Source organism: Streptomyces sp. SID14515 (genome assembly GCF_010548505.1).
Lineage (GTDB): Bacteria > Actinomycetota > Actinomycetes > Streptomycetales > Streptomycetaceae > Streptomyces > Streptomyces caviscabies.
The window spans coordinates 1-57,671 of the sequence record NZ_JAAGMH010000112.1 but is presented as its reverse complement, the minus strand read 5'-3'; the positions used below and the strand labels follow the sequence as shown (position 1 = coordinate 57,671).

General features: G+C 71.1%; 46 protein-coding genes, 1 tRNA gene and 2 rRNA genes (1 of these 49 running past the window's edge). 18 read left to right on the top strand and 31 right to left on the bottom strand.

Going from position 1 to position 57,671, the window contains the following annotated elements:
* On the top strand, nt 1-745 hold the 3' portion of the coding sequence (locus tag G3I54_RS26595) for a hypothetical protein (RefSeq protein WP_164617861.1). The gene continues 431 nt to the left of window position 1, outside the view; only the last 745 of its 1,176 coding nucleotides appear in the window; its start codon lies beyond the left edge, outside the window; the stop codon is at nt 743-745.
* 91 nt (nt 746-836) lie between these two features.
* On the opposite strand, the gene hflX is transcribed toward G3I54_RS26595, so the two are convergent.
* From hflX to miaA, 6 genes are all read right to left on the bottom strand, one after another.
* Nucleotides 837-2,357 (bottom strand): GTPase HflX, encoded by a 1,521-nt coding sequence (gene hflX / locus G3I54_RS26590; protein WP_164617858.1) that lies wholly within the window; start codon nt 2,355-2,357, stop codon nt 837-839.
* A 131-nt stretch (nt 2,358-2,488) separates the two neighbouring features.
* Nucleotides 2,489-3,934 (bottom strand): M1 family metallopeptidase, encoded by a 1,446-nt coding sequence (locus G3I54_RS26585; RefSeq protein ID WP_164617856.1) that lies wholly within the window; start codon nt 3,932-3,934, stop codon nt 2,489-2,491.
* A gap of 155 nt (nt 3,935-4,089) precedes the next feature.
* Nucleotides 4,090-6,255 (bottom strand): HD domain-containing protein, encoded by a 2,166-nt coding sequence (locus G3I54_RS26580; RefSeq protein ID WP_164617854.1) that lies wholly within the window; start codon nt 6,253-6,255, stop codon nt 4,090-4,092.
* 200 nt (nt 6,256-6,455) lie between these two features.
* Entirely contained in the window at nt 6,456-7,328 is an 873-nt protein-coding gene (gene dapF / locus G3I54_RS26575) for a diaminopimelate epimerase (protein ID WP_164617851.1), read from the bottom strand.
* A gap of 66 nt (nt 7,329-7,394) precedes the next feature.
* On the bottom strand, nt 7,395-7,847 hold the full coding sequence (locus tag G3I54_RS26570; RefSeq protein WP_010072354.1) for a hypothetical protein: 453 nt from the start codon (nt 7,845-7,847) through the stop codon (nt 7,395-7,397).
* A 107-nt stretch (nt 7,848-7,954) separates the two neighbouring features.
* A complete protein-coding gene (miaA, locus tag G3I54_RS26565) occupies nt 7,955-8,893 on the bottom strand; it encodes a tRNA (adenosine(37)-N6)-dimethylallyltransferase MiaA (RefSeq protein ID WP_164617849.1) in 939 nt (312 codons plus the stop codon).
* Nucleotides 8,894-9,082: 189 nt separating this feature from the next.
* Here miaA and G3I54_RS26560 point away from each other — a divergent pair, with 189 nt between their 5' ends.
* Nucleotides 9,083-9,328 carry an antitoxin gene (locus G3I54_RS26560; protein ID WP_030080154.1) on the top strand — a complete coding sequence of 82 codons (246 nt, stop codon included), beginning with the start codon at nt 9,083-9,085 and terminating at the stop codon, nt 9,326-9,328.
* A gap of 63 nt (nt 9,329-9,391) precedes the next feature.
* Here G3I54_RS26560 and G3I54_RS26555 read toward each other — a convergent pair whose 3' ends face one another.
* Together G3I54_RS26555 and miaB are read right to left on the bottom strand one after the other, a co-directional pair.
* On the bottom strand, nt 9,392-10,111 hold the full coding sequence (locus G3I54_RS26555) for a class III extradiol dioxygenase subunit B-like domain-containing protein (protein ID WP_164617846.1): 720 nt from the start codon (nt 10,109-10,111) through the stop codon (nt 9,392-9,394).
* 100 nt (nt 10,112-10,211) lie between these two features.
* Nucleotides 10,212-11,732, bottom strand: a complete 1,521-nt coding sequence (gene miaB / locus G3I54_RS26550; protein WP_164617844.1) for a tRNA (N6-isopentenyl adenosine(37)-C2)-methylthiotransferase MiaB — start codon at nt 11,730-11,732, stop codon at nt 10,212-10,214.
* Between the two features lie 136 nt (nt 11,733-11,868).
* On the opposite strand from miaB, the gene G3I54_RS26545 reads away from it, so the two are divergent.
* A complete protein-coding gene (locus tag G3I54_RS26545) occupies nt 11,869-12,870 on the top strand; it encodes a TAXI family TRAP transporter solute-binding subunit (protein WP_164617841.1) in 1,002 nt (333 codons plus the stop codon).
* Between the two features lie 48 nt (nt 12,871-12,918).
* Here G3I54_RS26545 and G3I54_RS26540 read toward each other — a convergent pair whose 3' ends face one another.
* Nucleotides 12,919-14,313, bottom strand: coding sequence for a HAMP domain-containing sensor histidine kinase (locus tag G3I54_RS26540; RefSeq protein WP_164617839.1), 1,395 nt, complete (start codon nt 14,311-14,313; stop codon nt 12,919-12,921).
* Between the two features lie 20 nt (nt 14,314-14,333).
* Complete coding sequence (locus G3I54_RS26535; protein WP_164617837.1) at nt 14,334-15,026, bottom strand: response regulator transcription factor; 693 nt, start codon at nt 15,024-15,026, stop codon at nt 14,334-14,336.
* Nucleotides 15,027-15,414: 388 nt separating this feature from the next.
* Between G3I54_RS26535 and G3I54_RS26530 the strand changes: the two genes are divergently transcribed.
* The 8 genes from G3I54_RS26530 to G3I54_RS26495 all read left to right on the top strand — a co-directional run bounded on the left by G3I54_RS26530 (nt 15,415) and on the right by G3I54_RS26495 (nt 22,860).
* On the top strand, nt 15,415-16,200 hold the full coding sequence (locus G3I54_RS26530) for an amino acid ABC transporter ATP-binding protein (protein ID WP_164617834.1): 786 nt from the start codon (nt 15,415-15,417) through the stop codon (nt 16,198-16,200).
* Between the two features lie 32 nt (nt 16,201-16,232).
* Complete coding sequence (locus G3I54_RS26525; RefSeq protein WP_164617831.1) at nt 16,233-17,156, top strand: glutamate ABC transporter substrate-binding protein; 924 nt, start codon at nt 16,233-16,235, stop codon at nt 17,154-17,156.
* A 175-nt stretch (nt 17,157-17,331) separates the two neighbouring features.
* Nucleotides 17,332-17,979, top strand: a complete 648-nt coding sequence (locus tag G3I54_RS26520) for an amino acid ABC transporter permease (RefSeq protein WP_164617828.1) — start codon at nt 17,332-17,334, stop codon at nt 17,977-17,979.
* Complete coding sequence (locus G3I54_RS26515; RefSeq protein ID WP_164617825.1) at nt 17,976-18,902, top strand: amino acid ABC transporter permease; 927 nt, start codon at nt 17,976-17,978, stop codon at nt 18,900-18,902. The genes G3I54_RS26520 and G3I54_RS26515 overlap by 4 nt, the downstream gene beginning before the upstream one ends.
* 191 nt (nt 18,903-19,093) lie before the next feature.
* Nucleotides 19,094-20,806: an FAD-dependent monooxygenase gene (locus G3I54_RS26510; protein ID WP_164617822.1), complete on the top strand. Its 1,713-nt coding sequence runs from the start codon at nt 19,094-19,096 to the stop codon at nt 20,804-20,806.
* A 201-nt stretch (nt 20,807-21,007) separates the two neighbouring features.
* Nucleotides 21,008-21,601 carry a cysteine dioxygenase gene (locus G3I54_RS26505; protein ID WP_164617819.1) on the top strand — a complete coding sequence of 198 codons (594 nt, stop codon included), beginning with the start codon at nt 21,008-21,010 and terminating at the stop codon, nt 21,599-21,601.
* On the top strand, nt 21,598-22,032 hold the full coding sequence (locus G3I54_RS26500) for a rhodanese-like domain-containing protein (protein ID WP_343240424.1): 435 nt from the start codon (nt 21,598-21,600) through the stop codon (nt 22,030-22,032). Before G3I54_RS26505 ends, G3I54_RS26500 begins: the two co-directional genes overlap by 4 nt.
* 195 nt (nt 22,033-22,227) lie before the next feature.
* Complete coding sequence (locus tag G3I54_RS26495; RefSeq protein ID WP_164617816.1) at nt 22,228-22,860, top strand: hypothetical protein; 633 nt, start codon at nt 22,228-22,230, stop codon at nt 22,858-22,860.
* 78 nt (nt 22,861-22,938) lie between these two features.
* Here the strand turns inward: G3I54_RS26495 and recX are convergent, their stop codons facing one another.
* Both recX and recA read right to left on the bottom strand, forming a co-directional pair.
* Complete coding sequence (gene recX, locus G3I54_RS26490; RefSeq protein ID WP_164617813.1) at nt 22,939-23,673, bottom strand: recombination regulator RecX; 735 nt, start codon at nt 23,671-23,673, stop codon at nt 22,939-22,941.
* 3 nt (nt 23,674-23,676) lie between these two features.
* The gene (gene recA, locus G3I54_RS26485) at nt 23,677-24,807 is read right to left on the bottom strand and encodes a recombinase RecA (RefSeq protein ID WP_164617811.1); all 1,131 of its coding nucleotides are present in this window, start codon (nt 24,805-24,807) and stop codon (nt 23,677-23,679) included.
* 302 nt (nt 24,808-25,109) lie between these two features.
* Here recA and G3I54_RS26480 point away from each other — a divergent pair, with 302 nt between their 5' ends.
* Both G3I54_RS26480 and G3I54_RS26475 read left to right on the top strand, forming a co-directional pair.
* The gene (locus G3I54_RS26480; protein WP_164617809.1) at nt 25,110-25,730 is read left to right on the top strand and encodes a dihydrofolate reductase family protein; all 621 of its coding nucleotides are present in this window, start codon (nt 25,110-25,112) and stop codon (nt 25,728-25,730) included.
* Between the two features lie 52 nt (nt 25,731-25,782).
* A complete protein-coding gene (locus G3I54_RS26475) occupies nt 25,783-26,736 on the top strand; it encodes an SDR family oxidoreductase (RefSeq protein ID WP_239144583.1) in 954 nt (317 codons plus the stop codon).
* 48 nt (nt 26,737-26,784) lie between these two features.
* Here G3I54_RS26475 and G3I54_RS26470 read toward each other — a convergent pair whose 3' ends face one another.
* A complete protein-coding gene (locus tag G3I54_RS26470; protein ID WP_164617902.1) occupies nt 26,785-27,927 on the bottom strand; it encodes an AI-2E family transporter in 1,143 nt (380 codons plus the stop codon).
* Nucleotides 27,928-28,091: 164 nt separating this feature from the next.
* Nucleotides 28,092-28,286: a DUF3046 domain-containing protein gene (locus G3I54_RS26465; protein WP_164617806.1), complete on the bottom strand. Its 195-nt coding sequence runs from the start codon at nt 28,284-28,286 to the stop codon at nt 28,092-28,094.
* A gap of 79 nt (nt 28,287-28,365) precedes the next feature.
* Between G3I54_RS26465 and G3I54_RS26460 the strand changes: the two genes are divergently transcribed.
* Nucleotides 28,366-29,280 (top strand): hypothetical protein, encoded by a 915-nt coding sequence (locus G3I54_RS26460; RefSeq protein WP_164617803.1) that lies wholly within the window; start codon nt 28,366-28,368, stop codon nt 29,278-29,280.
* Nucleotides 29,281-29,330: 50 nt separating this feature from the next.
* On the opposite strand, the gene G3I54_RS26455 is transcribed toward G3I54_RS26460, so the two are convergent.
* The 3 genes from G3I54_RS26455 to G3I54_RS26445 all read right to left on the bottom strand — a co-directional run bounded on the left by G3I54_RS26455 (nt 29,331) and on the right by G3I54_RS26445 (nt 31,451).
* On the bottom strand, nt 29,331-29,636 hold the full coding sequence (locus G3I54_RS26455) for an AzlD domain-containing protein (protein ID WP_164617800.1): 306 nt from the start codon (nt 29,634-29,636) through the stop codon (nt 29,331-29,333).
* Nucleotides 29,633-30,448, bottom strand: a complete 816-nt coding sequence (locus G3I54_RS26450) for an AzlC family ABC transporter permease (RefSeq protein ID WP_164617797.1) — start codon at nt 30,446-30,448, stop codon at nt 29,633-29,635. Before G3I54_RS26450 ends, G3I54_RS26455 begins: the two co-directional genes overlap by 4 nt.
* A 154-nt stretch (nt 30,449-30,602) precedes the next feature.
* Nucleotides 30,603-31,451, bottom strand: coding sequence for an AraC family transcriptional regulator (locus G3I54_RS26445; protein ID WP_164617794.1), 849 nt, complete (start codon nt 31,449-31,451; stop codon nt 30,603-30,605).
* 102 nt (nt 31,452-31,553) lie between these two features.
* Between G3I54_RS26445 and G3I54_RS26440 the strand changes: the two genes are divergently transcribed.
* The 3 genes from G3I54_RS26440 (at nt 31,554) to G3I54_RS26430 (ending at nt 38,088) form a co-directional block, all read left to right on the top strand.
* A complete protein-coding gene (locus G3I54_RS26440) occupies nt 31,554-36,239 on the top strand; it encodes a DEAD/DEAH box helicase (protein WP_164617790.1) in 4,686 nt (1,561 codons plus the stop codon).
* A gap of 172 nt (nt 36,240-36,411) precedes the next feature.
* A complete protein-coding gene (locus tag G3I54_RS26435; protein WP_164617787.1) occupies nt 36,412-37,287 on the top strand; it encodes an Fpg/Nei family DNA glycosylase in 876 nt (291 codons plus the stop codon).
* Nucleotides 37,288-37,323: 36 nt separating this feature from the next.
* Entirely contained in the window at nt 37,324-38,088 is a 765-nt protein-coding gene (locus tag G3I54_RS26430; protein ID WP_164617785.1) for an SDR family NAD(P)-dependent oxidoreductase, read from the top strand.
* On the opposite strand, the gene G3I54_RS39725 is transcribed toward G3I54_RS26430, so the two are convergent.
* The 11 genes from G3I54_RS39725 to G3I54_RS26375 all read right to left on the bottom strand — a co-directional run bounded on the left by G3I54_RS39725 (nt 38,036) and on the right by G3I54_RS26375 (nt 53,515).
* Nucleotides 38,036-38,401, bottom strand: coding sequence for a hypothetical protein (locus G3I54_RS39725; protein WP_164617782.1), 366 nt, complete (start codon nt 38,399-38,401; stop codon nt 38,036-38,038). The genes G3I54_RS26430 and G3I54_RS39725 overlap by 53 nt on opposite strands.
* Before the next feature lie 180 nt (nt 38,402-38,581).
* Nucleotides 38,582-38,758, bottom strand: a complete 177-nt coding sequence (locus G3I54_RS26420; RefSeq protein WP_164617899.1) for a CsbD family protein — start codon at nt 38,756-38,758, stop codon at nt 38,582-38,584.
* A gap of 118 nt (nt 38,759-38,876) precedes the next feature.
* On the bottom strand, nt 38,877-39,347 hold the full coding sequence (locus tag G3I54_RS26415) for a DNA starvation/stationary phase protection protein (RefSeq protein WP_164617779.1): 471 nt from the start codon (nt 39,345-39,347) through the stop codon (nt 38,877-38,879).
* 198 nt (nt 39,348-39,545) lie between these two features.
* The gene (locus tag G3I54_RS26410; RefSeq protein WP_003965837.1) at nt 39,546-39,929 is read right to left on the bottom strand and encodes a helix-turn-helix transcriptional regulator; all 384 of its coding nucleotides are present in this window, start codon (nt 39,927-39,929) and stop codon (nt 39,546-39,548) included.
* A 109-nt stretch (nt 39,930-40,038) separates the two neighbouring features.
* Nucleotides 40,039-40,548, bottom strand: a complete 510-nt coding sequence (locus tag G3I54_RS26405) for a CinA family protein (RefSeq protein ID WP_164617777.1) — start codon at nt 40,546-40,548, stop codon at nt 40,039-40,041.
* The gene (gene pgsA / locus G3I54_RS26400) at nt 40,545-41,408 is read right to left on the bottom strand and encodes a CDP-diacylglycerol--glycerol-3-phosphate 3-phosphatidyltransferase (RefSeq protein WP_164617775.1); all 864 of its coding nucleotides are present in this window, start codon (nt 41,406-41,408) and stop codon (nt 40,545-40,547) included. The genes G3I54_RS26405 and pgsA overlap by 4 nt, the downstream gene beginning before the upstream one ends.
* On the bottom strand, nt 41,405-42,886 hold the full coding sequence (gene rimO, locus G3I54_RS26395; protein WP_164617772.1) for a 30S ribosomal protein S12 methylthiotransferase RimO: 1,482 nt from the start codon (nt 42,884-42,886) through the stop codon (nt 41,405-41,407). The genes pgsA and rimO overlap by 4 nt, the downstream gene beginning before the upstream one ends.
* 173 nt (nt 42,887-43,059) lie before the next feature.
* Nucleotides 43,060-43,860 carry a helix-turn-helix domain-containing protein gene (locus G3I54_RS26390; protein WP_164617769.1) on the bottom strand — a complete coding sequence of 267 codons (801 nt, stop codon included), beginning with the start codon at nt 43,858-43,860 and terminating at the stop codon, nt 43,060-43,062.
* A 320-nt stretch (nt 43,861-44,180) separates the two neighbouring features.
* Entirely contained in the window at nt 44,181-47,012 is a 2,832-nt protein-coding gene (locus tag G3I54_RS26385) for a DNA translocase FtsK (RefSeq protein ID WP_164617766.1), read from the bottom strand.
* Nucleotides 47,013-47,127: 115 nt separating this feature from the next.
* Nucleotides 47,128-47,811 (bottom strand): response regulator, encoded by a 684-nt coding sequence (locus G3I54_RS26380; protein WP_097945029.1) that lies wholly within the window; start codon nt 47,809-47,811, stop codon nt 47,128-47,130.
* Between the two features lie 244 nt (nt 47,812-48,055).
* On the bottom strand, nt 48,056-53,515 hold the full coding sequence (locus G3I54_RS26375; protein ID WP_164617763.1) for a HAMP domain-containing protein: 5,460 nt from the start codon (nt 53,513-53,515) through the stop codon (nt 48,056-48,058).
* Between the two features lie 401 nt (nt 53,516-53,916).
* On the opposite strand from G3I54_RS26375, the gene G3I54_RS26370 reads away from it, so the two are divergent.
* Nucleotides 53,917-56,544, top strand: a complete 2,628-nt coding sequence (locus G3I54_RS26370; RefSeq protein ID WP_164617761.1) for a SpoIIE family protein phosphatase — start codon at nt 53,917-53,919, stop codon at nt 56,542-56,544.
* Between the two features lie 53 nt (nt 56,545-56,597).
* Here G3I54_RS26370 and G3I54_RS26365 read toward each other — a convergent pair.
* From G3I54_RS26365 to G3I54_RS26355, 3 genes are all read right to left on the bottom strand, one after another.
* Nucleotides 56,598-56,670: transfer RNA gene (locus G3I54_RS26365), tRNA-Thr, on the bottom strand.
* Between the two features lie 190 nt (nt 56,671-56,860).
* Nucleotides 56,861-56,977, bottom strand: a 5S ribosomal RNA gene (gene rrf, locus G3I54_RS26360).
* Between the two features lie 77 nt (nt 56,978-57,054).
* Nucleotides 57,055-57,671 (bottom strand): 23S ribosomal RNA (locus G3I54_RS26355); the annotation flags it as partial.

Below are 57,671 nucleotides of genomic sequence, written 5' to 3'. Positions count from 1 at the left end.
CGCCGCCCCGGTCGGCAAGGTCTTCTTCGACTCCCCCAAGGGCTCCATGGTCTGCTCCGGCACGGTCGTGAAGGACCCGAAGAACCCCGGGAAGTCCAACCTCGTGTGGACCGCCGGACACTGTGTGCACGCGGGCGCGGGCGGCGGCTGGTACCGCAACATCGTCTTCGTGCCCTCGTACAACGACCAGGGCAAGAACGCGGCGCAGCTGCGGACCGCGCAGCCGCAGGAGATCGCCCCCTACGGCACCTACTGGGCGGACTGGGCCGCGTCCTCCGGCGAGTGGATCTCCGGGGGCGGCCCGACGGGCGGTGCGGGCGCGCCGTACGACTACGCGATCCTGCACGTGAAGCCCGAGAAGGGCACGAAGTCGCTGGAGGAGACGGTGGGCAACGCGCTGCCGGTCTCCTTCGACGCTCCGGAGGTGCGGCAGATCAGCGGCATGGGCGCCTGGGGCTACCCGGCCGGTCCGCCGTACGACGGGCTGCTGATGCACCAGTGCGTCGACCGTCCCGGCCGGCTCTCCATCGCCCCGGGCACTCCGACCATGTACCGCATCGGCTGCACGATGACCGGCGGTTCCTCCGGCGGCGGCTGGTTCGTCGCCGGTCCTGACGGGAAGTCGATGCTGGTGTCCAACACCTCGATCGGCCCGGTCACTTCGGGCTGGCTGGCCGGTCCGCAGCTCGGTGAGGACGCCCGGCGCACCTTCACGATGATGAGCGACAAGTTCGCGGGGCAGTAGCTCCGGTTCTCCGACTGCACACCGAAGGCCCGGCCCAAACTCTCTGGAGAGTTCGGGCCGCGCCTTCGGCTGTCGTGCGGTCGGGCCGCCGTCAGTGCGCGACGGGGACGAACGTCCCGAGCTCGGCGGCCAGCTCCTCGTGGACCTGGGCCTTGAGCAGGGTGCCCTCGGCGGTGTGCTCCTCGGAGAGCACCTCGCCCTCGGCGTGCACCCGGGAGACCAGAGCCCCCTGGATGTACGGCACGAGCACCTCGATCTCGACGGACGGCCGGGGCAGCTCGGCGTCGATGAGCGCGAGCAGCTCCTCGATTCCGGCGCCGGTCCTGGCCGAGACCGCGATGGCGTACTTCTCGTTGCGCAGCAGCCGCTGGAGGACCAGGGGGTCCGCCGCGTCCGCCTTGTTGATCACGACGATCTCGCGTACGTTCACCGCGCCGACGTCCCGGATGACCTCGCGCACCGCGGCGAGCTGCTCCTCCGGCACCGGGTGGGAGCCGTCCACCACGTGGAGGATGAGATCGGACTCGCCGACCTCCTCCATGGTGGAGCGGAACGCCTCGACGAGGTGGTGCGGCAGATGCCGGACGAACCCGACGGTGTCGGCCAGGGTGTAGATACGGCCGCTCGGCGTCTCGGCCCGGCGGACGGTCGGGTCCAGGGTGGCGAACAGGGCGTTCTCCACCAGGACACCGGCCCCGGTCAGGCGGTTGAGGAGCGAGGACTTGCCGGCGTTGGTGTATCCGGCGATGGCGACGGAGGGCACCTTGTTGCGCTTGCGCTCCTGGCGCTTGATCTCGCGGCCGGTCTTCATCTCCGCGATCTCCCGGCGCATCTTCGCCATCTTCTCGCGGATCCGTCGCCGGTCCGTCTCGATCTTGGTCTCACCGGGACCACGGGTGGCCATGCCGCCACCGCCGCTGGAACCGCCGCCGCCCATCTGACGGGAGAGCGACTGGCCCCAGCCGCGCAGTCGCGGCAGCATGTACTGCATCTGCGCGAGCGAGACCTGCGCCTTGCCCTCTCGGGACTTGGCGTGCTGCGCGAAGATGTCGAGGATCAGCGCGGTCCGGTCGACCACCTTCACCTTGACGACGTCTTCGAGATGGATCAGCTGGCCGGGGCTCAGCTCACCGTCGCAGACGACGGTGTCGGCGCCGGATTCGAGCACGATGTCCCGCAGCTCCAGCGCCTTGCCCGAGCCGATGTACGTGGCCGGGTCCGGCTTGTCGCGCCGCTGGTACACCGCGTCGAGCACCTGGGCGCCCGCCGTCTCGGCGAGTGCGGCGAGCTCCGCGAGGGAGATCTCCGCGTCGTGCACCGTCCCCGAGGTCCAGACGCCCACCAGCACCACGCGCTCCAGGCGCAGCTGGCGGTACTCGACCTCGGTGACGTCCTCGAGCTCCGTGGAGAGACCGGCCACGCGTCGCAGCGCGGCACGCTCGGAGCGGTCCAGCTGATCGCCGTCCCGTGCTCCGTCGATCTCCTGGCTCCAGGCGACGTCCTCTTCCATCAGGGCGTCGGCCCGAAGGCTTTCGGTGAGGCTCTCGGGGGTGTTCTCCGTGGCGCTCTGCGCGTCCTGCGCGTCCTGGGGAAGGGAAGAAGAGGAGGTCATTGGATCCTTACGTCGATAGAAGTCTTTACGTCAGTCACAACGTGTGATCTTCCCGGATGATTCCCTCCCGGGAACCCCGGTGCGGTCCGCCGCGCCGACGCGTCGATAGTGGCACGGCCCCACCGGGCCCGTCACGCGGGTTTCGCGCTGCTCCAGTCGGGGTGCCCGGGCATCGGCGGGGTCGTCCTCCCGTACAGCCAGCCGTCGAAGAAGGCGGTCAGGTCCCGGCCCGCGATACCGGAGGCAAGCCGCGTGAAGTCCGCGGTGGTCGCCGTGGAGTCCCGGTGCACCCGGACCCAGGTGCGCTCCAGCCGGTCGAAGGCGGCCTCGCCGATCTCCTGGCGCAGCGCGTAGAGCACCAGCGCGCTGCCGTCGTACATGACCGGCCGGAACAGGCTGAGCTTCTGCCCCGGGGCCGGTCCATCCGGGTGCGCCGGAGGGCCGCCGTCCGCGCGCCAGCCGTCGGAGAGCTCGTACGCCTGTCGCATCCGCCGCTCCAGGGTTCCGCCGCCGTTCTCCTCCGCGTACCGGGCCTCGTACCAGCTGGCGTGTCCTTCGTTGAGCCACAGGTCGGACCAGCTGGCGGGCGAGACGCTGTCGCCGAACCACTGGTGGGCCAGCTCGTGGATCATCACCGATTCCACGTACCACTCCGGGTAGCCGGGCTCGGTGAAGAACGACTTGCCGAACAGCGAGAGCGTCTGGGTCTCCAGGGCGAAGCCGATGGGGCTGTCGGCGACGAGCACTCCGTACGTCTCGAAGGGGTAGCGGCCGACCTGCTGCTCCATCCACTCCAGCTGGGCCGGGGTCTTCTTCAGCCAGGGCTCCAGATTCTTCCGGTCGGCGGCCGGGACGACGTCGCGCACCGGCAGTCCGTGCGGTCCGGTGCGGTGCAGGACGGCGGAGCTGCCGATGGAGACCTGGGCCAGCTCGGTGGCCATGGGGTGCTCGGTGCGGTAGGTCCAGGTGGTCGTGGCCCCGCGCCGGGTCTTCCCCACGGGCAGGCCGCCGGCCACCGCCGTCAGCTTCTCGGGGGCGGTGATCCGGAAGGTGAAATACGCCTTGTCCGAGGGGTGGTCGTTGCTCGGGAAGACGCGGTGGGCGGCGTCGGCCTGGTTGGCCATGGCGAGTCCGTCGGCGGTACGGACCCAGCCGCCGTCGTCGCCGGACCCGCTCGGGTCGCTGGTGTGCCGGACGGTGATGTCCAGCGGTACGCCCGCGGGGAGGCGGCGGGGGGCCTGGAGTACGAGGTCCTCGTTCTTGGCGGCGAAGTCGACGGACTGTCCGTTGACCTCGACGCCCCGGACGGCGCCCCGGGCGAAGTCGAGGTTGATCCGGTCCAGCGGGGCGGTGGTGCGGGCCCTGATCTTGGTGACGGCGTCCAGGGGCTTGGTGTTGCCGCCGTGGTACGTGAGGTCGATGTCGTACGCGAGAACGTCGTATCCGGGGTTGCCCAGCTCCGGGAAGAGCCGGTCGCCGATGCCCAGGGGCTCGGGGGCGGGCAGGGTGGCGGCGACGAGGGTGGCCGAGGCGGTCGCCAGCAGGGCGGCGCGCAGGCGGCGGGTCAGGAGCGGCATGGACTACCGCTATCAGCGCGGGGCGGCCCGGCCGGGGAGCCGCGCGCCGCACCACCCGAACGAGAACGCCCCGCCCGTGCGGGGAGCACGACTGGGCCGGCCGGGACGGGCCGGCCGGGACGGGCCGCTGCCGGACGGGCGGTTTACGGCGTGGCTCAGCCGGCCGGGGCCGGGTGCTGGGCGCGGCTGACGTCGTAGACCCCGGCGACCTCGCGCATGGCGCGCATCAGGGCGGGCAGGCCGGCCGCGTCCGGGAGCTGGAGGGTGTAGGTGTGACGGACCCGCTGCTCACTGGGCGGCTCCACGGTGGCGGAGACGATCGCCGCCTCGGCGGTGGCGATGGCCTCGGTGAGGTCGGCGAGGAGCCGGGGGCGGCCGAAGGACTCGGCGACGAGGGTGACCCGGCAGCCCGCGTCGGACTCCCGGCCCTCGGCGTCCGCCCAGCGGGCCCCGACCGGGGCGCGGCCGATCTCCTGCATGGCGGCCACGGCGGGACACTCGCGGCGGTGCACGGTGACCGCGCCGCCGCGGACGACGAAGCCGGTCAGCTCGTCGGGGGGCACCGGCGTACAGCAGCCGGCCAGGCGCACCGGCCCGCCCGCCCCTTCGGCGACGACGCCCGTGGAGCGGGGACCGGACCGGGTGCGCGCCGGTGCCGTGACCTGGGCTTCGCGTTCCGGTGCGGGGTCGGCGGGGCCGGGTGCGCCCGCGTCCACGGACCTCATCATCGAGGGGGTGGGCTTCGCCTCGTCGGGGTGGTCGGTGAGCCAGCCGGTGATCGCGATCCGGGCGGCGGGGGTGCGCACATGGTCGAGCCAGTCCGGCGAGGGGCCGGACGCGGTGTCCTGGGCGAGCAGCAGCTGCACGGTGTCGCCGTCGCTGAGGACGGTGCTCAGGGTGGCGAGGCGGCCGTTGACCCGGGCCCCGATGGAGGTGTGGGCCCGGTCGCCGTACTGCGCGTAGGCGGCGTCGACGCAGCTGGCTCCGGCGGGCAGCCCGAGGGTGCCGCCGTCGGTGCGGAACACGGTGATCTCGCGGTCCTGGGCGAGGTCGTCGCGCAGGGTGGTCCAGAAGGTGTCGGGGTCGGTGGCGGACTCCTGCCAGTCCAGCAGCCGGGAGAGCCAGCCGGGCCGGGTCGGGTCGGCACGCTCGTCGGACGGCTCGGCGTGCTGGGCGGCCGCGTGGTCCTGGGCGTACGGGTTGCCCAGCGCGACGACGCCGGCCTCGGCGACCTTGTGCATCCGGTGCGTACGGATGAGGACTTCCGCGACGGCGCCCTCGGGGCCGACGACGGCGGTGTGCAGCGACTGGTACAGGTTGAACTTGGGGGCGGCGATGAAGTCCTTGAACTCGGAGATCACCGGGGTGAAGCAGGTGTGCAGTTCACCGAGGACGGCATAGCAGTCGGCGTCCTCGCCGACCAGGACGAGCAGCCGGCCGAAGTCGGTGCCGCGCAGTTCGCCGCGTTTCCGGCGGACCCGGTGCACGGAGACGAAGTGGCGTGGCCTGATGAGGACTTCGGCGCTGATGCCGGCGTCCCGCAGGGTGTGCGTCACGTTGTCGGCGATGGTGTCGAGGGGGGCGCCCGGGCCCGCCGCGGCGGCGATCAGGGCGCGGGTGTGCTCGTACTCCTCGGGGTGCAGGATCGCGAAGACCAGGTCCTCCAGCTCGGTCTTGAGCGCCTGCACGCCGAGCCGTTCGGCGAGCGGGATGAGGACGTCGCGGGTGACCTTGGCGATCCTGGCCTGCTTCTCGGGGCGCATCACGCCGAGGGTGCGCATGTTGTGCAGCCGGTCCGCGAGCTTGATCGACATGACCCGGACGTCGTTGCCGGTGGCGACGAGCATCTTGCGGAACGTCTCCGGCTCGGCGGCGGCGCCGTAGTCGACCTTCTCCAGTTTGGTGACGCCGTCGACGAGATAGCAGACCTCGTCGCCGAACTGCTCACGTACCTGATCGAGCGTCACTTCCGTGTCCTCGACGGTGTCGTGGAGCAGGGAGGCGGTGAGCGTGGTGGTCTCGGCGCCGAGCTCGGCGAGGATCAGGGTGACGGCCAGCGGGTGCGTGATGTACGGCTCGCCGCTCTTGCGCATCTGGCCGCGGTGCGAGGACTCCGCGAGGACGTAGGCCCGGTGCAGGATGGTCAGGTCGGCGTCGGGGTGGTGGGCGCGGTGCGCCTCGGCGACATGGCCGATGGCGTCGGGCAGCCGGTCGCGGGAGACCGGGCCACGCAGTGCCACCCGGCCCAGTCTGCGCAGATCGATCCGGGGGCGGCTCCGCCTGCGAAGGGGAGCGCCCGGATCGGCGGCCTCTGCACTCATGGGCACCTCCGGCGACGTCGACCGGCACGGGGGAGGAGCGGACGCCCCTCGGGGCCGGTGCTTGATGCTATCGACCCCACCACGTGGCGCAGTCCAGCTCTCGCCCAGCGTGAAACGGATCACCCATTCGAGCGAAGCTCCGGCCGATCACCGTTTCGAGCGAAATCGGCCGGGTGGCTGCTTCGTGCCGGTCGAAAGGGCTAGTCGGTCACCGTGTCGAGCCACGCCGGGTCGATGACGCCCTCGGCGACGATCACGGCGGGGCCGGTCATGTCGACCGAGCCGTCCGGGTGCTCGGTGATGACGAGGGTGCCGCCGGGGAGGTCCACCCGATACGTCACGGGGAGGCCGGTCGCGGCGGGGTCGGCGCCGTCGCGGCGGGCGGTGGCGACGGCGACCGCGCAGGCGCCGGTGCCGCAGGAGCGGGTCTCGCCGGAGCCCCGCTCGTGGACGCGCATCCCGACGTGACGCGGGCCCCGGTCGACGACGAATTCGACGTTGACGCCTTCGGGGTAGACGGCCTCGGGGCTGACGGGCGGGGCGGTGCGCAGGTCACCGGCGTGATCGAGGTCGTCGACGAAGGCGACCGCGTGCGGGTTGCCCATGTTGACGTTGCGGGCGGGCCAGCTGCGGTCGCCGACGGTGACCGTGGCGCTCTCCTCGGGCAGCAGGGCGCGCCCCATGGAGACGGTGATGTCGCCGTTCTTGGCGAGGTGCACCCGCTTGGGGCCGCCCCGGGTGGCGACGGTGAGGTCGCCCTCCTCGACGAGGCCGGCGCGCTGGAGGTAGTGGGCGAAGACGCGCACGCCGTTGCCGCACATCTCGGCGATCGAACCGTCCGCGTTGCGGTAGTCCATGAACCACTCGGCCGTCTCCGCCATGTCCCGCGCCTCGGGGTGCGCGGCGGACCGCACGACGTGCAGCAGGCCGTCGCCGCCGATGCCGGCCCGACGGTCGCAGAGCCGGGCGACGACGGCGGCGGGCAGCGTGAGGGCGTTGTCCGGGTCCGGGACGATCACGAAGTCGTTCTCGGTGCCGTGGCCCTTGAGGAAGGCGATCTGCGAGGTGCTCACAGGCCAACTGTACGAGGCGGCGCCGACACCCCGCACGAGCGGACCCGGTGTCCGGGTCCTCGCCCGTCAGCGCAGCCGGGCCACGCGCCAGACGGCGAGGGCGACCAGGGCCAGGCCGGTCGCGGCGTACAGCGCGATCACCCGCCAATCGGGGCGGTCACCCGAGCCGCGGGAGGGCAGTCCCGGCCAGGTGTGGCCGACGCGGCGGGCGGCCATCATGCCCCAGCCGGCCGCACAGCAGCTGATCAGGAGACCCAGCATGGCGACGATCGCGCCGCCGTCACCGAACTCGAAGGCGAGGGGGAAGGCGAACATCAGCGAGCCGACCGCGGCCAGCATGACGATGGGCGCGAGCTGCCAGATCCGCAGCTTGCGGGTGGGCCGCAGCTCGACCTCGACCTCGGGGGTCACGTCCTGCTCGTCGGGCCCGTCCGGGCTCAGCCGCCCCGCGGTCTCCCGCGGTGACGGCACCTCGTGCTCTGTGTCGCGCTGCTCCGTGTCGCGAGGGCCGGCCTCCATCGCCACGCGCCCTCCCAACTCGGACTCCACTGGTGGATCGATGCTCGATGATGGCACGATCACGGGTGCCGAATTGACGGCCGGAGCTTCCCGATGCCATCACGTGATCAGGCTGTGACCGCTCGTTCGACCAACGTCAGCGCCCGGTGCGGGAGTTCCCCCCGGTCACGGTGTCCGCCGCCGAGCCACACGACACGCGGGTCGCGGCGGAACCACGAGTCCTGACGGCGGGCGAAGCGCTTGGTGGCGCGCACGGTCTCGGCCCGCGCGTCGTCCTCGGTGCACTCCCCCGCGAGCGCCGCGAGGATCTGCTGGTAGCCGAGGGCCCGGGAGGCCGTGAGGCCCTCGCGCAGCCCGGACGCCTCCAGGGCACGCACCTCGTCCACAAGGCCCGCCTCCCACATCCGGTCCACGCGCAGGGCGATGCGCTCGTCCAGTTCGGGGCGGTTCACGTCGACGCCGATCTGCACGGCGTCGTAGACCGGCTCGTCGCCGGGGAGGTTGGCGGTGAAGGGCTTGCCGGTGATCTCGATGACTTCGAGGGCGCGCACGATGCGGCGGCCGTTGCTCGCCAGGATGGAGCGGGCGGCGTCCGGGTCGGCGGCGGCGAGGCGGGCGTGCAGGGCGCCCGAGCCGCGCTCGGCCAGTTCCGCTTCGAGGCGGGCGCGCACCTCGGGGTCCGTACCGGGGAACTCCAGGGCGTCGATGGCGCCCTTCACGTACAGCCCGGAACCGCCGACCAGGACGGGTGTGCGCCCCTCGGCGAGCAGCCGGTCGATCTCCAGACGGGCCAGGCGCTGGTACTCGGCGACGCTGGCGGCCTCGGTGACGTCCCAGATGTCCAGCAGCCGGTGCGGCACGCCGTCGCGCTCGGGGAGCGTCAGCTTCGCGGTGCCGATGTCCATCCCCCGGTAGAGCTGCATGGAGTCGGCGTTGATCACCTCGCCGCCGAGCCGCTGGGCCAGAAAGACCCCCAGATCCGATTTTCCGGCTGCGGTGGGGCCTACGACGGTGATGACGCGGGGGGCGGGGGCGGGAGGGGTCACCGGGACAGTCTCCCAAATATCCGGGCCACCCCGAACACGCCGGGTGCGGAGGGCGACGTCAAGGATGCGCTCGGGAACCGCCGGCGAACGCTGTAGGACGCGTAAAAACGGCAGGAACGGACAGGTGACGGACAATGGGGGCGGGAGAACGCTCCCACGAACAGTCCTCACTGCACGGAAGGTGACCCAATGGGGTTCCTGGACAACCTGAAGGCCAAGCTGGGACCGGCCAAGGACAAGGTCGGCGACCTCGCGCAGCAGCACGGGGGCAAGATCGAGCAGGGCCTCGACAAGGCCGCGCGCACGGTCGATCAGAAGACCAAGGGCAAGTACAGCGACAAGATCGATTCGGGTACGCGCAAGGCCAAGGAGGCCGTGGACAAGCTGGGGCAGAAGGACGGGGGCACTCCGCCTCCGCCGCCGCCCGCTTCCTGACGCGGTGGCAGTACCCCGGCGGCGGGTGCGGAGCCGAGTGCTCCGCACCCGCCGCCGGTCTGTTCAGGACCAGGCGGCGACGGTGTAGCCCACGCCGTACGGGGCGTCCTCGTACAGCAGCCGTCCGGCGAGCCCGGCGTCCCGCGCGGCACCGCCGAGCAGCTGCCAGGGGGCCCGTCCGGCCGCCTTGAGCTCGTGGGCGAGCGTGGCGTCGAGCGCCGCGAGGGCGTCGAGGTCCGCGGAGCCGAGGGCTTCGGTGGCCCGTACGTCGAACGCGGCGGCCCGCTCGTCGAGGTAGCCGGGCGCCTTGAGGGTGCGGCAGGCGCTGCCGTCGCCCATCACCAGGAGCGCGACCCGCTCGGCACGTCCGGCGAGGGCACGTCCGGCCTCCGCGCACTCCTCGGCGGCCTCCCGCTCGGCCACGGCGAGCCCTTCGACGGGTGCGCCCGTCCATCGGGCCCGGCCCAGCAGCCACGCGCCCACCGTGAGGGACTGCGGCAGCGGCCGGTCCGGGACCGCCGCGCCCCGCGGTGCGTCGCCGAGCGTCACGTCGAGCTCCACGCCGACGCCCCGGAAGGTGCCGTGCGCTCCCGCCGGGTAGGGCCCGGCGGACCGGTCCTCGCCCGGCCCCACGACGACGAGCAGGTCCGGGCGCGAGGCGGCGAGCACCCCCACGGCGTCGAGGCAGGCGTCCCGCGCGGCGTCGAGCTCGGGGGCGGCCCCGGCGGCGACCTCGGGCACCAGGAGCGGCGGACAGGGGCACACGGCGGCGGCGACAAGCATGCCGGTCAGCGTACTTGCCGGGGGTGCCGGCCGAGGCCGGAGCCGCCGGCCGGCACCGCGGCGGCCCGGAGCCCCGGCCGATATCGCGGGCCCGGAGCCGTCAGCCGATGCCGCAGGCCGGGGCCGCGGCGGCCGGGAGCGGGTCCGGGGCGCCGATGCCAGGGAGGCCGAGCATCACTCCGGCGGGCTTGGCGGCCGCCTCGGTGGTGCGCTTCTCCCAGGCGTCGCCCGCGCGGGTGGACCGTACGGCGAGCGGCGTGCCCTCGGCGAGCAGGTGGTGCGGGGCGGCGTAGGTGATCTCGACGGTCACCACGTCACCGGGGCGCACGGCCTTCTCCGGCTGCGTGAAGTGGACCAGCCGGTTGTCGGGGGCACGGCCGGAGAGGCGCTGCGTGGCTCCGTCCTTGCGGCCCTCGCCCTCCGCGACCATGACGTCCAGGGTGCGGCCGACCTGTTTCTTGTTCTCGTCCCAGGAGATCTGCTCCTGGAGGGCCGACAGGCGCATATAACGCTCCTGGACGACCTCCTTGGGGATCTGCCCGTCCATGTCGGCCGCGGGGGTGCCGGGGCGCTTGGAGTACTGGAAGGTGAACGCGTTGGCGAAACGCGCCTCGCGGACGGCGTGCATCGTCTGCTCGAAGTCCTCCTCGGTCTCGCCGGGGAAGCCCACGATGATGTCCGTGGAGATGGCGGCGTCCGGCATCGCGGCGCGCACCTTCTCGATGATCCCCAGGAAGCGCTCCTGGCGGTAGGAGCGGCGCATCGCCTTCAGGACGCGGTCCGAACCGGACTGCATCGGCATGTGCAGCTGCGGCATCACGTTCGGCGTCTCGGCCATGGCGGCGATGACGTCGTCGGTGAAGTCGCGGGGGTGCGGCGAGGTGAAGCGGACGCGCTCCAGGCCCTCGATGGAGCCGCAGGCGCGCAGCAGCTTGGAGAAGGCCTCGCGGTCGCCGATGTCGGATCCGTACGCGTTCACATTCTGGCCGAGCAGGGTGATCTCGGAGACGCCCTCGGCCACCAGGGCCTCGATCTCGGCCAGGATGTCGCCGGTGCGGCGGTCCTTCTCCTTGCCGCGCAGGGCCGGGACGATGCAGAACGTGCAGGTGTTGTTGCAGCCGACCGAGATGGAGACCCACGCGGCGTAGGCGGACTCGCGGCGGGTGGGGAGCGTGGAGGGGAAGGCCTCCAGGGACTCGGCGATCTCGATCTGCGCCTCTTCCTGGATGCGGGCGCGCTCCAGGAGGACCGGCAGTTTGCCGATGTTGTGGGTGCCGAAGACGACGTCGACCCAGGGGGCCCGCTTGACGATGGTGTCGCGGTCCTTCTGCGCGAGACAGCCGCCGACGGCGATCTGCATCCCGGGGCGCTTGGTCTTCATGGGCGCGAGGCGGCCGAGGTTCCCGTACAGCTTGTTGTCGGCGTTCTCCCGCACCGCGCAGGTGTTGAAGACGACGACGTCGGCGTCGCCGTCGGAACCCTCGGGCGCCCGGACGTAACCGGCGCCCTCCAGGAGACCCGACAGCCGTTCGGAGTCGTGGACGTTCATCTGGCACCCGTAGGTGCGCACCTCGTAGCTCTTCTGGACGTCCACTGCTTCGCTCCGGTTGCCGCTGCTCATGGGACAAGGGTAGGCGGTTGCCGGGCAGGCCCCTCCCGTAGCCTTCCGCCGCCCCTCCCCCGTCGCCGTCCGCTGTGGGCCGGGCCTCACGGGGAAGCCTGGCCAGGGGGGTGGGTGAGCTGGCAGGATCGCGCGCATGCTCCACGCTCTGTCCCGATTCGGCCGCCGGCGCACCCTGCAGACGGGCGCCGTCCTCGCGGTCGTACTCGGGCTGCTCGCGTGGTGGCTCCAGCCCCGGGGGGACGAGGGCGACCCGAGCGGGTCGCTCACCTTCTCCACCGGGGTGCCCAGCGGTGTCTACCAGCGGTACGGGGAGCGGCTGGAGGGCGCGCTCGCCAAGGACATGCCGGAGGTGTCGATACGGCTGCGGACCAGCGAGGGGTCGCAGCAGAACCTCGCCCGGGTGGCGACGGGCGAGGCGGACTTCACCATCGCCACCGCCGACGCCGTGGCGACCTATCTGCGCGACGGAAGGCCGGGCGCCCAGCGGCTGCGCGGCTGCGTCCGGCTGTACGACGACTACGTCCAGCTGGTCGTCCCCCGCGACTCCGACATCCACAAGGCCTCCGACCTGCGGGGCAAGCGGGTGGGCGTCGGCCAGCAGGGCTCCGGGGTGCGGCTGGTCGCGGACCGGCTGCTGACGGCGGCGGGGCTCGATCCGGCCGAGGACATCACCCCGGTGCCGGTGGGCATCGACACCATGCCCGTACGGCTGACCCAGGGCCAGCTCGACGCCTTCTTCTGGTCGGGCGGGCTGCCGACCGCGGCCGTGCAGGAGCTGTCGCAGCGCTTCGACATCCGGCTGGTGCCGCTGGAGGCGGACCTGGTCGCGAAGTTGCAGGCGGCGACCGGTCCCACCCGCTTCTACCGGTCGGCGATGATGCCCGCGGACGCCTATCCGCAGGCCCAGCAGGGTCAGTCGGTGCCCACGGTCGCCGTCGCCAACCTGCTCGTCACGACCGACCGTACGGACGCGGCCATGACCGAGGCCTTCACCCGGACGGTGATCAACAGCCGGGACCGGATCGGCCGCGAGGTGCACGCGGCGCAGCTGGTGGATCTGCGGACGGCGATCTACACCGATCCGCTGGACGTGCACGACGGGGCGAAGGACTACTACCGCTCGGTGAAGCCGTGAGCGCTCCTCGGCGAGGGCGCGAGGCTTCCCGACGCAGGGACTGACGGCTCAGCCGCCCGGCCGTTCGCGGGGCAGCGAGACCGTCACCCGCAGACCGTGCGGTGCGTGGTGTTCGTACGCGATCGAGCCGCCGCCCGCCGCGAGCAGCACCCGGGAGATGGAGAGGCCCAGGCCCGATCCGCTGACGTTCTGGTGGCGGGTGCTGCGCCAGAAGCGGTCCCCGACGCGCTCCAGCTCCGCTTCGGTGAGACCGGGGCCCCGGTCGGCGACGACGACAGTCGCCGCGACGGCTGCGGCGGCGACGGTGACGGTGACGTCCTCTCCGGCGGGGGTGAACTTCAGGGCGTTGTCGATCACCGCGTCCAGGGCGCTGGACAGGGCGATGGGGTCGGCCCAGGCGGTGGCCGCCGGGGCCCCGTCCAGGGTGAGGGCCACTCCTTCCCGCTCCGCCATGGGGCGCCAGGAGGCGACCCGCTCGGCGGTGAGCGGGACGATGTCGATCAGCTGGAGGTCCGCCTCGGCGTGCTCGGCCAGCGCGAGGTCCAGGAGGTCGTCGAGGACCCGGGCCAGCCGCTTTCCCTCGGTGCGCACGGCCGCGATCTCCTCGCTGCCCTCGGGCAGCTCCAGGGCGAGGAGCTCGATCCGCAGCAGCAGGGCGGCGAGCGGGTTGCGCAGCTGGTGCGAGGCGTCGGCGACGAAGGCGCGCTGCTGCTCCAGCACGTCCTCGACGTTGTCCGCCATCTCGTTGAAGGAGCGCGCCAGGCGGCGGAGCTCCGGCGGCCCGGCGGAGGCGGCGACCCGGGAGCGCATGCGGCCGCCGGCGATGTCGTGGGTGGCCGCGTCCAGGGTCCGCACGGGCAGCAGGACCCAGCCGGTGAGCCGGACCGCCGCGCCGACCGCCACCAGCAGGGCCAGCGCCTCGCCGAGGCCGATGAACAGCCAGGTCCGCAGGGTCCGCGACCGCATCTCGCCGGTGGGCGAGTCGATGACGACGACGGCGACCACATCACCGTCGCGCACCACGGGCGAGGCGACGACGACGCGGCCGTCGCGCCAGGGCCAGACCTGCGGCGGATCGTGCGAGCGGCGGCCCAGCAGCGCCTCGTTGAAGGCCGTACGCCCCTCGCCCTCGGCGGGCAGGCTCCAGAAGCTGGGGGCCTTGGCCAGCGCCCGGTCGTCCCGGAAGAAGACGCCGGCGCGGATGTCGTACACCGAGGTGTAGACCTCCAGGTCGGTCTGGAGGGTGCGGCGGCGCTCCTCGCTGTCCGGGGAGGTGTCGGTGATGGACTGCGCCAGGGCGGCGAACCGTGCGGTGTCGTCGATCCGGTCGATCACCAGGCGCTGCTGTTCGGCCGCCGCCACGCTGACCGCGAGCGGCAGGCCGAGGGTGAGCAGGATGGCGGCCATCAGAACGATGAGCAGCGGGAGCAGACGGGAGCGCACCGGGGAAACGTACCCGCCGGTTACGCGGACGGCGCGACGAGCCGGTAGCCGACGCCCCGCACGGTCTCGATCAGGGCGGGCAGCCGCAGCTTGGAGCGCAGGGAGGCGACGTGGACCTCCAGCGTACGTCCGGTGCCCTCCCAGCTGGTGCGCCAGACCTCGCTGATGATCTGCTCGCGGCGGAAGACGACGCCGGGGCGCTGGGCCAGGAGCGCCAGCAGGTCGAACTCCTTGCGGGTGAGCTGGACTTCCTCGCCGTCGACGCTGACCCGGCGGGTCGGCAGCTCGATGGCGACCGACCCGAGGCGCAGGGCGGCGACCGGGGTCGGCGCGGTGTCCTCGCCGCTGGTGGTGCGCCGGGCGACCGCGTGGATACGGGCGAGCAGCTCGCCGGTGTCGTACGGCTTGGTGACGTAGTCGTCGGCGCCGAGGTTGAGTCCGTGGATGCGCGAGCGCACGTCGGCGCGGGCGGTGACCATGATCACAGGGGTGGCGGTGCGCTTGCGGATCTTTCCGCACACCTCGTAGCCGTCCTGGTCGGGCAGGCCGAGGTCGAGGAGGATCACCCCGAAGGGCTCCTTCTCGGCGGGCAGCAGCGCGCGCAGGGCCTCCTCGCCGTTGCGGGCGTGCACGACCTGGAATCCGTGCCGGGCGAGCACGGCGGACAGGGCCGCCGCGACATGGTCGTCGTCCTCGACGAGCAGCAGTCTCATGGCCCTCCTCTCCGTGTCTCCCGGGGCCGTCCGGCTCCTCGGGTTCGTTCGCATCACCGTTGCACGGTGTCACCGGGTGTTATCTCACGTTTCACCCTGCTTCACCCGGAAGATCGTTGGCGAGACCTTCCGTTCATCAACGCTTCGCGTCTTCCTCGCACAAGGCATCCACGCCGATGAGCGGCACACCAGTCAAGAGCCTGCCGGTTACAGCGGGGTTTCCGTTATGCACCCGGTACGCCCCGGGGCGGCGCGTGGCGTCCCGTTCACGCGGAGTGTCCGGTTGCCGCCGGATCGTTATGCTCAATTTCCGCTCAGATGTAATGACGTTGGTAGCACTGCGTCATTAGTGTCCTTCTTCAACCGAGGAGGACGGAGCAAGAAGCCGATGAGCGGAGTTTCAGTGACCAAGGCCGCCGAGGACGCCGCGCCCGCGGCCAACGACCTGGTCGTACTGAGCAACGTCAACAAGCACTTCGGCGCGCTGCATGTGCTCCAGGACATCGACCTGACCATCGCCCGTGGCGAGGTCGTGGTCGTCATCGGGCCTTCCGGGTCCGGCAAGTCCACGCTGTGCCGCACGATCAATCGCTTGGAGACGATCGATTCGGGAGCGATCTCGATCGACGGCAAGCCCCTGCCCCAGGAGGGCAAGGAGCTGGCGAGGCTGCGCGCCGACGTGGGCATGGTCTTCCAGTCGTTCAATCTCTTCGCACACAAGACGGTGCTGGAGAACGTCATGCTGGGCCAGACCAAGGTCCGCAAGGCCGACAAGAAGGCGGCGGAGGAGAAGGCCCGGACCCTGCTCGACCGGGTGGGCGTCGGCGTACAGGCCGACAAGTACCCGGCGCAGCTCTCCGGTGGCCAGCAGCAACGCGTCGCGATCGCACGGGCGTTGGCGATGGACCCGAAGGTCATGCTCTTCGACGAGCCCACGTCGGCTCTCGACCCGGAGATGATCAACGAGGTCCTCGAGGTCATGCAGCAGCTGGCCCGGGACGGGATGACGATGATCGTCGTCACCCACGAGATGGGCTTCGCCCGTTCCGCCGCCAACCGCGTCGTGTTCATGGCCGACGGGAAGATCGTCGAAGAGGCGACGCCCGACCAGTTCTTCAGCAATCCGCGCAGCGACCGGGCCAAGGACTTCCTGTCGAAGATCCTTCACCACTGACGACAACGACCTACGACCTAAGGATTGTTCACATGAAGCTCCGTAAGTCCGCCGCCGTCGCGGCCATCGCCGTCCTCGCCCTGACCGCTACCGCGTGTGGCGGCAAGGAGGGCTCCGCCGGTGACAAACCGGGCGGCACGAAGCCCGGTTCCTCCGAGGCCCCCGCGCTGCCCACGTACACCGTGGCCAAGGATGTCGCCCTGGACTCCCCGGTCTTCAAGAAGGCCAAGGAGCGCGGCAAGCTGGTCCTCGGCGCCAAGGCCGACCAGCCGTACCTCGGTTTCGAGGACCAGTCGACCAAGGAGCGCTCGGGCTTCGACATCGAGATCGCCAAGATGATCGCGGCCGACCTCGGCTTCTCCGACAAGCAGATCGAGTGGAAGACCGTCGACTCCGGCGTCCGTGAGACGGCCATCTCCAAGGGCCAGGTCGACTACTACGTCGGCACCTACACGATCAACGACGAGCGCAAGAAGCAGGTCGGCTTCGCCGGTCCGTACTACAAGGCCGGCGCGGACCTCCTGGTGCGCGAGGACGAGAAGTCGATCACCGGCAAGGAGTCGGTGAAGGGCAAGAAGGTCTGCTCGATCGTCGGCTCCACGCCGCTGCAGGAGATCAAGAAGCCGGAGTACGGCGCGAGCGTCGTCGAGCTGGCCAAGTACTCCGACTGCGTGCAGCAGCTGCTGACCAAGCAGGTCGACGCCGTCACCACCGACGACTCGATCCTCAAGGGCTACGCCGCCGCCAACTCCGGCAAGCTCAAGGTCGTCGGCAAGCCGTTCACCGACGAGCCCTACGGTGTCGGCCTGAACAAGGACGACAAGGTACTGCGCGAGGCCATCAGCAAGTCGCTGGAGGAGCGCGTCAAGGACGGCACGTACAAGAAGATCTACGAGGCCACGCTGGGCCTGTCCGGCTCGGAGTACGTCGACCCGCCGGCCATCGAGCGCTACTGACGCCGTCGGGCGCCCGGCACCGTCGGGCGCCCGAACGCCGACACCCGCCACGACGCCCCGCGACTGACCCAGGCGTCCCGTACGCCGCCGCCGTACCCCGCTCCCCGGGGGCGGCGGGCGTACGGGGCGCTCCTTCCCCTGCCCCGATGCCGATGACCGCCGACGCGGAGACCTCATGAACGTACTGCTCGACAATTTCCCAGCGTTCCGCGACGGCTTCATAGGAACTGTGTCGATCACCGCCGTCAGCTCGCTTATCGCCCTGGTCCTCGGTGTAGTCGTCGCCGGATTCCGGGTCTCGCCGGTGCCGCCGCTGCGGTACTTCGGCACCGCGTGGGTCACGCTGATGCGCAACACCCCGCTGACCCTGCTCTTCCTGATCTTCTTCTTCGTGGTGCCGGAGATCCTCTTCCCGGGGATGAGCCCGTTCGTCCTCGGCTCCCTGGCCCTCGGCTTCTACACCTCGTCCTTCGTCTGCGAGGCCGTCCGCTCCGGCATCAACACCGTGCCGCTGGGCCAGGCGGAGGCCGCACGCTCGATCGGCATGACGTTCGCCCAGACCCTGCAGATCGTGGTGCTCCCCCAGGCGACGCGGACGGTGATCCCGCCGCTGAGCAGCATCTTCATCGCGCTCACGAAGAACTCCGCGATCGCCGGCGCCTTCAGCAACACCGAACTGTTCGGCTGGCAGAAGCTGATGAGTGACAAGGGCTACGACATCGTCCCCGTCTTCATCTGGGTGGCCCTCGGCTACCTGGTCGTCACCTTTACCATCAGCGGCCTCTTCCGGCTGCTGGAGCGTCGCATGGAGGTCGCCCGATGAGCGCCAGCGTTCTTTACGACGCCCCGGGCCCCAAGGCCGTCGTCCGCAACCGGATCTACGCCGTCGTCGGCACGCTCGCCATCGCGGCGCTGGTCGTCGTGAGCCTGCTGCGCCTGGCCGACAAGGGCCACCTGGCGCCCGAGATGTGGGACATCTTCAACTACGCGGGCATCCGGCAGAACATCGCCGACGCCCTGGTGGCCACGCTCAAGGCCTTCGGGCTGGCCGCGATCGGCTCGCTGGTCCTCGGTGTACTGCTCGCGGTGGGCCGGCTCTCCGACCACCAGCCGATCCGCTGGGCGGCGACCGCCTTCATCGAGCTGTTCCGCTCGCTGCCGCTCCTGATCACCATCTACGCCATCTGGGTCGGCTTCCTCACCGACTACTCGATGTGGGCACTGGCCGCGGGTCTGTCCATCTACAACGGCTGTGTGCAGGCCGAGGTGCTCCGGGCCGGTGTCAACTCGGTCCCCAAGGGCCAGAGCGAGGCCGCGTACGCGCTCGGTATGAGCAAGACGCAGGTCATGACGACCGTTCTGATGCCCCAGGCCGTCCGGTCGATGCTGCCGACGATCATCAGCCAGCTCGTGGTGACGCTCAAGGACACCTCGCTCGGCTTCATCATCCTGTACCCGGAGCTGCTCCAGACCGCGCGTCTGATCGCCTCCAACACGCAGGTGAACGGCATCTACCCCTACGTCTCCACGACCATCGTCATCGGCGCGATCTACATCGCGATGTGTCTGCTGCTCTCGGCCCTGGCGACCTGGATCGAGAAGCGCGGCCGCCGGGCGAAGACCGGGATCAAGGTGGCGCCCGGCGTCCAGACCCCGAGCATCCCGGTGGTGGGTGCGGTGCCCGACTCGAACGTGGGGGGCGCAGGGGGCGCAGGCCCCACGGGCGACGGTACCGGTGGGGCCTGAGTGACGAAGGGCTGACCGCTCCGGGGCCCTGACGGCCCTTCCCTGCAGGAGCATTCGAGGCAGCGGCGCACGCGTCGCTGCCTCGGTCACTTGACGCAAGCACCACCAGTGGGTTGCATACGTTCTGTGATCACGCACCCGGCTTCCTATGCCACGTTCCGCATGACCGTACGGGCCGGAGGGTACGCGCCGTGGACCCGGTGATCGTCGTCGGCGCCGGGCCCGTCGGCCTGACGCTGTCGCTGGCTCTCGCCGCCCAGGGCGTCCCCTCGGTCGTTCTCGACGAGGGCCCCGGCACGGAGGAGCCCCGTCCCGCGCGCACGGTCGTGCTGCGCGAGGACACCGCCGACCTGGTGGGACGTCTCGGCTGCCGGGAGCTGGACCGGGTCGGGCTGCGTTGGGCCGGGTGGCGTTCGATGCGCCGGAAGCAGCTGGTCCGGGACGTGCCGCTGAGCGGGGGCCGGAGGCACGAAGAGGCCGAGGAGCCGCTCCCCGGGCTCCTTCCCGCGCCGCTCCATGTTCCGCAGCACGCGCTGAGCGGCGCGCTGCGTGCGGCGGTGGACAAGGAACCGCTGGTCCAGCTGGCGCCGATGAGCCGGATCGACACGCTGGAGCAGGACCCCGACGGCATCACGGTGCACACCCGGGAGCCGGGATCGACCTGGTGGCGCGGGAGTTATCTGGTCGGCTGCGACGGCGCCCGGTCGACCGTGCGCAAGCTGCTGGACATCCGGTTCCCCGGTCGTACGGCGGTGGAGCGGCATGCCGTCGCCGCCCTCCGGGCCGAACTGCCCTGGCCCGACGAGGCCGTTCTGCACCGGCAGCCCCCCTGGCGGACCGGGGGCGGCGAGGTCTCCGCCCGGCCGCTGCCGGACGGCGTCTGGCGGCTGGACTGGCTGCTGCCGCCGCGCGGTGAGCTGGTCACCCCCGAAGCCCTGATCATCCGCATCCGCGACACCTTGGCCGGCTGGTGCGGCGAGACCCCGGCGTACGAACTGCTGGACACCGGCGTCCACACGCTCCACCACCGGCTCGCCCGGCGCTGGCGCAAGCAGCGGGCCTTCCTGGCGGGGGACGCGGCACATCTGCTGGGCGCCCTGGGCACGCAGGGGCTGGACGAGGGGCTCCGGGACGCCGAGAACCTGGCCTGGAAGCTGGCCCACGCCTGGCACCACGGGCCGGCCGAGCAGCTGCTCGACAGCTACCAGGCGGAGCGCCGGGCCGCGGTGGCCGCCCGGCTGCGCGCCGCCGACCAGTCGTTGCCGATACTGCGCGGCGGAGGCGGCCTGCGGACCCTGGTCCCGGGCGCCGCACGCGGTCACGACACCCTGCTCACCGACGGCCATCTGGGCTGTGGAGCCCTCGGTGCGCCCCCTTCGTATTCGCACTCCCCCCTTTCACCTCCGCACTCCGAGGCGCACACCGTGGTCGGTACGCCCCCCGGTGCGCCGGTCGCCGATGTGACGGTGACGGCGCCGGACGGAACGACGACGCGGCTGCGGGAGCGGCTCGGGCAGGGCCATCCGCTGGTGATCCTGGTCGCGCCGGGCACCGGCGTCTGGGACCGGCGGCACTGGCGGACGGCCGGCATCATGCCCCGCCTCACGGACGCCGTCGCGGCGCTCCCGGGGACCACGGAGCTGCTGGTCGCCGAGAGCTATCCGGGGGCATCGGCCCATACCGTCCTGCTGGTCAGGCCCGACGGACACCTGGTGGCGGCCTTCGGCGGCGTACGACCCGCGGAGCTGTACACGGCGGCACGGGCCGCGCTGGGCGGTGCGCCCCGCGGTACGCGGGAGCCCGCGGATCCGGAGGACGGCGAGGGCGAACGAGGCGCGGGCCGCGAGCAGCAACCCCGAACCCGGGCGCGGGTCCACGCCGATGGGACCGCCGCGATCACCTGACCGATTGACCGGCACAGGCGCGCGTGGTGTACTCCAGATCATGACCGACACCGATGTGCGCCTGTGGCGGAGGGTCCATATGGACCTCGTCCGTTACGCGGGCTGCGTGTGTCGCCCGTCCTGCTGAATCGCTTCCCTCTGCCGGACCGTGCCGCTCTTCCGCACGGCCGGGATCCCACGCGAACTCTCAGGACGGTCCTCGTGTCTTCCCTTCACTCCGCCGTGCCCACGGCTGCCTCCGTTCCTTCTCCTTCCGCCCCCGTGGCCGCCGCCGGAGCTTCCACCACCGGGTCCTCCGCCACCGCGCCGACGGTCGCGGAACTGATGGACTTCGTCCGCGACACCGCCCGGGACGAGGCACTCATCGCCTCGCTCCCCCTGGATCCGGAAGGCCGCACCTGGATCCGGCTCGACGGACCGGGCGGCAGCGAGGCGTGGCTGATCGGCTGGCCGCCGGGCACCGGCACCGGCTGGCACGACCACGCCGACTCGTTCGGCGCGTTCACCACCGCCTCCGGCGCCCTCAAGGAGCACTCGCTGGCCGTGCGGCTGCCCACCGACGGCTGGAAGACGCTGGAGCTGACGGAGGGGGTGGACCGGTCGAGGGTGCTGGCGACCGGTCAGGGCCGGGCGTTCGGTCAGAACCACGTCCACGAGGTCCTCAACGAGTCCACCGACACCCACGCGGTCTCCGTCCACGCCTACTACCCGCCGCTGCCGCGGATCCGCCGGTTCAGCCGCACCGGTGCGGTGCTCCGCCTGGAGCAGACCGAGCGCCCGGAGGACTGGCAGTGAGCGCCGACCGGGACGCGAACCGGAACGAGGCCGTGAAGGATGCCCCGCCGCCGGTGGGCATCGACGAACTGCTGGAGCGGGTCAGGGCCGGCTACGACCGGATCGGCCCGCCCGAGGCCGCCGCGGCGGCGGAGGCCGGGGCCCTGCTGGTGGACATCCGGTACGCGGCGCTCCGCGACCGGGACGGATTGATCCCGGGCGCGCTGGTCGTCGAACGCAATGAGCTGGAATGGCGGCTCGACCCCCAGGGCAGCCACCGCGCCGCCGAGGCCGTCGGCCACGACCTCCAGGTCGTCGTCATCTGCAACGAGGGATACGCCTCCAGCCTCGCGGTCGCCTCGCTGCGGCAGCTGGGCCTGCACCGGGCCACCGATCTGATCGGCGGCTTCCAGGCGTGGCGAGCCGCGGGACTCCCGGTCGCCTCAGCCTGACCCCCAGGGTCTGACACCTGGGCCTCTCACCTGGGCCTGATACCCGGAGCCTGTGACCCGGGGCCTGACACCTGCGTTCGGGTGCCGGGCCCCGGCTGTCGCACACCCGAACGCCACGTTCCACTAGAGCAATCGCCGTGCGTGACCGACATTCGCCTCACACAGAGGACCGAAATGTACGGAGATGACGCACTCATGGCGATCGCTGTCCTCACCCCGGAACAGCTCGACGACCAGGCCTCCCGGCTGCACGACACCCAGGCGTGGCAGCAGATCGTCACGGGGTGGGAGTACACCGCCCCCGAGCCCTCGCCCACCCCCGCCGGTCCGGGGAAACCGTCGCCCGCGGGCCCCTTCGACTGGCGGAGCCTGCTGTCGGTGCCCGTGGACCGGCTCGTCGACGACTCCCTGCGGGCGCTGCCCGCTCCACCTCCGCACGAGCGCCCGCTGCCCGGGCGGCTGGGTGCGATGCTGCCCGACCGTGTCCACCTCTGGCGACGGGTCGGGCAGGGCGATCTGCGCCCCTCGACCCATCTCGGCTACGCGCGGCAGATCCTGGCCGAGTGGGGCTGGCAGAACACCCCGTACCGACTGCGGACCGCCCGTGGCGCACGCTGCGTCTGCGGCGCCCTGATCTCCGCGCACCGCCTCGGCTACGGCTCCCTCGACACCGTGGACCGGGCCGGCGCCTGGCTGATCACGGAGCTGCGCGCGCAGGGCTGGCCCGGGCTGATCGGCCCGTGGAACCGCGCGCCGGGCCGCACCGCGGCGGACGCGCTGGCCCTCGTCGACGGGGCCGCCCGCCGCGCGGCCGCGGCCGGCCACTGACCGGCCGCCGGACCGATCCGGCCCCGCTCTCCTCGAAAGACGCGTCCAGGCCTCGGAAAGGCTCGTCCAGGCCATGCCTCAGAAGGGCTCGTCCAGACCTTCCGTGTCCTCGCCCTCCTCCTCCAGCGCCTGACGCACCACCCGCAGGGCCATGCCCTCCCCGTATCCCTTGCGTGCGAGCATCCCCGCCAGACGGCGCAGCCGCTTGTCACGGTCCAGGCCCCGCGTGGAGCGGAGCTTGCGGGCCACGAGCTCGCGGGCCGTCTCCTCCTCCTGATCCGCGTCGAGCTGCCCGACCGCCTCGTCGATCACGGCGGAGTCCACGCCCTTCGTCCGCAGCTCACGGACGAGGGCACGGCGCGCGAGCCCCCGGCCGTGGTGCCGGGACTCCACCCATGCCCCGGCGAACGCCGCGTCGTCGATCAGCCCGACGTCCTCGAAGCGCGCGAGCACTTCTTCGGCCGCCTCGTCCGGGATCTCCCGCTTGCGCAGGGCGTCCGCGAGCTGCTTGCGCGTACGCGGCGTCCCGGTGAGCAGGCGCAGGCAGATGTTGCGCGCCTGCTCGACCGGGTCTCGCGGCTCCCCCTTCTCGGCCCTCGACGAGGAAGGGGAGCCGCTGCTTCTGGTGCCGGAGCGGGCACGCCGGCCCGCCCCTTCGCCGAATCCGCTCCCGGCGCCCGGTCCACCGCGTGAGCGGCGCCCGGACCGCGCCCCGGCGCCCTCCTCCGGCCCGTCGGCGGGGCCGTAACCGGATTCGAGGTCGCCGCCGCCGGGCTCGGCAGGGCTGCCCGGCCACTCCGTACGACGTGTCACGGCCTAGCTCTTGGCCGCCGCGGTCTTGGCCGGCTTGGCCTTGGCGGCCGCGGTGGTCGCCGACTTCGCCGCCCCGTCGGCCGCAGGTGCCGCGGTCGCGGCGGCGGCGTCGGCGGGCTCGCCCGTCTCGGCGTCCGGACGGACGCCGACACCCAGCTTCTCCAGGATCTTCTTCTCGATCTCGTTGGCGAGGTCGGGGTTGTCCTTGAGGAAGTTGCGGGCGTTCTCCTTGCCCTGGCCGAGCTGGTCGCCCTCGTACGTGTACCAGGCGCCGGCCTTCCGGACGAAGCCGTGCTCGACGCCCATGTCGATCAGTCCGCCCTCGCGGCTGATGCCCTGGCCGTAGAGGATGTCGAACTCCGCCTGCTTGAACGGCGGCGCGACCTTGTTCTTGACGACCTTGACGCGGGTACGGTTGCCGACCGCGTCGGTGCCGTCCTTCAGCGTCTCGATACGCCGGATGTCCAGACGCACCGAGGCGTAGAACTTCAGCGCCCGGCCACCGGTGGTGGTCTCCGGCGAGCCGAACATCACGCCGATCTTCTCGCGCAACTGGTTGATGAAGATCGCCGTGGTCTTGGACTGGTTGAGCGCACTGGTGATCTTGCGGAGCGCCTGGCTCATCAGACGGGCCTGCAGACCCACGTGCGAGTCGCCCATCTCGCCCTCGATCTCCGCGCGGGGCACCAGGGCCGCCACGGAGTCGATCACGATCAGGTCCAGGGCGCCGGAGCGCACCAGCATGTCGACGATCTCCAGCGCCTGCTCACCGTTGTCCGGCTGGGACAGGATGAGGTTGTCGATGTCGACGCCGAGCTTCTTCGCGTACTCCGGGTCCAGCGCGTGCTCGGCGTCGATGAACGCCACCGAACCGCCGAGCTTCTGCGCGTTCGCCACGGCGTGCAGCGTCAGCGTCGTCTTACCGGAGGACTCCGGCCCGTACACCTCCACCACACGGCCGCGCGGCAGACCGCCGACGCCGAGCGCCACATCCAGAGCGGTCGACCCCGTGGGGATCACCTCGATGGGCTCGTTCGGCCGCTCACCCAGGCGCATCACCGCACCCTTGCCGAACTGTCGTTCAATCTGTGCGAGTGCGGCGTCCAGCGCCTTCTCGCGGTCGTTTCCTGCCATGGGTTCCACCCGATTTGCTTGAGTCGATCGCTTCACGTCACAGACGCTAACCCCTGCCACTGACAATGGGCCTCGACGTCCTCCCGGCCTGTGGACAACTCCACGGTCGGGCCCGGGAAAACCCGGCCGGAATCCCATCAGAATGGATGTTCGATTTTAGTGTCAAGCGCACCACGCGGGAACGGCGACCCCGCGGGGCGATGAGTTCGCGGGCCCGGAGCGGTCCACCCTGTGAAAGCCACAACAGCCGCATCGGCGGTTCATCACACGGGCGACGGAAGGTCGCCCGGGAGGACGACACAATGACCGGACATACAGGCAGGGTGACCTGCGAACTCTCGATCTCCGTCGACGGCTACTCGGCCGGGCTCGATCAGAGCGAGCAGCGTCCGTTCGGCGACGACGGCGGCGACGGCTGGGGCGACCGGCTGCACTCCTGGATGTTCGCGACGCCGGAGCTGCGACAGGCCCAGCTCGACCGGCTGGCGACGGTCGGCGCCTTCGTCATGGGCCGCAACATGTTCGGCCCGGTGCGCGGCGCGTGGGATCGGCAGTGGAAGGGCTGGTGGGGCGACAACCCTCCGTACCACGCACCGGTCTTCGTGCTCACCCACCATCCGCGCGACCCGCAGCCGATGGACGGCGGCACCACGTTCCACTTCGTCACCGACGGCGTCGAGTCCGCGCTGCACCGGGCCCGAGAGGCGGCCGGAGACCGCGATGTATCGATCCACGGCGGTGCGAGGACCATCAACCAGTACCTCGCCGCTGGCCTGATCGACGAGCTGCGGCTGCACATCGTGCCGTTCACACTCGGCGCCGGCACCCGCCTCTTCGACGGCGTGCCGTCGCTGAATCTCGAACAGGTGGAGGCGCACGCGGCGGACTCGGTGACCCATGTGACCTACCGCGTACTGTCCTGACCTGCCGCCGACCGCCTGCACGGATCGGCGTATCGCCCTATATTCGATCGTTATGGGAGCGACTGCGGAACCCGGAACACCCCACAGCGGGCAGGCCCCCGGGTCCGACCTGGCCGGTCGTGTGGCGCTCGTCGCCGGAGGCACCCGCGGGGCGGGTCGCGGGATCGCCGTCCAGCTCGGCGCCGCCGGGGCGACCGTGTACGTGACCGGCCGTACGAGCGGGTCCGAGCGCTCCGAGATGGACCGGCCCGAGACGATCGAGGAGACCGCGGCCCTGGTCGACGCGGCGGGCGGACGGGGCATCGCCGTCCAGGTCGACCATCTGGTTCCCGACCGGGTCAGGGCGCTCGTGGCCCGCATCGCGAGCGAGCAGGGGGCCCTGCACATCCTGGTGAACGACATCTGGGGCGCCGAGATCGAGTGGGACAAGCCGGTGTGGGAGTCGTCGCTCGACACCGGGCTGCGCACCCTGCGGCTGGCCGTCGACACCCATGCCATCACCAGCCACTTCGCGCTGCCGCTGCTGATCGAGACACCGGGCGGCCTGGTCGTCGAGATGACCGACGGGACGGACGAGTACAACGCGACCCACTACCGCGTCTCGTTCTTCTACGACCTGGCCAAGGCCGCGGTGAACCGCATGGCCTTCGCCCTCGGCCATGAACTCGCGCCGCACCGCGCGACGGCCGTGGCGCTCACTCCCGGCTGGCTCCGGTCCGAGGCCATGCTCCAGGCCCACGGGGTGACCGAGGCCACCTGGCGCGACGCCGTGGCGCACGCGCCCCACTTCGCGATCTCCGAGTCCCCCGCGTACGTCGGCCGCGCCGTGGCCGCCCTCGCCGGCGATCCCGAGGTGGCCCGCTGGAACGGCAGATCGCTCTCCAGCGGGCAGCTCGCCCAGGTGTACGGCTTCACCGATGTGGACGGGAGCCGGCCCGACGCCTGGCGGTATCTGACCGAGGTCCAGGACCCGGGCCTGCCGGCCGACGTGACGGGCTACCGCTGAGGCGGCCCGGTGTGACGGGCTACCGCCGAGGCCGCCCGACGCGACCGGCTACCGCCGAGGCGGCCCGCCCTCCGCTCCCCCGCGGCCGTTCACCAGACGGCGTATCCGTGACGGCAACGGCCTCCTCGCAACGCGGCTGCTTCCCCCGTGCACACGTGGGTCGTCGGTGACGTCGTACCGCTTCACATAGGCGCCGAGGAACGCCTGGAGCGTGGCGACGGCGGGAATGGCGACCAGCGCACCGACCGCGCCGAGCAGGGCCGTGCCGGCGATGACCGATCCGAAGGCGACCGCGGGGTGGATGTCGACGGTCTTCGCGGTCAGCTTGGGCTGGAGCACATAGTTCTCGAACTGTTGGTAGATCACCACGAACCCGAGCACCCACACCGCGTACCAGGGGTCGACCGTGAAGGCGATCAGCATGGGCAGAGCGCCCGCGAGATACGTGCCGATGGTGGGGATGAACTGCGAGACGAGTCCGACCCAGACCGCGAGCGCCGGGGCGTACGGCACCCCGAGGATCACCAGCAGGATGTAGTGCGCGACGCCGGAGACCAACGCCATCAGACCGCGCGAGTAGATGTACCCGCCGGTCTTGTCGACCGCGATCTCCCAGGCGCGCAGCACCTCGGTCTGCCGGGCAGGCGGCAGGACGGAGCACAGGGCGCGGCGGAGCCGGGGCCCGTCGGCCGCGAAGTAGAACGAGAACAGGAAGATCGTCAGCAGCCGGAACAGCCCGCCGATGACCGTGGTGGAGACGTCGAGCACTCCGGTGGCGCTGTTCTGGACGTACTTCTGCAACCAGTCGGAGTGCAGCAGGCTGTCCTGGACCTCGACCCGGGAGAGTTCGGTGTGGAAGGTCTGATTGACCCAGTTGATCACCGAGTCGATGTACTTGGGGAACTCGTCGACCATGTCGACGATCTGACCCGCGAGCATCGACCCCAGCAGCACCACGAACCCGACCCCGAAGATCATCACGCCGAGGAAGACGAGGAACGTGGCCAGCCCCCGGCGTATGCCGCGACTCGCCATCCGGCCGACCGCGGGTTCGATGGCGAGCGCGAGGAAGAACGCGATCAGCACATTCGTCAGCAACCCGATGAGCTGGTCGAACGCCCAGCTGCTGAGCTGGAAGCAGGCGTAGAGCGCCAGGGCCAGCACCATCGCACGCGGCAGCCAGCCGGGCATACGGACCCCACCGGCACCGGACGGCGGCGCGGGTGGCGCGGCCGGCGGGGCGGGCGGGGAGTCGGACGGCTGGACCGGGACGGTCTCGTCTGTCGATGGCACGGGACAAGTCTGGCCCATCCCGCCCGCTCCCGGTCCCCCCGCCCCGGGTCGACCTCTCCTGTTCAGCGCCTGTCCGCCGGGACGTCCATGGCCGCGCAGACCGCGCGCCAGACGTCCTTGGCGTCCCAGCCCGCGTCCAGGGCCTGGTGCACCGTGCGGCCGCCGAGTTCGGCCATCACATGGTCACGGGCGAAGGAGTCCGCGTACGCCGCACCGAAGTGGTCGGCCATCCGCTCCCAGAAAATCGTCAACCGCATGCCACCAGTATCCCGCTCCTGAGAGTGCAGCCTGTCCGCCGGGCACATGCCAGGCGCCATTCCCCTCTACGGTCGGTCCATGGCTGGAACCGGAGCAAACACCCTCGCCCGCGCCGAGCAGTTCATCTGGCTCACGGCCCGCGTCCTCGAACAGCGCAGGTTCGTTCACGGCTTCCTCGGCGGAGATCCCGACGCCGTCGAGACGGCCCTCTGCGCCTATCTGAACGAGGACGGCGGCTACGGTCACGCGCTGGAACCGGACCTCCGGGGTCCGGTCAGCCAGCCGCTGCACACCGCCCACGCGCTGAGCGTTCTCGACTCGATCGGCCGCTGCGACGGACAGCGCGTGGAACGGATCTGTCGCTATCTGACCGATGTGTCAACCAAAGAAGGCGCACTGCCGGCTCTGCTGCCCACCCAGCGCGGCTATCCCGCGGCACCGTTCATCCCGATCGTGGACGATCCGCCGGCGGAGCTGCTCGCGACCGGACCGGTCGTCGGGCTGCTGCACGGCAATCAGGTGTGGCACGCCTGGCTGTTCCGGGCGACGGACTTCTGCTGGAGTGCCGTCGAGGCTCTGGAACAGTCCCATCCTTACGAGGTCGAGGCCGCGGTCGCCTTTCTGGACGGCGCCCCGGACCGGGCCCGCGCCGAGGCGGCGGCCGACCGGCTCGGCCGCCTGGTGCGCGAACAGCGGCTCGCGGTGCTCGATCCCGCCCGGCGGGCGGAGTACCCGGTGGCGACGGGGTACGCCCCGGGCGAGCACCACTTCCCGCACGACTACGCCCGTACGCCCGGGTCGCTGGCCCGCCGCTGGTTCACGGACGAGGAGCTGGAGCGCTCGCTCGACCACCTGGCCGCCGAGCAGCGGGACGACGGCGGGTGGCCCGTGACCTGGCGCCAGTGGGCCCCGGGAACCGCGCTGGAAGGACGCCCTCTGGTGACGCTCAGAGCCTTGGAGACGCTCCGCTCGTACGGTCGCCCGCTCGGCTGACCACCGCGGAAGTGCGCGGCCGGCCGAGCGGAAGGCGCTGGCTCGCCCGCTCAGGCCAACGCGCGTACGACCGCCGTGACCAGGACGCCCGCACCGACGACCACCAGGAAGGGAGCACGCAGGACCAGGGCGAGCGCGGCCGCCCCGAGACCCGCGGCACGGGCGTCGAGGACGAGCTGCTGGCCGTCGCCGAAGGTCTGCTGTGCGGTGAGAGCCGCCAGCAGCGCCACGGGCAGCAGAGCGGCCATCCGTTGGACCAGCGGTCGCTCCAGCGCGCCCGCGGGCACCAGCAGGCCCAGGAGCTTGGCGAGGTAGCAGCCCACCACGGTCAGTCCGATGGCGATCCAGACGTTCATGAGCGCCGCCCACCCTTCTTCCGCTGTGTCACCGCGTCGTCCTCGGTGTCCGTTCCCCGCTTCGCACGTCCCATCAGGAAGAGGACGATCGGCGCCGCGAGCGCCGACAGCAGAACAGGCACACCGGCCGGCAGAACGGGCAGCAGCGTCAGGGCCAGCAGAACGGCCAGGCCCGCCGTGACGCGTTCGGTGGTGCTCTTGAGCATCGGCGCGAGGAGCGCGAGGAAGACCGCGGGACTCGCCGCGTCCAGGCCCCACGCGTCGGTGTCGCCCAGCGCCTCGGCGCCCAGAGCGCCCACCAGGGTCGTGAGGTTCCACAGCACGTACAGGGTGAGCCCGGTGACCGTGAAGCCGATGCGCGCGGCCCGCCGGGTGGGCTGCGGCAGGGTGACCGCGGTCGTCTCGTCGATGACCCAGTGGGCGGCGAAGGGCCGTACCGCACGGGGAAGGGCGAGCAGCTGGGAGAGCCGCAGACCGTAGAAGGCGTTCCGCACGCCCAGGAAGAACGCCCCGGCCGCCGCGGTGTAGGGGTTGCCGCCCGCGGCCAGCGCGCCGACCAGGGCGAACTGCGAGGCGCCGGTGAAGACGAGAAGACTCAGGACGCAGGTCTGGAGCAGGCTGAGGCCGGAGCCGGCGGAGGTGACGCCAAAGGCGAAGCCGGAGAGCCCGACGGCGATGCCGACACCGAGCGCGTCCCGGACGACCGCCGCGTCCGGCTTGTCCGGTCGGACCTCGGCCGCCGGGCCGGGCGGACCGGCGGATATGGCACCGGGTGCGCCGGTGCTCTCTGGGGGTGCTGTCTGTTCTGCCACGCCCGGAACGCTACGGGGGTCGTTCGGGCCGGGTCTTGTACGTTCTTGCACACCCACCAGCCAGCAGTACGCGCTCGCACACCCACCGACGAGTACGTTGGTGCGCTCACCGACGAGTACGTTGGCGCGCTCGCCAAGCTCTACGTCGTCGCACTTACCGACCGGGCCGCAGCACCCCGCGCTCGCGCTGGTAGGCGCCGGGCGGCACCCCCACGATCCGGGTGAAGTGGCGATTGAGGTGCGGCTGGTCCGTGAAGCCGACGGCGGTCGCGGCCTCGGCGGGGGCGACACCGGCGTCGAGCATGCGGCGGGCCCTGCGCACCCGGGCGTCGGTGAGCCAGGTGTGGGGCGGCATCCCGTACTCCTTCTTGAAGGCCCTCAGCAGCGCGAACGGGCCGGTGCCCAGCTCCGCGGCGAGCGTCTCCAGCGTGGGCGGGTCCGCCATGCGCTCCTCCAGCGCGGCCCGGGCGCGTACGGCGTTCCGCGCGCCCCCGGCGTGCGCGGTCAGTCCGGGCAAGGGGCTGCCGTGCAGGCTGAGGAGCCGGGTGACCAGGACCCGCAGCAGGCTGTCGGCCGCCAGTGCGTTGCCCTCCTCCGCGGCCCGGTGCACCTCGGTGATCAGCCGGGACGCGTGGGGATCGGTCACCCGGCTCTCGGCGAAACCGACCGTGCCGCGCAACGACGTCACCTCGGCGGCGATGTCGTTGACGACCTGGGCCGAGGGGTAGAGCGTGGCGTACGCCCAGCCTTCGGGCGCCCCGGAGCGGGCGGTGTGCGGCACCTCCGGGTTGATCATGACGACGGTTCCGGGGACCGCGTGGACGGTGCCGCCCGGCAGCCCCACGTCCTCCACACCGCCGGTGACCGCTCCGAAGACGTAGCCCTCGTGACTGTGCCGGGGGAAGGTGTGGCGGACGTACCGGGCGCGCAGCAGATCGAGGTCGGGCAGGGCGGCGTACTGCCAGTGCCGCGCCCATTCCGCCGTGCCGTCCGCTCCCGTCATGGGGACATTCTCGCAGGTCCCGGCCGTGTGCCACCGTGTGAGCGGGCTGTCGCGGGCGGTCGTTCCGGCCGGTTGTCAGTGGCGGGGTGCACGATGGGGGACATGACCGGCTCCGCTCTCGACGCCTTCTCGCCCGCGACCCGCGGTTGGTTCACCGGGGCCTTCAGCGCGCCCACCGCAGCGCAGGAGGGCGCCTGGCGGGCCATCGGCGAGGGCAGCGATGTCCTGGTCGTCGCGCCGACCGGCTCCGGGAAGACCCTGGCCGCGTTCCTCGCCTCGCTGGACCGGCTGGCGGCCGGGCCGCCGCCCGCCGAGGCCAAGAAGCGCTGCCGCGTGCTGTACGTGTCCCCGCTCAAGGCCCTCGCGGTCGACGTCGAGCGCAACCTCCGCTCGCCGCTGACCGGCATCCGCCAGGAGTCGGTGCGCCTGGGGCTGCCGGAGCCGGAGGTGCGGGTCGGCATCCGGTCCGGGGACACCCCGCCCGCCGAGCGGCGCTCCCTGGTGACCAGACCGCCGGACATCCTCATCACCACACCCGAGTCGCTGTTCCTCATGCTGACGTCCTCCGCCCGGGACGCGCTGGCTGGAGTCGAAACGGTGATCCTCGACGAGGTGCACGCGGTCGCCGGGACGAAGCGCGGCGCCCATCTCGCCCTCTCCCTGGAGCGTCTCGACGAGCTGCTGCCCCGCCCCGCCCGGCGCATCGGCCTGTCCGCGACGGTCCGGCCGGTCGACGAGGTGGCCCGCTTCCTGTCGCCGCAGCGCAAGGTGGAGATCGTCCAGCCCCGGTCCACCAAGGAGTTCGATCTCTCGGTCGTCGTCCCGGTCGAGGATCTGGGCGAGCTGGGCGGCTCCCCCGCCACCGACGGCGACTCCGGCCAGGCGGACAAGCCCTCGATCTGGCCGCATGTCGAGGAGCGCATCGCCGATCTCGTGCAGTCGCACCGCTCCACCATCGTCTTCGCCAACTCCCGGCGACTGGCGGAGCGGCTCTGCAACCGGCTGAACGAGATCGCGTACGAGCGGGCGACCGGCACCGCGTTCGACCCCGACAACCCGGCCCCCGCCCTCCCGGAGGCCCATGCCCCGGCGGAGGTCATGGCCCAGTCCGGCGCGGGCGGGGGCGCCCCCGCCCTGCTGGCCCGCGCCCACCACGGCTCGGTCTCCAAGGAACAGCGGGCCCAGGTCGAGGAGGACCTCAAGGCGGGCCGGCTGCCCGCCGTGGTCGCCACCTCCAGCCTGGAGCTCGGCATCGACATGGGCGCGGTCGACCTGGTGATCCAGGTGGAGTCCCCGCCCTCCGTCGCCTCCGGCCTCCAGCGGGTGGGGCGGGCCGGGCACCAGGTGGGCGCGGTCTCCACCGGAGTCGTCTTCCCGAAGTACCGCGGCGATCTGGTGCAGGCCGCCGTCGTCACCGAGCGGATGCGCGAAGGGGCCATCGAGGCGCTGCGCATCCCGTCCAATCCGCTGGACGTGCTGGCCCAGCAGCTGGTCGCCATGGTGGCCCTGGACAGCTGGCAGGCCGACGATCTGCTGGCCCTGGTCCGGCGGGCCGCCCCGTTCGCCTCGCTCCCCGAGTCGGCGTTCACCGCCGTGCTCGACATGCTCGCCGGACGCTATCCCTCCGACGCCTTCGCGGAGCTGCGCCCCCGGGTGGTCTGGGACCGGGTCGGGGGTACGGTCACGGGCCGCCCCGGCGCGCAGCGGCTCGCCGTCACCTCGGGCGGCACGATTCCGGACCGCGGCCTCTTCGGTGTCTTCCTGGCCGGGGCCGACCCGAAGAAGGGCGGCGGCCGGGTCGGCGAGCTGGACGAGGAGATGGTCTACGAGTCCCGCGTCGGCGACGTCTTCACCCTGGGCACCACGTCCTGGCGGATCGAGGACATCACCCGCGACCGGGTCCTGGTCTCGCCGGCCCCGGGCGTTCCGGGCCGGCTGCCGTTCTGGAAGGGCGACCAGCTGGGCCGCCCGCTGGAGCTCGGCCGCGCCCTCGGCGCCTTCCTCCGTGAGATCGGCGGCCTGTCCGACGAGGACGCCCGGCTGCGCCTGCTCGCCGCCGGACTCGACGCCTGGGCGGCGGACAACATCCTGGCCTATCTGGACGAGCAGCGCCGGGCCTGCGGCCATGTTCCGGACGACCGGACGATCCTGGTCGAGCGGTTCCGGGACGAGCTGGGCGACTGGCGGGTCGTCGTGCACTCCCCCTTCGGCGCCCAGGTGCACGCCCCGTGGGCGCTCGCCCTCTCCGCCCGCCTCGGTGAGCGGTACGGCATGGACGCCCAGGTCATGCACGCCGACGACGGCATCGTGCTGCGGCTGCCCGACGCGGACATGATGGGCCTGGATCTGCTCGACTTCGACACCCCGCCCACCCCGGACACCGGCAACGGCGGACCGGTGCCGGGGGCCGTGGCGTACGACAGCGACCAGCCCCCGGTGGCGGCCGCCGACGTCGTCTTCGACCAGGGCGAGGTCCAGCAGATCGTCACCGACCAGGTGGGCGGCTCGGCCCTGTTCGCCGCCCGGTTCCGGGAGTGCGCCGCGCGCGCCCTGCTGCTGCCCCGCCGCTCCCCCGGCAAGCGCACCCCGCTCTGGCAGCAACGCCAGCGGGCCTCGCAGCTGCTCCAGGTCGCCTCGGAGTTCGGTTCGTTCCCGATCGTCCTGGAGGCCGTCCGCGAATGCCTCCAGGACGTGTTCGACGTCCCCGGGCTCACGGAACTGATGGGCGACCTGGAGGCGCGCCGGGTGCGGCTGGTCGAGGTGACCACCCAGGAGCCCTCGCCGTTCGCCCGCTCGCTCCTCTTCGGTTACGTGGCGCAGTTCCTGTACGAGGGCGACTCACCGCTCGCCGAGCGGCGCGCCGCCGCCCTCTCCCTGGACTCCCATCTCCTCGCCGAGCTGCTGGGCCAGGCGGAGCTGCGCGAACTGCTCGACCCCGAGGTCCTCACCGAGCTGGAGCGGGAGTTGCAGTGGCTCACCGAGGACCGGCGGATCAAGGACGTCGAGGGGGTGGCCGATCTGCTGCGTGTGCTCGGTCCGCTCACCGACGCCGAGCTGGCGGAGCGGGGCGCCGAGCCGTCCTGGGCGACGGAGCTGGCGACGGCCCGGCGGGCGATCCAGGTCCGGATCGCCGGCGCCGACCACTGGGCGGCGATCGAGGACGCGGGCCGGCTGCGCGACGCCCTGGGCACCGCGCTTCCGGTCGGCGTTCCCGAGGCGTTCACCGAGCCCGTGAAGGATCCGCTCGGCGACCTCCTCGCCCGCTTCGCACGGACGCACGGCCCGTTCACCGCGGCCCGGGCCGCCGAGCGCTTCGGGCTCGGCACCGCCGTCACCGACGGTGCGTTGCAACGTCTTTCGGCCTCCGGCAGGACCGTCCAGGGCGAGTTCCACCCGGCGGGCATCGGCCAGGAATGGTGCGACGCCACAGTGCTGCGCCGGCTCCGCCGCCGTTCGCTGGCGGCGCTCCGCCAGGAGCTGGAGCCGGTGCCGCCCGCGGCTCTCGTCTCCTTCCTCCCCCAGTGGCAGCACTTCGGCTCCAACAGTCTGCGGGGCATCGACGGGCTGGCCCGAGCCGTCGAGCAGCTCCAGGGCGCGCCCGTTCCCGCGTCGGCGCTGGAGAAGCTGGTGCTGCCGAGCCGTGTCACGGGCTACCACCCGGCGATGCTCGACGAGCTGACGACCACGGGCGAGGTGGTCTGGGCCGGGGCGGGGGCGCTGCCCGGCAAGGACGGCTGGGTCTCCCTCTACCTCGCCGACAGCGCACCGCTGCTGCTGCCTCCGCCACACCCTCTGGAGCTGTCGGCGCTGCACGAGTCCGCGCTCACCACGCTCTCCGGCGGCTACGGCCTCTTCTTCCGCCAGATCGCCGACCAGATCCGGGCCACCACCCACCCGGACTGCACGGACCAGCAGCTGGCCGACGCCCTGTGGGACCTGGCCTGGTCCGGGCGGCTGACCAACGACACACTGGCCCCGCTGCGTTCGCTGCTGGGCTCGGGACGGACGGCGGGCTCAACCGCCCACCGCTCCCGGCGCAGCGTCCCGCGCGGGCGCTACGGTTCGCTCACCGCCGCCGCCCGCCCCGCGTCCCGCACCGGCCCGCCCACGGTCTCGGGCCGCTGGTCCCTGCTCCCTCCGGTCGAACCGGAACGGACTCACCGCGCCCATGCCCTGGCCCGCACCCTCCTCGACCGGCACGGCGTGGTGACCCGGGGCGCGGTGCAGGCCGAGGGGGTGGAGGGCGGCTTCTCCGCGACGTACCGCGTTCTGGCCGCCTTCGAGGACAACGGGCAGGCGCGGCGCGGCTATGTGGTCGAGGGGCTGGGAGCCGCCCAGTTCGCGATGGACGGCGCGGTGGACCGGCTGCGGGCGGCGTCCACCGCACGGGACCGCCGCGATCCGGACACCGCACCCCAGGCGCTGGTGCTCGCCGCCGCCGACCCGGCCAACGCGTACGGCGCGGCCCTGCCGTGGCCGGAGTCCCCGGACGGCGCCGGACACAAGCCGGGCCGCAAGGCGGGGGCGCTGGTGGTCCTGGTCGACGGTGAGCTGACGCTCTACATGGAGCGCGGCGGCAAGACCCTCCTGGCCTGGCCGTCCGACCCCGAGGCCCCCGCCCTGCGCGCGGCGGCCGAGGCGCTGGCCGCCTCGGCCCGTGCCGGCGCCCTGGGCACGGTGACGGTGGAGCGGACGAACGGCGTCTCCTCCCTCACCTCGCCGCTGGGCCGGACGCTGGAGGCGGCCGGGTTCCTCGCCACCCCGAGAGGCCTGCGTCTGCGCGCCTGACCCAGGTTCCTCGCCACCCCCAGAAGCCTGCGTCTGCGTGCCTGACCCGGGTCACCGGACCACTCCCCGGCCCGTCGGCGGGCATGGGGCCCTCGTCCGTCGGCGGACACGGGACGACGCACGGGCGCCCCCGGCACACGCACGGGCGCCCCGGCGCACCCATCATGGAGGCATGCCCGAAGGAGACACCGTCCTGCAGACCGCCGCCCGGCTGCACGAGGCGCTGGCGGGGCAGGTGCTGACCCGGTCGGACCTGCGCGTCCCCCGCTTCGCCACCGCCGACCTCACCGGCCGTACCGTCCTGGACGTCACCGCGCGCGGCAAGCACCTGCTGACCCGGATCGAGGGCGGTCTGACCCTGCACAGCCACCTCCGGATGGACGGTTCCTGGCGGGTGTACGCCCCGGACGAGCGCTGGCGGGGCGGTCCGGGGCACCAGATCCGCGCGATCCTCGGCAACGCGGAGCACACCGCGGTCGGCTACCGGCTCCCCGTGCTGGAACTGCTGCGCACCAGCGAGGAGAGCCGGGCCGTGGGCCACCTGGGCCCGGACCTGCTGGGCCCCGACTGGGATCCCGGCCTCGCCCTGGACCGGCTGCTCGCCGCACCGGAGCGCCCTCTCGGCGAGGCGCTCCTGGACCAGCGCAATCTGGCGGGCATCGGCAATGTCTACAAGTGCGAGCTGTGCTTCCTGGCCCGCGTCACCCCCTGGCTCCCCGTGGGCGCCCTCCCCGACGGCGTACTCCCCCGCCTCGTCACCCTGGCCGAGCGCCTGCTGCACGCCAACCGCGACCGCCCCACCCGCACCACGACCATCACCTCCGAACTCCGCACCCCGCCGGGACCGGACACGAGCCCGGCCCCGAGCCCCGGACCGGCCGCCGCCCGCTCCCGTACCCGGCCGCCCGTTCGCGTACGGGAGCGGCTGTACGTCTACGGACGCGCCCGCCGCCCCTGTCTGCGCTGCGGCACCCCGATCCGCCTCGCCGACCAGGACGACCGGCCCACCTACTGGTGCCCCGGCTGCCAATCAGGCCCGACCCCCTAGTTGACGCCCCGTCAGATCCGGTCGTACGGTCCCGTCATGTCCCTCTCCGCGTACGACCTCACGGGCCGCGCCGCGTTCGTCACGGGTGCGGCGAGCGGTATCGGGCGGGCGAGCGCCCTGCTGCTCGCGGAGGCCGGAGCCACGGTGCACTGCGCGGACCGTGACGAGACGGGCCTGCGCCGGACGTACGACCGGATCGCCGACGCGGGCGGCACCGCCCGTACGCACCCCCTCGACGTCACCGACCGCAACCAGGTCCGGGCGGCCGTCGAAACGGCCGGGCAGCTCGACATCCTGGTCGCGGTGGCCGGGATCATGCACACCAGCAGCGTGCTGGAGACGGCGGACGAGGACCTGGACCGGGTGCTGGCGGTCAATTTCAAAGGGGTGCTGTACGCCTGCCAGGAAGTGGCCCGCTCCATGAGAGCCCGCTCCGCCCCCGGCTCGCTGATCACGATGGCGTCCGGAGCCGTGGACTCCGCGAGCGCGGGCCTGCTCTGCTACAGCGTCGCGAAGGCCGCCGTGGTGCAGCTCACCAAGACGCTCGCCACCGAGCTGGGGCCCCACGCCATACGGGTGAACGCCGTCGCGCCCGGCTGGATCCGTACGCCGATGACCGACCGGCACGATGCCGCCGGTCAGCACCGGGCGGAGGCGACGATGGCCCGGATCTCCCCACTGGGCCGGGTCGGCGAGCCCGAGGACGTCGCCCACACCGTGCTGCACCTGGCCTCGGACGCCTCGGCCTTCATGACCGGCCAGATCCTCCGCCCGAACGGCGGCGTCGCCATGCCCTGGTGAACAGCCCGACAAGCCGCCCCCACCGCCGAGACCGCCCCGACAGCCCCACCAGACCCGCTGACCCCACCGGACCTACCGAACCCGCTGACCCCACCGGACCCACCGAACCGGCCGGCCCCGACGGACGCACCGACCCCGACGGCCCGACCGTCCCCATCGACGCCACATGGACCGGCAACAGGCTCAGCCCCCAGCCGCCCGCCGCCACCGCCCCCTCCACCAGCCCCGCCTGATCCGGTTGCAGCACCAGCCGGAGCACCGCCCACCACCACAGCCCGCCGAGGACCAGCGCCGGCACCCAACGCCGCTTCATCGCTGCCTCCCGCGGCTGACGTCCTTTCCGGCAGTTTCCCCTGGCCGCGGCGGCGGTGCATCCAGAACGTCCGGCCGAAGGGCCACCCACACAGGAGTGCCCCCGCCGATTCGGCGGGGGCACTCCGATGCCGCGCAAACCCTGGTAAGCCTTCACAGGGCCGCAGGGCCGAAGGACTGACTACCTGTCGTCGTCGCTGCTGAGCGAGTCCTTGACGCCCTTCGCACGGTCGCCGGCCTCGTCCACCGCGTCCTTGGCCCGGCCCTTGGCCTGATCGGTCTTGCCCTCGGCCTCCTTGCGGCGGTCGCCGGTCAGCTTGCCGACCGCTTCCTTGCCCTTGCCCTTGAGCTTGTCCATGGCGCTGTCACCACTCACGATGTCGCTCCCTATCTCTTCGGTCACTCGGATCACGCGGATCACTCAGACGCCGCTCAGACGCCGCTCAGACGCCGGTCGGACGTCCCTCGGACGCCGGTCAGGCGCTTTCCGCCTGGAACATCCAGGCATGCTTCTCAAGCTCCGCCGTCAGCCCGATCAGCAGGTCCTGGGTGATCGGGTCCGGCTCGTCGGTCGCCTCGATGCGCTCCCGCATCCGGCCGATGACCACGCCCAGCGCGTCCACCAGGATCCGCACGGCGTCGGTGTCCTTGATCCAGCCCTCGGGCACGGACGCGATGGCGGTCTCCTTGGAGACCGTGCCGGAGCGCCCGTCCGGGTTGACCCCAATCGCCGAGGCACGCTCGGCGACCGTGTCGGAGTGCTGCCGGGCCGTGACGACGACGTCGTCGAGCTGAAGGTGCACGGAGCGGAAGCGCGGACCGACCACGTTCCAATGGACCTGCTTGGCCACCAGGGAGAGGTCGACGAGGTCGACCAGAGCGCCTTGCAGCGCTGTTCCCACGACCTTGAGATCGCCCTCGGACAACGTGCTCTTGACCACAGACATGTGCGCTACTCCCATCCGTCAGCTTTCACTGACCGTCTCGGTGCATCACCCACGATGGCACATTTGAACCAAAACGGTCATGCGGGCCTTGTCCTCCGTGTGCCCACTGGCCCCCGCCTCACACCCGGAACGCAAAAGTCCCGGCCGACCCCGTCAGGGGCCGACCGGGACTCCGGTCGAGCAACTGTGCCGCGTGGATCAGGCGGCGACGACGTCCACCGCTTCCGCGGGCGCCTTGATGGTCACCCGTCCCGACGGCACACCTGCGACCGAAGAGACGGAGACGGAATTGAGCATGGGACGAACCGGTACTGGGACCGGATCACTGGCAGCTGCCGACTCGGCCAGCTCAGCGAGCGAGAGCTCATCGCTCACCTCACGCATGAGCTCGGACATCCGTACGTCAAGCGCGTCGCAAATCGCGGAGAGCAGCTCGGAGGATGCCTCCTTCTGCCCCCGCTCCACCTCGGAGAGATAACCGAGCGAGACCCGGGCGGACGAGGAGACTTCGCGCAGAGTACGGCCTTGGCGCTGGCGCTGCCGACGCAGCACGTCACCCAGCAGGCGACGGAGCAGAATCATCGGTGGCTCCCTCCTCGGACCGCGTAGCCGCATCCTTCACGCCCTACCGTACCGCCTTGTGCTGCGGCCGTGCGGGGAGCGATGTCGTGTTCACTCAGGGCTGCAAACATCAATTCCCCCCGTGTTGTTCCGTATCCTGTGCCCGCGCATTCTCACCGAGTTCGTTCGCGAGCAGTTCGAGGACGCTTCGCACACTCTCAGTACGGATATCCGCCCTCCCACCATTCAACCGCAGTGCCGTCACTTTCTCGATGCCGGAGGGTCCTGCCACGGCGACGTGGACGGTGCCGACCGGCTGCCCGTCCTGGGGTTCCGGCCCCGCGACCCCCGTGGTGGAGACGCCCCAGTCCGCGTCGAGAACCCGCCGCACACCGGCCGCCATCTGCAGCGCGACCTCGGGGTCCACGGCTCCGCGCTCCGCCAGAAGGGCCCCGTCGACGCCCAGGACGTCCCGCTTCAGGGCGGTGGCGTACGCCGTCACCGATCCCCGGAAGGACAGGGAAGCGCCGGGTACGGAGGTCAGCTCGGCGGCGACCAGGCCGCCCGTCAGCGATTCGGCGACGGCGAGCGTCTCGCCCCGCGCTCCGAGAAGCCGGAGCACCCGGGCAGCGGCTGTCACCGCTCGGCCTCCGCGGCGTCGCGCGCCTCGGCGCCACTGCGCACGTCGGCACCACGTACGTCAGCGCTCCGCACGTCGGCACTGTGTACGTCCGTCACACCGCGTACGTCCGTCACACCGCCCACCGCACCGGCGGCCGGACCGGCGCCGACCGCGGTGCCGGCGGGAGCCTGAAGGGCCTCCACGGCCTCCGCGGCCCGCTCGGCGGCGGCCGCGCGCTCCGCGGCCAGGCCCTTGCGGCGCAGGACGACGGCCTGGCGTACGTAATCGAGTCCGGTGACGACCGTCAGCACGACGGCGACCATCATCATCCAGAAGCGCAGCGTCGCCAGCGGTCCGGTGAGCACCAGGACGTACATCCCGGCCGCCGTCCCCTGCGCGAGCGTCTTCAGCTTGCCGCCTCTGCTGGCCGGGATCACCGCATGCCGGATCACCCAGAACCGCATCAGCGTGATGCCCAGCTCACGGGCGAGGATCACTCCGGTGATCCACCACGGCAGGTCGCCCAGAACGGAGAGCGAGACCAGCGCCGCGCCCATGATCGCCTTGTCGGCGATCGGGTCGGCGATCTTCCCGAAGTCGGTGACCAGGTTGTACGCCCGTGCCAGATGACCGTCGAACAGGTCGGTGATCATCGCGATGGCGAAGGCCGCCCAGGCGAAGGAGCGCCAGACCGGGTCGTATCCGCCGTCGTGGAACAGCAGCAGCACGAAGCCGGGTACGAGCAGCAGCCGCACCATGGTCAGGATGTTGGCGATGTTCCACAGGCTGGCCTGGTTGACGGCCGCAGTGCCCAGCTTGCCGCCGCGGACCGGCTTCGCGCCGGAGCCGCCTGCCGCGGATGCCGGGACTCCCGTCATCTGGCTACCTCCGCAAGCTCGTGGTGTTCGGCCACCAGGTCGACGCCCTCGGTGCCCACTGCCTTTGCCTCGACCATACGGCCCGGCACGAGTCCCTCGCGTGTGGTGAAGACCACCTGGCCATCCGTTTCGGGAGCCTGGTGCGCCGCACGCCCGATGGCGACCTCGCCGTCCTCCTCCGACTCGACGGACTCCACCAGCACCTGGAGGGTCTCGCCGACGCGCTCCTCGGCCCGCTGCGAGGTCAGTTCCTCGGCCAGCTGGGAGATGTGGGCGAGGCGCTCCGCGATGGTGTCGGCGTCGAGCTTGTTCTCGTAGCCGACCGCCTCGGTGCCCTCCTCGTCGGAGTAGCCGAAGACGCCGATCGCGTCGAGGCGGGCGCCGGTGAGGAAGCGTTCCAGCTCGGCGAGGTCGGCCTCGGTCTCGCCGGGGAAGCCGACGATGAAGTTGGAGCGGGCGCCGGCCTGGGGGGCCTTGCTCCGAATGGTGTCCAGGAGCTCCAGGAAGCGGTCGGTGTCGCCGAAGCGGCGCATCGTGCGCAGCACGCTCGGGGAGGAGTGCTGGAAGGAGAGGTCGAAGTACGGGGCGACCTTCGGCGTCGAGGTGAGGACGTCGATGAGGCCGGGACGCATCTCGGCGGGCTGGAGGTAGCTGACCCGGATCCGCTCGATGCCGTCCACATCGGCCAGCTCGGGCAGCAGGGTCTCCAGGAGGCGGATGTCGCCGAGGTCCTTGCCGTAGGAGGTGTTGTTCTCGGAGACGAGCATGACTTCCTTGACGCCCTGCTCGGCCAGCCAGCGGGTCTCCTGGAGCACGTCCGAGGGGCGCCGCGAGATGAACGAGCCGCGGAAGGAGGGGATGGCGCAGAAGGAGCAGCGGCGGTCGCAGCCGGAGGCGAGCTTCACCGAGGCGACGGGGCTGGTGCCGAGCCGGCGGCGCAGCGGTGCCCGCGGCCCGGAGACCGGCGCGACGCCTTCGGGCAGGTCCTCGGGGGCCGGGGCCGGGGTCTCCTGGGCGTGGCCGGGCAGCGCCACGGCGGCGTCCTGCCGCTCGGCGGGGCTGATCGGCAGGAGCTTGCGGCGGTCGCGCGGGGTGTGCGAGGCGTGGATGCCGCCGTTGAGGATGGTCTGGAGCCGGTCGGAGATGTCGGCGTAGTCGTCGAATCCGAGGACGCCGTCCGCCTCCGGCAGGGCCTCGGCGAGGTCCTTGCCGTAGCGCTCGGCCATGCAGCCGACGGCGACGACGGCCTGGGTGCGGCCGTGATCCTTCAGATCGTTGGCTTCGAGCAGGGCGTCGACGGAGTCCTTCTTGGCGGCTTCGACGAACCCACAGGTGTTGACGACTGCGACATCCGCGTCGGAGGCATCCTCGACGAGGTCCCAGCCGTCCGCTGCCAAGCGGCCTGCAAGCTCCTCCGAGTCCACCTCGTTACGGGCGCAGCCAAGAGTGACAAGGGCGACGGTACGGCGTTCGGGCATGGACTCAAGACTACTTTGTCCCGGCGGCCCCCCTGCCGTGCAGGGTTCCCGAGGCCGCTCGGCACCCCCTTCCTGCTACGGGGAGTGACAGCGTCCGGGCCGGGGAACGCCGACGGGCGCCCGGCGCGAGGCCGGACGCCCGTCGGGACGTTACGGAGACGGAGGGCGGCGGATCAGCCGGCCTCGGGGTCGCCCTTGGTGTAGGAGAGCCGTTCGACCTGGCCGGGACCGAAGCGGTCCTGGACCTGCTTGCCGTTGACGAAGAGCTCGATCGCCCCGGCGTCGCCGAGGACGAGGTCGATGCGTTCCTTGTCCTGGAAGGTCTTGGACTCGCCCTGGAGCAGCAGCCCGTCGAAGAGCAGCCGGCCGTTGTGGTCCTTGGCCGAGATCCAGCTCTTGCCCCGGTCCGCGCTGAGCTTGACCGTCACCTTGTCCCGGGGGGCGGCGGCGATGGCGCTCTCGGAGGGCACGGGCTTGGGGTCGGAGGGCTTGGTCGCGGTGGGCTTGGCCGCGGTCTTGTCGGGCTTGGAGCCCTCCGCGATCTGCGCGGTGTTGGAGGGTTCGTCCTCGCCGCTGAAGAGCGTGAAGCCGACGAACCCGATGACGGCGACGATGGCCGCGACCATGGCGGCGGTCCAGTTGGGCCGCCGGGGTTCGGAGCGGATGCGTTCCGCTTCGAACAGCGGCGCCGCGGGGGTCGGTGCGGGACGGCCGCCGTGATCGGCGTCGTACTCCTCGACCAGCGGTTCCGGATCGAGGCCGACGGCACGGGCGAACGTGCGGATGTGGCCGCGGGCGTAGACGTCGCCGCCGCAGCGGGAGAAGTCGTCCTGCTCGATCGCGTGCACGATGGGGATGCGCACCCGGGTGGAGCTGCTGACTTCCTCGACCGTCAGACCTGCGGCGATACGAGCCTGCTGAAGGGCACGACCGATCGAAGGCCGGTCGTCTTCGGGGGAGTTGCCGATGGACACGGGGGCGCCTTTCGAGCGTGAGCCACCTGCTGGATGTTCAGTCTAGGGGGGGTACGAAAGGGAGGGGCAACCGGGAGGGACGACTTTGTACGCCATCGGGCTCGCCGGACGGCCCCGCCACCGGCTCCGGGGTGGAGCGGGGACGGAACACAGCCCCGATCGAGGACTGGGCAACCTGTAGTGGGCCGAACGGGGTGGAGATACGGGTGAGGTGACGACGGAGCGAGCTGCGGGGAGGAGCACGGTTCCGTCCCTCCCTTCAACTGGACGTACGACCGTACGAAACGGTTGCCCACAAAACCTTTACGGAGCGGATTCCGTTACGGAGCGGATTCCCCGCGGATGACGGCCAACACCCCGTCGAGCTCGTCGGGTTTCACCATGACGTCTCGCGCCTTGGATCCCTCGCTGGGCCCGACGATGTTGCGCGACTCCATCAGGTCCATCAGCCGGCCCGCCTTCGCGAAACCGACGCGCAGCTTGCGCTGGAGCATCGAGGTCGATCCGAACTGGGTGGAGACGACCAGCTCGGCGGCCTGGCAGAGCAGGTCGAGGTCGTCGCCGATGTCCTCGTCGATCTCCTTCTTCTGCTTCGTCCCCACCACGACGTCGTCCCGGAAGACCGGGGCCATCTGGTCCTTGCAGTGCTGGACGACGGCGGCGACCTCGTCCTCGGTGACGAAGGCGCCCTGCATACGGGTGGGTTTGTTGGCGCCCATCGGGAGGAAGAGCCCGTCGCCCTTGCCGATGAGCTTCTCGGCGCCGGGCTGGTCGAGGATGACCCGGCTGTCGGCGAGGGAGGAGGTGGCGAAGGCGAGCCGGGAGGGCACGTTCGCCTTGATCAGGCCGGTCACCACGTCGACCGAGGGGCGCTGGGTGGCGAGCACCAGGTGGATGCCGGCCGCGCGGGCCAGCTGGGTGATGCGGACGATCGAGTCCTCGACGTCGCGCGGAGCCACCATCATCAGGTCGGCCAGCTCGTCGACGATCACCAGCAGATACGGGTACGGGGACAGCTCGCGCTCGCTGCCCTCGGGCGCCTTGCACTTGCCGTTGCGCACCGCGTGGTTGAAGTCGTCGATGTGCCGGTAGCCGAAGTTGGCGAGGTCGTCGTAGCGCAGGTCCATCTCCCGCACGACCCACTGGAGCGCCTCGGCGGCCTTCTTGGGGTTGGTGATGATCGGGGTGATGAGGTGGGGGATGCCCTCGTACGCGGTGAGCTCGACGCGCTTGGGGTCGACGAGGACCATCCGCACGTCGTCCGGGGTGGCCCGCACCATGATCGAGGTGATCAGGCAGTTGATGCAGGAGGACTTGCCGGAGCCGGTGGCGCCGGCGACCAGGACGTGCGGCATCTTGGCGAGGTTGGCCATCTCGTAGCCGCCCTCGACGTTCTTGCCGAGCGCCACGAGCATCGGGTGGTCGTCCTCGGCGGCGTCCGCGAGGCGCAGCACATCACCGAGGTTGACCATCTCGCGGTCGGAGTTGGGGATCTCGATGCCGACGGCGGACTTGCCCGGGATCGGCGAGATGATCCGCACGTCCGGGCTCGCCACGGCGTACGCGATGTTCTTGGCCAGGGCCGTGATCTTCTCGACCTTCACGGCGGGGCCGAGCTCGATCTCGTAACGGGTGACCGTCGGACCCCGGGTGAAGCCGGTGACCGCGGCGTCGACCTTGAACTCCGAGAAGACGTTGGTCAGCGAGGCGACGACCGCGTCGTTGGCGGCGCTGCGGGTCTTGCCCGGTCCGCCGCGCTCCAGCAGGTCGAGCGAGGGCAGCGAGTACGTGATGTCGCCGGAGAGCTGGAGCTGCTCGGCGCGGGCGGGCAGCCCCTCGGAACGCTCCGGTGCGGGCTTGGTCAGGTCGGGAACGGCACCGGACCGGTCGGAGGCGTCACCGGAACGGTCACCGCCGCTCGTGCCGTCCGACGCGTCCGGCTGGCGCCCCGCGCCGGACTTGCCCGCGCCGTCCCGCTCGGCCTCCCGGGCGCCGGGGACGGGGGTCCCGGTGCGCTCCCGGTCCACGGAGACGCCCTGGGTCAGGTCGGCGACGATCGGCGAGGGCGGCATGCCGTTGAGCACGGCCCCGTCGAGCGCGGCGGCAGCGGCGGCCGCGACGTCCACGGCGTCCAGCGGCCGGTTCATCGCGGGCTGCGCGGAAGGCCTGCGGGACCTCCTGCGCTTGGTGAGCGCTTCCGCCTCGGCCTGGTCGTGGTCGTAGACCGGGTCCGCGTCCGGGTCCGTGCGGCGTGCGCCGCGTCGGTTGTGCCGCTCGGGCAGCGCCTCGCGCCACTGTTCGTCGTAGCGCTCGTCGTCGTCCTCGTACCCGTCGCCGGCCTCGGGCGCCGGCTCCACGATGCCGAGGCGGACGCCGAGCTGACGCAGCCGCTGCGGAATGGCGTTGACCGGGGTGGCGGTGACGACGAGGAGCCCGAACACGGTCAGCAGCACCAACAGCGGTACGGCGAGGACCTCGCCCATCATGAAGATCAGCGGCTTGGAGGTGGCCCAGCCGACCAGCCCGCCCGCGTCCTGCATCGCCTCGGTGCCCGCGTCCCGGCCCGGCGAACCGCAGGCGATGTGGACCTGGCCGAGGACTCCGATGACCAGGGCGGACAGCCCGATGACGATGCGTCCGTTGGCCTCGGGCCGCTCCGGATAGAGGATCAGCCGTACCGCCATCGCGCCCAGCAGTATCGGCGCGAGCAGATCGAGCCGGCCGAAGGCCCCGGTCACCAGCATCTCGACCAGGTCGCCGACCGGCCCCTGGAGATTGGACCAGGTGCCCGCGGCGACGATCAGCGCCAGGCCGAGCAGCAGCAGCGCGAGCCCGTCCTTGCGGTGGGCGGGGTCAAGTCCCTTGGCGCCACGCCCTATCGAGCGGAACAGCGCACCGACGCCGTGCGCCGCCCCGAGCCAGACCGCCCGCACCAGCCGGTAGATGCCCCCGGTGGGTGACGGTGCGGGTTTGGGCGCGGGCTTCTTGGCCGCCGCCTTCTTCGCGGGGGCCTTCTTGGCGGGAGCGGCCGACTTCTTCGGCGCGGTCTTCTTGGCGGGCGCGGCTTTCTTCGCCGGGCCCGAGGTACGGCCGACGCGCTTCGCGGTGCCCGCCGTGCCCTGGGAACCCTTGCCGGACGTACGTGAGGCCATGATGCCGAGGTTACCGCTGTCGTCGCCCGTGAACACGTTCGCCTACTGGTTCACTCGACCGTGTCGCCTCCGGACGGCCGGGAACTGACGCCGCCTCACGGCAGAGGCGGAGGTGTCAGCTCTGTGCGGGCAGCACGCCCGCGCCCCCGCCGGTGCCCGGCTCCAGCGCGTCGAGCGCGCGGCGCAGGCCGGTCAGCTTGCGTTCGAGATGGGCGGCGGTGGCGACCGCCGCGGCGTCCGCGGACTCGTCGTCGAGCTGCTTGGAGAGCGCCTCCGCCTGCTCCTCGACCGCCGCGAGCCGCGCGGAGAGCTCGGCCAGCAGTCCGGCCGGCTCCTTCTCGTGCTCGCCGCCCGCGTGGCCGTCGCCCTCCAACTGGAGCCGCAGCAGAGCGGCCTGCTCGCGGAGCTTGCAGTTCTTCATGTACAGCTCGACGAAGACCGAGACCTTGGCGCGCAGCACCCACGGGTCGAACGGCTTGGAGATGTAGTCCACCGCACCGGCCGCGTAACCGCGGAAGGTGTGGTGCGGACCGTGGTTGATCGCGGTGAGGAAGATGATCGGGATGTCCCGGGTCCGCTCCCGCCGCTTGATGTGCGCGGCGGTCTCGAAACCGTCCATGCCTGGCATCTGGACGTCCAGCAGAATGACCGCGAAGTCGTCCGTGAGCAGCGCTTTGAGCGCCTCCTCCCCTGACGATGCCCGGACCAGTGTCTGATCGAGCGCAGAGAGGATGGCCTCCAGCGCCAGCAGATTCTCCGGCCGGTCATCGACCAGGAGGATCTTGGCCTTCTGCACCATGGCCCGTCCTCCTCGCCCCGGAAATGCACCGGGTGCCGCCCCAGGGGACGACTCCCTTACGCCGTCCGTCCTTGTGCCGGTCATGGTAGCCGCACCCCGCCCGTCACCACACCCTGTCACCGCGATGTCACTGTGCACGTACCGCAAACGCGGTGGGAGACCAGAAGGTTCCCCGAATACAGCGCGTTCACACCCGTTCGAGCACAGTCGGTCAACAACTCACGCCAATTCGTTCAATCCTCGATCACTCTCCGTGCATCCACTGCTCCATCACCGCGAGCAGATGATCAGGATCGACCGGCTTCGTCACATAGTCGGAAGCCCCGCAATCGATGGCCTTCTCCCGGTCGCCCTTCATCGCCTTCGCGGTGAGCGCGACGATCGGCAGCCCGGCGAACTGCGGCATCCGCCGGATCGCGGTCGTCGTCGCGTAACCGTCCATCTCGGGCATCATGATGTCCATCAGCACGACCGTCACATCGTCGTGCTGCTCCAGCACTTCGATGCCCTCGCGGCCGTTCTCCGCGTACAGCACCGCCAGTCCGTGCTGCTCCAGCACGCTGGTGAGCGCGAAGACATTGCGGATGTCGTCGTCGACGATGAGCACCTTCTCACCGCGGAAGCGGAATGTCCGCCGGGGCGCCGGCTCCTCCGCCGCGGCCTGGCCCTGAACCTGGCTCTCGCCCTGGCTCCCCTGCACCCACTCCTCCTGCTGCGGGGCGCTCTCGGACGGGGTGCGGCCGGCCGGCAGCGCGGGCCTGCCCGCCGCTTCCCCCAGCGCCTTGCGTCGCCGCCGGAACACCCCGGCGGAGTTGGCCGGGTCGCCGTACGGAGCCGACTGACCCTGCGGGGACTGCGCCTGCCCCATCTCGCCCGTGCCGCCCAGCACCTCGGCGGAACCGGAACCCACCGGGGGGTAGCCCTGGGGCGGCAGTTCGGCGCGGTGCAGCGGCAGGTACAACGTGAAGGTGGAACCGCGCCCCGGCTCGCTCGCCGCGTGGATCTCACCGCCGAGCAGCCGTGCGATCTCCCGGCTGATGGAGAGACCGAGGCCGGTGCCGCCGTACTTCCGGCTCGTCGTGCCGTCCGCCTGCTTGAACGCCTCGAAGATCACCAGCATCTTGCTGGACGCGATCCCGATCCCGGTGTCGGTGACCGAGAAGGCGATCAGATCGGCGTCCGCGTCCCGCAGCGAACCCGCCTCCAGCAGGTGCTCACGGATCGCGTTGGGCACATCGGCGCCGGCCGGCCGGATCACCAGCTCCACCGCGCCGCTGTCGGTGAACTTCACCGCGTTGGACAGCAGGTTGCGCAGCACCTGGAGCAGGCGCTGCTCGTCGGTGTGCAGCGTCGCGGGAAGCTCCGGCGACACCCGTACGGAGAAGTCGAGGCCCTTCTCCGCGGTGAGCGGGCGGAAGGTCGCCTCCACATAGTCGACCAGCTGGACCAGCGCGATCCTGGTCGGGCTGACGTCCATCTTGCCCGCCTCGACCTTCGACAGGTCCAGGATGTCGTTGATCAGCTGGAGCAGGTCGGACCCGGCCCCGTGAATCGTCTCGGCGAACTCCACCTGCTTCGGCGAGAGATTGCCCTCGGCGTTGTCTGCCAGCAACTTGGCCAGAATCAGCAGCGAGTTGAGCGGCGTACGCAGCTCGTGCGACATGTTCGCCAGGAACTCGGACTTGTAGCGCATCGAGACCGCGAGCTGCTCGGCGCGCTCCTCCAGCACCTGCCGCGCCTCCTCGATCTCGGTGTTCTTCACCTCGATGTCGCGGTTCTGCTGGGCCAACAGCTCGGCCTTCTCCTCCAGTTCGGCGTTGGACGCCTGGAGGGCCTTCTGCCGGTTCTCCAACTCCTCCGAGCGGTCGCGCAGTTGCTCGGTCAGCTCCTGGGACTGCTCCAGCAGCTTCTCGGTCTTGGTGTTGACGCTGATCGTGTTGACGCTCGTCGCGATCATCTCGGCGAGCTGGTTGAGGAAGTCCCGCTGGATGTGCGTGAACGGCTGGAACGAGGCCAGTTCGATGACGCCGAGAACCTTGCCCTCGAAGAGCACCGGCAGCACGATCACATGCGCCGGAGGGGCCTCGCCCAGACCGGAGGAGATCTTCAGATAGCCCGGCGGCACGTTGTCCACCTGGATCGTCCGCTTCTCCTCGGCCGCCGTCCCGATGAGCGTCTCGCCGGGCCGGAAGGAGGTCGGCATCGACCCCGCGGAGTAGCCGTAACTCCCCCGCATCCGCAGCTCGTACGAACCCGCCTCGCCGTTGTCCGGACCGACCTCGTCCGAGTCGCCCGCGGCCATCGCCAGGAAGAACGCGCCGTGCTGCGCCGAGACCACCGGCGTCAGCTCGCTCATGATCAGCGAGGCCACGTCGTCCAGATCGCGGCGGCCCTGCATCAGACCGGAGATCCGGGCCAGGTTGCCCTTCAGCCAGTCCTGCTCCTTGTTGGCCAGCGTGGTGTCGCGCAGGTTCGCGATCATCGTGTTGATGTTGTCCTGGAGGACCTGGATCTCGCCGGCCGCGTCCACATCGATCTTGAGGTTCAGATCGCCGCGGGTCACCGCGGTGGCGACGGCGGCGATGGCACGCACCTGACGGGTCAGGTTCCCGGCCATCTCGTTCACCGACTCGGTGAGGTCGCGCCAGGTGCCGTCCACGTCCCGCACCCGCGCCTGACCGCCCAGCTGCCCCTCGGTGCCCACCTCGCGCGCGACCCGGGTCACCTGCTCGGCGAACGAGGACAGCTGGTCGACCATCGTGTTGATGGTGTTCTTCAGCTCCTGGATCTCACCGCGCGCGTCGATGTCGATCTTCTTCGTCAGGTCGCCCTTGGCGATGGCGGTGGTGACCGTGGCGATCTGCCGCACCTGACCGGTCAGGTTGGAGGCCATCGAGTTCACGGACTCGGTGAGGTCCTTCCACGTACCGGCGACTCCCGGCACCCGGGCCTGGCCGCCCAGCTCGCCCTCCGTGCCCACCTCACGGGCCACCCGCGTGACCTCGTCGGCGAACGAGGACAGCGTCGTCACCATCGTGTTGACGGTGTCGGCCAGCTCCGCGACCTCGCCGCGCGCCTCCACGGTGACCTTCTTCGTCAGATCGCCGTTGGCGACCGCGGAGGAGACCCGGGAGATGTTCCGCACCTGGCTGGTCAGGTTGTTGGCCATCAGGTTGACGTTCTCGCTGAGGTCCTTCCAGATGCCGGTCGCCCCGCGCACCCGCGCCTGACCGCCCAGGATCCCTTCGGTGCCCACCTCGCGGGCCACCCGGGACACCTCATCGGCGAAGTTGAGCAGCTGGTCGACCATCGTGTTGACGGTCGTGACCAGTTCGAGGATCTCGCCCTTGGCGTCGACGGTGATCTTCTTGGAGAGATCGCCCTTGGCGACCGCGGTGGTGACCTCGGCGATGTTGCGGACCTGGAGGGTCAGGTTGTTCGCCATGCCGTTGACGGACTGGGTGAGGTCCTTCCACGTACCGGACACGCCCTGCACCTCGGCCTGACCGCCGAGGATGCCCTCCGTACCCACCTCACGGGCGACCCGTGTCACCTGCTCCGCGAAGTTGGACAGCTGGTCCACCATCGTGTTGAGGGTGTTCTTGAGCTCCAGGATCTCGCCCCGGGCGTCCACGTCGATCTTCTGCGACAGGTCACCGCGCGCCACCGCCGTGGCGACCTGCGCGATGTTACGGACCTGAGCGGTGAGGTTCCCCGCCATGCCGTTCACCGAATCGGTCAGATCGCGCCACACTCCGGCCACGCCGGGCACCTGCGCCTGACCGCCGAGCCGGCCGTCCGTACCCACCTCGCGGGCGACCCGGGTGACCTGGTCGGCGAAGGCGGAAAGCTGGTCGACCATCGTGTTGATCGTGTTCTTGAGCTCCAGGATCTCGCCCCGGGCGTCCACGTCGATCTTCTGCGACAGGTCGCCCCGCGCCACCGCCGTCGTCACCTGCGCGATCTGCCTCACCTGGGAGGTGAGGTTCCCGGCCATGAAGTTGACGGAGTCCGTCAGCTCCTTCCACGTACCCGAGACGCCGTCCACCCGCGCCTGACCGCCGAGGCGGCCCTCGGTGCCCACGTCCCGGGCCATCCGCGTCACCTGGTCGGCGAAGCTGGAGAGCTGCGCCACCATCGTGTTGACGGTGTTCTTCAGCTCCAGCATCTCCCCGGCCACGTCCACGGTGACCTTCTGCGACAGATCACCGTTGGCGACCGCCGTGGTGACCTGCGCGATGTCCCGGACCTGGCCGGTCAGGTTGCGGAACGCGGTGTTGACCGAGTCGGTGAGGTCCTTCCAGGTCCCCGCCGCACCCGGCACCTCGGCCTGCCCGCCGAGCCGGCCCTCGACGCCGACCTCCCGGGCCACCCGGGTCACCTCGGAACCGAACGACTGGAGCTGGTCCACCATCGTGTTGACGGTGTTCTTCAGCTCCAGCATCTCCCCGGCCACGTCGACCGTGACCTTCTGCGACATGTCGCCGCTGGCCACCGCGGTCGTGACCTGCGCGATGTCGCGCACCTGTGTCGTCAGGTTCCGGAAGACCGTGTTCACCGAGTCGGTGAGGTCCTTCCACGTACCGGCCGCGCCCGGCACCTGCGCCTGACCGCCGAGGAGCCCTTCGCCACCGACCTCGCTCGCCACACGTGTCACTTCGTCCGCGAAGGTGCGCAGCGTCTCGGTCATCTGGTTGATCGTCTCGGCGAGCTGCGCGACCTCGCCGCGCGCGCTCACGGTGACTTTCTGCGTCAGGTCACCGCTGGCGACCGCCGTCGTCACCTCCGCGATCCCGCGCACCTGGGAGGTGAGGTTGCCCGCCATCGTGTTGACGGAGTCGGTGAGGTCCTTCCACACCCCGGCCACACCCGGCACGGTCGCCTGACCGCCCAGCTCGCCCTCCGTGCCCACCTCACGGGCGACGCGCGTCACCTCGGAGGAGAACGAGGACAGCTGGTCGACCATCGTGTTGACGGTGTTCTTCAGCTGGAGCATCTCGCCGGCCACATGGACGGTGACCTTCCGCGACAGATCACCCTTGGCGACCGCCGTCGTCACCAGCGCGATGTCCCGCACCTGGGCGGTGAGCCGGTACGCCATGGTGTTGACGGAGTCCGTGAGGTCCTTCCAGGACCCGGACATGCCGCGCACCTGCGCCTGGCCCCCGAGCTTGCCCTCGGTGCCCACCTCGACGGCGACCCGGGTGACCTGCTCGGTGAAGACCGACAGCTGGTCGACCAGGTTGTTGACCGTACGGGCGACCTTCAGGAACTCGCCGCGCAGCGGCCGTACCGTCTCGTCCTGCGTGTGCGAGCGCAGCTCCATACGCTGCTCCAGGTCACCGTCGGCGACCGCCGACAGCACCCGGCCCACTTCGGAGACCGGTCGCGCGAGATCGTCGACGAGCTCGTTGGAGGCGTCGATCGCGGCGGCCCAGGAGCCCTCGCAGGCGCCCGTCTCCAGCCGCTCCGTGAGTTTGCCCTCACGCCCGACCACCCGCCGTACGCGCGCCAGCTCACCGGTGAGATGGAGATTCCGGTCGGCGACCTCGTTGAAGACCGCCGCGATCTCCGTCATCACACCGTCGCCGGAGACGGTGAGCCGCCGGCGGAAGTTGCCGTCGCGCATCGCCACGAGGCCCGCGAGCACTCTGTTCAGAGCTGCCGCGTCCACTTCGACGGTGCCATTGCGCTGCTTTTTCACGGACTGTCCGCCTTTTGTACGCGCCTTCGAACCCTGCGCCGCCACGCCAGACTCCACCGTGTCCCTCCCGCAGGGGTTGACCGTTTCACTCGGGCCTATCCGGAAGCTTGCCCAGTTCCACTTTGGCTCACCGCCACTGCACACCGTCAACGGGCGACCGGGCGGACGTCAAATCATGGCAACGTACCAGGCCGGAACCGGTCGGCGGGCAACCTGCACCGGTTGCCCCCCATCCCTTGCACCGGGAGTCCATACTTGTGCGCCCGCGCACCACCGCCGGACCGCTCTGTCCCGAACTCGGCCCTCGTGTACCGGGCACCCTTGAGATACGTCTAGCCTGGCAAGCGAATCGAAGCGGCGATAAACGGGCACAGGACTCGGGGAAGCGACGAGACACCAATATGGGGAGTGCTGTGATCACCGCGCGCGCGGCCGCCACCTTCGAACCGGTCGGACGCTCCGTCGCGACCGCCCGCGCCTTCGTCCGGGACACGCTCCAGGGGTGGGGCTACAACGATGTCGTCGACGACGCCGTCGTGCTCACCAGCGAGCTCGTGACCAACGCCGTCGTGCACGCGGGCACCGCGGCCGACGTGCTGTGCCTGCGCACCGCGGACGGCGTCCGGGTCGAGGTCTCCGACCACTATCCGGAACGCGAGGTTCCGCTCCAGAGCAACGGCCTCGACTTCGGCAGCCCCGACCGCGAGAACGGCCGCGGTCTGCTGCTCTGCGCCGCCCTGGCCTCCCGCTGGGGCGTCGAGTACTCCCCCACCCGTAAACACGTCTGGTTCCAGCTGGACCTGCCCGACCGGCCGGTGGGCATCCGCTCCGCCGGCCCGGTCCTGCCCACCTCGCTCCTCCCCGTCACCGACCAGCGGGTCCGGGTCGCCGTCGTCCAGATCGACAGCGCCGGCGCGATCAGCGCGTGGAACGACGACGCCGCGTACGTCTTCGGGCACACGGCGGAGCAGGTCACCGGCAAGCAGTTCACCGACTTCGTGGCCTGGCCGCACACCCCGGGGACCAACACCGGCATCGCCGACGCCCTCCAGCTCTCCCGCTGGGAGGGCAGTTACGGAATCCGCGGCGCCGACGGCCGGACCATCGCCGTCTACTCCTCGCACCTGCGGGTCCGCGACACCGACGGCGAACCTTCCACGGTCTGTCTCCTCGTCCGCGACGACGAGCGCGCCGTGCTCCAGTCCCCGGTCCGCGCCCCGGTCTCCGACACCTCATCCGACAACCGCACCGCGGACCCGTTCGAGGTGTTCATCGGCTCCCCGGCCCCGGACGACCTGGACGGCCTCCTTCAGCGGACGGTCGAGCGGGCCCGCGACATGCTCGACGCCGACGCCGCGTTCCTCCTGCTCGCCACGGACGACGAGACCGAGCTGGAGGTCCGCGCCACGACGGGCCTCCCCTCGGCCCGCCAGCGCTTCGCCCGGGTGCCGGTCGAGGCCGGTACGGGCCGTTACGGCTCCGCCCGGATGCCCGCCGTCCACGAGGACCTGACCGCCGTCCCCGGCGCCGTGCCGCTCCTCACCGACACCGGGATGCGCTCGGTCGTCACCGTGCCGCTGAAGGTCGAGGGCCGTCTCACCGGCTCCCTCGGCGTCGCGGCGGAGGGCGCGGGCCGCTACTCCAACGAGGAGGCCCTGCGCCTCCAGTTCGCGGCGGACCGCATCGCGCTCGCCGTGGAGTCCGCCCGCCTCGGCGAGCTGGAACGGCTGCGCCGAGGCTCCCTGTCCTTCCTCGTCGAGGCCTCCGACCTGCTGGCCGGCACGCTCGACCGGGACCAGACCCTGGCGCTGATGGCCCAGATGACGGTCCCGACGCTGGCCACCTGGTGCGCCGTCTACACGATCGCCGACCAGTCGTCCGACCCGTACCTCTCCTATGTGCTCCACGAGGACGAGGACCTCATCGACGGGCTCAAGGCCCTGCTCTCCAAGATCGCCCCGCCGGATCCGGTACCGACCCCGGGCGCCCGCGTCTGGGCCGCCCCCTCGGAGGCGGGCCACCGCGCGGCCCTGTCCACGTCGACCCGCAGCCTGCAGCGCGACGCGCCGCTGAGCATGAGCACGGCCACCCGCACGACGCTCGCCACGGCCCAGGCCGTCGGCGGTGAGACGGTGGTCCTCCCGCTGGTCGCCCGCAACCGTGTGATCGGCATGCTGACGCTCGGGAAGCCCTCGGACGACCACTTCCGCCAGGAGATCCTGGAACTGGCCGAGGACCTCTCCCGCAGGGCCGCCCTGGCCCTGGACAACGCCCGCCTGTACTCGGAGCGCATGGCGATCAGCCAGTCCCTCCAGCGCAGCCTGCTGCCCCCGGGCCTGCCCGACGTGCCGAACGTCGAGATCGAGGTCATCTACCGCGCCGCCGGCGAGGGCAACGAGGTCGGCGGCGACTTCTACGACGTCTTCCCGATCAGCGACGGCGCGTACGGCTTCGCCATCGGCGACGTGTGCGGTACGGGCCCGGAGGCGGCCGCCGTCACGGGCCTGGCCCGCCACGCGCTGCGTCTGCTCGCCCGCGAGGGCTTCGGCGGCCCGGCGGTCCTGGAGCGCCTGAACGCGGCGATCCTCGACGAGGGCGCCCGCAGCCGCTTCCTGACCCTTCTGTACGGCGAGCTGTGGCCCCAGGAGGACGGCAGCGCCCTCCTGAAGGTCGTCTGCGCAGGCCACCCGCTGCCGCTGCGCCTGCGCCAGGACGGCTCCGTCGAGTCCGCCGCGGAACCGCAGCCCCTGCTCGGTGTCATCGAGGACCTCGACCTGTACGAGCAGGAGGTCGTCCTCAACCCGGGTGACGTCCTGCTGTGCGTCACGGACGGCGTCACCGAACGCCGCGAGGGAAGCCGCATGCTGGGCGACGACGGCCTCGCGGACGTCCTGTCGACCTGTACGGGCCTGACGGCCGGAGCGGTCGCCTCACGCATTCTGCGGGCCGTGGAACGCTTCGCCGCCGAGCCGGCCTCGGACGACATGGCCATCCTGGCCATGCGCGTCCCGGAACCGCCCCTCGTCTGAGCCCCAACGCGAAAGGCCCCCGCCATGTGGCGGGGGCCTTTCGTCATGTTCTGAGCCCCAATGCGGAATCGAACCGCAGACCTTCTCCTTACCATGGAGACGCTCTACCGACTGAGCTATTGGGGCCTCGTTGCGCTGTGGCAACGAGGTAAACCATACACGGGATCCGGAGATGCTCATAATCGCGCCCGGCCATACCGGCAAGCCAGGGGGAGCACAGGGCTCATGAAGTACCGGCCGGCCGGTACTTCATGAGCCCTGTCTGGAACGCAGAAAAGCCCCGCACCTGTTGGTGCGGGGCTTTCCCGGAAAGATTGTTCGGCGGCGTCCTACTCTCCCACAGGGTCCCCCCTGCAGTACCATCGGCGCTGAAAGGCTTAGCTTCCGGGTTCGGAATGTAACCGGGCGTTTCCCTAACGCAATGACCACCGAAACACTATGAAATTTGAACACCGGACAAAAACACGGCCGTTCGTTATTTCAGAACTAACACAGTGGACGCGAGCAACTGAGGACAAGCCCTCGGCCTATTAGTACCAGTCAGCTCCACCCCTTACAGGGCTTCCACATCTGGCCTATCAACCCAGTCGTCTACTGGGAGCCTTAACCAATCAAGTTGGTGGGAATACTCATCTCGAAGCAGGCTTCCCGCTTAGATGCTTTCAGCGGTTATCCTTTCCGAACGTAGCCAACCAGCCATGCCCTTGGCAGGACAACTGGCACACCAGAGGTTCGTCCGTCCCGGTCCTCTCGTACTAGGGACAGCCCTTCTCAATATTCCTACGCGCACAGCGGATAGGGACCGAACTGTCTCACGACGTTCTAAACCCAGCTCGCGTACCGCTTTAATGGGCGAACAGCCCAACCCTTGGGACCGACTCCAGCCCCAGGATGCGACGAGCCGACATCGAGGTGCCAAACCATCCCGTCGATATGGACTCTTGGGGAAGATCAGCCTGTTATCCCCGGGGTACCTTTTATCCGTTGAGCGACAGCGCTTCCACAAGCCACTGCCGGATCACTAGTCCCGACTTTCGTCCCTGCTCGACCCGTCGGTCTCACAGTCAAGCTCCCTTGTGCACTTACACTCAACACCTGATTGCCAACCAGGCTGAGGGAACCTTTGG

Coding starts and splice junctions, on each gene's coding strand:
- G3I54_RS26495 (WP_164617816.1), top strand. CDS start 22,228: ATGGCGATCGCTGTCCTCACCCCGGAACAGCTCGACGACCAGGCCTCC.
- G3I54_RS26520 (WP_164617828.1), top strand. CDS start 17,332: ATGAACGTACTGCTCGACAATTTCCCAGCGTTCCGCGACGGCTTCATA.
- G3I54_RS26515 (WP_164617825.1), top strand. CDS start 17,976: ATGAGCGCCAGCGTTCTTTACGACGCCCCGGGCCCCAAGGCCGTCGTC.
- G3I54_RS26525 (WP_164617831.1), top strand. CDS start 16,233: ATGAAGCTCCGTAAGTCCGCCGCCGTCGCGGCCATCGCCGTCCTCGCC.
- G3I54_RS26545 (WP_164617841.1), top strand. CDS start 11,869: ATGCTCCACGCTCTGTCCCGATTCGGCCGCCGGCGCACCCTGCAGACG.
- G3I54_RS39725 (WP_164617782.1), bottom strand. CDS start 38,401: ATGAAGCGGCGTTGGGTGCCGGCGCTGGTCCTCGGCGGGCTGTGGTGG.
- G3I54_RS26530 (WP_164617834.1), top strand. CDS start 15,415: ATGAGCGGAGTTTCAGTGACCAAGGCCGCCGAGGACGCCGCGCCCGCG.
- G3I54_RS26435 (WP_164617787.1), top strand. CDS start 36,412: ATGCCCGAAGGAGACACCGTCCTGCAGACCGCCGCCCGGCTGCACGAG.
- G3I54_RS26555 (WP_164617846.1), bottom strand. CDS start 10,111: ATGCTTGTCGCCGCCGCCGTGTGCCCCTGTCCGCCGCTCCTGGTGCCC.
- G3I54_RS26460 (WP_164617803.1), top strand. CDS start 28,366: ATGGCTGGAACCGGAGCAAACACCCTCGCCCGCGCCGAGCAGTTCATC.
- miaB (WP_164617844.1), bottom strand. CDS start 11,732: ATGAGCAGCGGCAACCGGAGCGAAGCAGTGGACGTCCAGAAGAGCTAC.
- G3I54_RS26410 (WP_003965837.1), bottom strand. CDS start 39,929: ATGATTCTGCTCCGTCGCCTGCTGGGTGACGTGCTGCGTCGGCAGCGC.
- G3I54_RS26470 (WP_164617902.1), bottom strand. CDS start 27,927: ATGCCCGGCTGGCTGCCGCGTGCGATGGTGCTGGCCCTGGCGCTCTAC.
- G3I54_RS26380 (WP_097945029.1), bottom strand. CDS start 47,811: ATGGTGCAGAAGGCCAAGATCCTCCTGGTCGATGACCGGCCGGAGAAT.
- G3I54_RS26580 (WP_164617854.1), bottom strand. CDS start 6,255: ATGAGTGCAGAGGCCGCCGATCCGGGCGCTCCCCTTCGCAGGCGGAGC.
- G3I54_RS26385 (WP_164617766.1), bottom strand. CDS start 47,012: ATGGCCTCACGTACGTCCGGCAAGGGTTCCCAGGGCACGGCGGGCACC.
- G3I54_RS26535 (WP_164617837.1), bottom strand. CDS start 15,026: ATGAGACTGCTGCTCGTCGAGGACGACGACCATGTCGCGGCGGCCCTG.
- G3I54_RS26415 (WP_164617779.1), bottom strand. CDS start 39,347: ATGTCTGTGGTCAAGAGCACGTTGTCCGAGGGCGATCTCAAGGTCGTG.
- G3I54_RS26430 (WP_164617785.1), top strand. CDS start 37,324: ATGTCCCTCTCCGCGTACGACCTCACGGGCCGCGCCGCGTTCGTCACG.
- G3I54_RS26445 (WP_164617794.1), bottom strand. CDS start 31,451: ATGACGGGAGCGGACGGCACGGCGGAATGGGCGCGGCACTGGCAGTAC.
- G3I54_RS26370 (WP_164617761.1), top strand. CDS start 53,917: ATGGGGAGTGCTGTGATCACCGCGCGCGCGGCCGCCACCTTCGAACCG.
- G3I54_RS26570 (WP_010072354.1), bottom strand. CDS start 7,847: ATGGAGGCCGGCCCTCGCGACACGGAGCAGCGCGACACAGAGCACGAG.
- G3I54_RS26420 (WP_164617899.1), bottom strand. CDS start 38,758: ATGGACAAGCTCAAGGGCAAGGGCAAGGAAGCGGTCGGCAAGCTGACC.
- G3I54_RS26480 (WP_164617809.1), top strand. CDS start 25,110: ATGACCGGACATACAGGCAGGGTGACCTGCGAACTCTCGATCTCCGTC.
- recA (WP_164617811.1), bottom strand. CDS start 24,807: ATGGCAGGAAACGACCGCGAGAAGGCGCTGGACGCCGCACTCGCACAG.
- pgsA (WP_164617775.1), bottom strand. CDS start 41,408: ATGACGGGAGTCCCGGCATCCGCGGCAGGCGGCTCCGGCGCGAAGCCG.
- G3I54_RS26465 (WP_164617806.1), bottom strand. CDS start 28,286: ATGCGGTTGACGATTTTCTGGGAGCGGATGGCCGACCACTTCGGTGCG.
- G3I54_RS26585 (WP_164617856.1), bottom strand. CDS start 3,934: ATGCCGCTCCTGACCCGCCGCCTGCGCGCCGCCCTGCTGGCGACCGCC.
- G3I54_RS26455 (WP_164617800.1), bottom strand. CDS start 29,636: ATGAACGTCTGGATCGCCATCGGACTGACCGTGGTGGGCTGCTACCTC.
- rimO (WP_164617772.1), bottom strand. CDS start 42,886: ATGCCCGAACGCCGTACCGTCGCCCTTGTCACTCTTGGCTGCGCCCGT.
- G3I54_RS26475 (WP_239144583.1), top strand. CDS start 25,783: ATGGGAGCGACTGCGGAACCCGGAACACCCCACAGCGGGCAGGCCCCC.
- G3I54_RS26560 (WP_030080154.1), top strand. CDS start 9,083: ATGGGGTTCCTGGACAACCTGAAGGCCAAGCTGGGACCGGCCAAGGAC.
- hflX (WP_164617858.1), bottom strand. CDS start 2,357: ATGACCTCCTCTTCTTCCCTTCCCCAGGACGCGCAGGACGCGCAGAGC.
- G3I54_RS26440 (WP_164617790.1), top strand. CDS start 31,554: ATGACCGGCTCCGCTCTCGACGCCTTCTCGCCCGCGACCCGCGGTTGG.